The organism is Pseudomonas sp. 31 R 17, assembly GCF_900004915.1.
Taxonomy (GTDB): Bacteria; Pseudomonadota; Gammaproteobacteria; order Pseudomonadales; family Pseudomonadaceae; genus Aquipseudomonas; species Aquipseudomonas orientalis_A.
Genome location: NZ_CVTN01000051.1, coordinates 37,906 through 94,909 on the forward strand (window position 1 = coordinate 37,906; position 57,004 = coordinate 94,909).

At 61.7% G+C, this 57,004-nt stretch carries 52 protein-coding genes (1 of these 52 cut by a window edge); 40 read left to right on the forward strand and 12 right to left on the reverse strand.

Annotated elements, in window-relative coordinates:
* Positions 1-316 precede the first annotated feature (316 nt).
* The 7 genes from cobU to BFP89_RS05420 all read left to right on the forward strand — a co-directional run bounded on the left by cobU (position 317) and on the right by BFP89_RS05420 (position 5,604).
* A complete protein-coding gene (gene cobU / locus BFP89_RS05390) occupies positions 317-838 on the forward strand; it encodes a bifunctional adenosylcobinamide kinase/adenosylcobinamide-phosphate guanylyltransferase (protein WP_065884508.1) in 522 nt (173 codons plus the stop codon).
* Entirely contained in the window at positions 835-1,890 is a 1,056-nt protein-coding gene (cobT, locus tag BFP89_RS05395; RefSeq protein WP_065884509.1) for a nicotinate-nucleotide--dimethylbenzimidazole phosphoribosyltransferase, read from the forward strand. Before cobU ends, cobT begins: the two co-directional genes overlap by 4 nt.
* Complete coding sequence (cobC, locus tag BFP89_RS05400) at positions 1,887-2,462, forward strand: alpha-ribazole phosphatase family protein (RefSeq protein ID WP_065884510.1); 576 nt, start codon at positions 1,887-1,889, stop codon at positions 2,460-2,462. The genes cobT and cobC overlap by 4 nt, the downstream gene beginning before the upstream one ends.
* 2 nt (positions 2,463-2,464) lie before the next feature.
* Positions 2,465-3,193 (forward strand): adenosylcobinamide-GDP ribazoletransferase, encoded by a 729-nt coding sequence (locus BFP89_RS05405; protein WP_065884511.1) that lies wholly within the window; start codon positions 2,465-2,467, stop codon positions 3,191-3,193.
* A gap of 42 nt (positions 3,194-3,235) precedes the next feature.
* Entirely contained in the window at positions 3,236-3,640 is a 405-nt protein-coding gene (locus BFP89_RS05410) for a MarR family winged helix-turn-helix transcriptional regulator (protein WP_065884512.1), read from the forward strand.
* A gap of 53 nt (positions 3,641-3,693) precedes the next feature.
* Positions 3,694-4,902, forward strand: a complete 1,209-nt coding sequence (locus BFP89_RS05415; RefSeq protein WP_065884513.1) for an MFS transporter — start codon at positions 3,694-3,696, stop codon at positions 4,900-4,902.
* A 150-nt stretch (positions 4,903-5,052) separates the two neighbouring features.
* Positions 5,053-5,604, forward strand: coding sequence for a glutathione peroxidase (locus tag BFP89_RS05420; protein ID WP_065884514.1), 552 nt, complete (start codon positions 5,053-5,055; stop codon positions 5,602-5,604).
* A gap of 68 nt (positions 5,605-5,672) precedes the next feature.
* Here the strand turns inward: BFP89_RS05420 and BFP89_RS05425 are convergent, their stop codons facing one another.
* From BFP89_RS05425 to BFP89_RS05435, 3 genes are all read right to left on the reverse strand, one after another.
* Complete coding sequence (locus BFP89_RS05425) at positions 5,673-6,950, reverse strand: OmpP1/FadL family transporter (protein ID WP_065884515.1); 1,278 nt, start codon at positions 6,948-6,950, stop codon at positions 5,673-5,675.
* A 488-nt stretch (positions 6,951-7,438) separates the two neighbouring features.
* Positions 7,439-7,663 (reverse strand): hypothetical protein, encoded by a 225-nt coding sequence (locus BFP89_RS05430; RefSeq protein WP_010208698.1) that lies wholly within the window; start codon positions 7,661-7,663, stop codon positions 7,439-7,441.
* A 442-nt stretch (positions 7,664-8,105) separates the two neighbouring features.
* Complete coding sequence (locus BFP89_RS05435; protein ID WP_065884516.1) at positions 8,106-8,411, reverse strand: hypothetical protein; 306 nt, start codon at positions 8,409-8,411, stop codon at positions 8,106-8,108.
* Positions 8,412-8,865: 454 nt separating this feature from the next.
* Here BFP89_RS05435 and BFP89_RS05440 point away from each other — a divergent pair, with 454 nt between their 5' ends.
* Together BFP89_RS05440 and rmuC are read left to right on the forward strand one after the other, a co-directional pair.
* Positions 8,866-9,189, forward strand: coding sequence for a hypothetical protein (locus BFP89_RS05440; RefSeq protein WP_065884517.1), 324 nt, complete (start codon positions 8,866-8,868; stop codon positions 9,187-9,189).
* 175 nt (positions 9,190-9,364) lie between these two features.
* Entirely contained in the window at positions 9,365-10,729 is a 1,365-nt protein-coding gene (gene rmuC / locus BFP89_RS05445; RefSeq protein WP_176718396.1) for a DNA recombination protein RmuC, read from the forward strand.
* Between the two features lie 123 nt (positions 10,730-10,852).
* Here rmuC and BFP89_RS05450 read toward each other — a convergent pair whose 3' ends face one another.
* From BFP89_RS05450 to BFP89_RS05460, 3 genes are all read right to left on the reverse strand, one after another.
* Positions 10,853-14,323, reverse strand: a complete 3,471-nt coding sequence (locus BFP89_RS05450; protein ID WP_065884519.1) for a hybrid sensor histidine kinase/response regulator — start codon at positions 14,321-14,323, stop codon at positions 10,853-10,855.
* 114 nt (positions 14,324-14,437) lie between these two features.
* Positions 14,438-14,821, reverse strand: a complete 384-nt coding sequence (locus tag BFP89_RS05455) for a YbaN family protein (RefSeq protein WP_065884520.1) — start codon at positions 14,819-14,821, stop codon at positions 14,438-14,440.
* Positions 14,822-14,841: 20 nt separating this feature from the next.
* On the reverse strand, positions 14,842-15,429 hold the full coding sequence (locus BFP89_RS05460) for a UPF0149 family protein (protein WP_057721316.1): 588 nt from the start codon (positions 15,427-15,429) through the stop codon (positions 14,842-14,844).
* Between the two features lie 277 nt (positions 15,430-15,706).
* On the opposite strand from BFP89_RS05460, the gene recQ reads away from it, so the two are divergent.
* Complete coding sequence (recQ, locus tag BFP89_RS05465) at positions 15,707-17,833, forward strand: DNA helicase RecQ (protein ID WP_065884567.1); 2,127 nt, start codon at positions 15,707-15,709, stop codon at positions 17,831-17,833.
* 121 nt (positions 17,834-17,954) lie between these two features.
* Positions 17,955-18,389, forward strand: a complete 435-nt coding sequence (locus BFP89_RS05470; RefSeq protein ID WP_065884521.1) for a MarR family transcriptional regulator — start codon at positions 17,955-17,957, stop codon at positions 18,387-18,389.
* 111 nt (positions 18,390-18,500) lie between these two features.
* On the opposite strand, the gene BFP89_RS05475 is transcribed toward BFP89_RS05470, so the two are convergent.
* Positions 18,501-20,690, reverse strand: coding sequence for a patatin-like phospholipase family protein (locus BFP89_RS05475; RefSeq protein ID WP_065884522.1), 2,190 nt, complete (start codon positions 20,688-20,690; stop codon positions 18,501-18,503).
* A gap of 83 nt (positions 20,691-20,773) precedes the next feature.
* Between BFP89_RS05475 and BFP89_RS05480 the strand changes: the two genes are divergently transcribed.
* Positions 20,774-21,061 (forward strand): SelT/SelW/SelH family protein, encoded by a 288-nt coding sequence (locus BFP89_RS05480; protein ID WP_065884523.1) that lies wholly within the window; start codon positions 20,774-20,776, stop codon positions 21,059-21,061.
* Between the two features lie 2 nt (positions 21,062-21,063).
* Here BFP89_RS05480 and BFP89_RS05485 read toward each other — a convergent pair whose 3' ends face one another.
* Together BFP89_RS05485 and BFP89_RS05490 are read right to left on the reverse strand one after the other, a co-directional pair.
* On the reverse strand, positions 21,064-21,945 hold the full coding sequence (locus tag BFP89_RS05485; protein WP_065884524.1) for a DMT family transporter: 882 nt from the start codon (positions 21,943-21,945) through the stop codon (positions 21,064-21,066).
* Positions 21,946-22,039: 94 nt separating this feature from the next.
* The gene (locus BFP89_RS05490) at positions 22,040-22,789 is read right to left on the reverse strand and encodes an AraC family transcriptional regulator (RefSeq protein ID WP_065884525.1); all 750 of its coding nucleotides are present in this window, start codon (positions 22,787-22,789) and stop codon (positions 22,040-22,042) included.
* A gap of 137 nt (positions 22,790-22,926) precedes the next feature.
* Between BFP89_RS05490 and BFP89_RS05495 the strand changes: the two genes are divergently transcribed.
* Complete coding sequence (locus tag BFP89_RS05495; RefSeq protein ID WP_065884526.1) at positions 22,927-23,736, forward strand: UDP-2,3-diacylglucosamine diphosphatase; 810 nt, start codon at positions 22,927-22,929, stop codon at positions 23,734-23,736.
* Positions 23,737-23,922: 186 nt separating this feature from the next.
* Here BFP89_RS05495 and BFP89_RS05500 read toward each other — a convergent pair whose 3' ends face one another.
* The 3 genes from BFP89_RS05500 to phhA all read right to left on the reverse strand — a co-directional run bounded on the left by BFP89_RS05500 (position 23,923) and on the right by phhA (position 26,361).
* Positions 23,923-25,116 (reverse strand): amino acid aminotransferase, encoded by a 1,194-nt coding sequence (locus tag BFP89_RS05500; RefSeq protein ID WP_065884527.1) that lies wholly within the window; start codon positions 25,114-25,116, stop codon positions 23,923-23,925.
* Positions 25,116-25,472: a 4a-hydroxytetrahydrobiopterin dehydratase gene (locus tag BFP89_RS05505; protein ID WP_065884528.1), complete on the reverse strand. Its 357-nt coding sequence runs from the start codon at positions 25,470-25,472 to the stop codon at positions 25,116-25,118. Before BFP89_RS05505 ends, BFP89_RS05500 begins: the two co-directional genes overlap by 1 nt.
* Before the next feature lie 97 nt (positions 25,473-25,569).
* The gene (gene phhA / locus BFP89_RS05510; protein ID WP_065884529.1) at positions 25,570-26,361 is read right to left on the reverse strand and encodes a phenylalanine 4-monooxygenase; all 792 of its coding nucleotides are present in this window, start codon (positions 26,359-26,361) and stop codon (positions 25,570-25,572) included.
* A gap of 258 nt (positions 26,362-26,619) precedes the next feature.
* On the opposite strand from phhA, the gene BFP89_RS05515 reads away from it, so the two are divergent.
* The 27 genes from BFP89_RS05515 to BFP89_RS05650 all read left to right on the forward strand — a co-directional run.
* Complete coding sequence (locus tag BFP89_RS05515; protein ID WP_065884530.1) at positions 26,620-28,182, forward strand: sigma-54-dependent transcriptional regulator; 1,563 nt, start codon at positions 26,620-26,622, stop codon at positions 28,180-28,182.
* Between the two features lie 305 nt (positions 28,183-28,487).
* Positions 28,488-29,228 carry a flagellar basal body rod protein FlgF gene (locus BFP89_RS05520; protein ID WP_065884531.1) on the forward strand — a complete coding sequence of 247 codons (741 nt, stop codon included), beginning with the start codon at positions 28,488-28,490 and terminating at the stop codon, positions 29,226-29,228.
* Between the two features lie 70 nt (positions 29,229-29,298).
* Positions 29,299-30,084: a flagellar basal-body rod protein FlgG gene (flgG, locus tag BFP89_RS05525; RefSeq protein ID WP_065884532.1), complete on the forward strand. Its 786-nt coding sequence runs from the start codon at positions 29,299-29,301 to the stop codon at positions 30,082-30,084.
* 51 nt (positions 30,085-30,135) lie between these two features.
* A complete protein-coding gene (gene flgH, locus BFP89_RS05530; protein WP_065884533.1) occupies positions 30,136-30,831 on the forward strand; it encodes a flagellar basal body L-ring protein FlgH in 696 nt (231 codons plus the stop codon).
* A gap of 27 nt (positions 30,832-30,858) precedes the next feature.
* A complete protein-coding gene (locus BFP89_RS05535; protein ID WP_163001578.1) occupies positions 30,859-31,947 on the forward strand; it encodes a flagellar basal body P-ring protein FlgI in 1,089 nt (362 codons plus the stop codon).
* 4 nt (positions 31,948-31,951) lie between these two features.
* Entirely contained in the window at positions 31,952-33,217 is a 1,266-nt protein-coding gene (gene flgJ / locus BFP89_RS05540; protein ID WP_065884534.1) for a flagellar assembly peptidoglycan hydrolase FlgJ, read from the forward strand.
* Positions 33,218-33,227: 10 nt separating this feature from the next.
* Complete coding sequence (flgK, locus tag BFP89_RS05545; RefSeq protein ID WP_065884535.1) at positions 33,228-35,273, forward strand: flagellar hook-associated protein FlgK; 2,046 nt, start codon at positions 33,228-33,230, stop codon at positions 35,271-35,273.
* Positions 35,274-35,287: 14 nt separating this feature from the next.
* Positions 35,288-36,892 (forward strand): flagellar hook-associated protein 3, encoded by a 1,605-nt coding sequence (locus BFP89_RS05550; RefSeq protein ID WP_065884536.1) that lies wholly within the window; start codon positions 35,288-35,290, stop codon positions 36,890-36,892.
* A gap of 276 nt (positions 36,893-37,168) precedes the next feature.
* Positions 37,169-38,098, forward strand: coding sequence for a ketoacyl-ACP synthase III (locus tag BFP89_RS05555; protein ID WP_065884537.1), 930 nt, complete (start codon positions 37,169-37,171; stop codon positions 38,096-38,098).
* Between the two features lie 265 nt (positions 38,099-38,363).
* Positions 38,364-39,785, forward strand: coding sequence for a flagellin N-terminal helical domain-containing protein (locus tag BFP89_RS05560; RefSeq protein WP_065884538.1), 1,422 nt, complete (start codon positions 38,364-38,366; stop codon positions 39,783-39,785).
* 76 nt (positions 39,786-39,861) lie between these two features.
* Positions 39,862-40,212, forward strand: a complete 351-nt coding sequence (locus BFP89_RS05565; RefSeq protein WP_065884539.1) for a flagellar protein FlaG — start codon at positions 39,862-39,864, stop codon at positions 40,210-40,212.
* Positions 40,213-40,293: 81 nt separating this feature from the next.
* On the forward strand, positions 40,294-41,688 hold the full coding sequence (fliD, locus tag BFP89_RS05570; protein ID WP_065884540.1) for a flagellar filament capping protein FliD: 1,395 nt from the start codon (positions 40,294-40,296) through the stop codon (positions 41,686-41,688).
* A gap of 138 nt (positions 41,689-41,826) precedes the next feature.
* Positions 41,827-42,231 (forward strand): flagellar export chaperone FliS, encoded by a 405-nt coding sequence (gene fliS / locus BFP89_RS05575; protein WP_065884541.1) that lies wholly within the window; start codon positions 41,827-41,829, stop codon positions 42,229-42,231.
* Positions 42,232-42,256: 25 nt separating this feature from the next.
* Positions 42,257-42,553: a flagellar protein FliT gene (locus BFP89_RS05580; RefSeq protein ID WP_065884542.1), complete on the forward strand. Its 297-nt coding sequence runs from the start codon at positions 42,257-42,259 to the stop codon at positions 42,551-42,553.
* A gap of 170 nt (positions 42,554-42,723) precedes the next feature.
* Positions 42,724-44,199, forward strand: a complete 1,476-nt coding sequence (locus BFP89_RS05585) for a sigma-54 dependent transcriptional regulator (protein WP_065884543.1) — start codon at positions 42,724-42,726, stop codon at positions 44,197-44,199.
* 110 nt (positions 44,200-44,309) lie between these two features.
* On the forward strand, positions 44,310-45,521 hold the full coding sequence (locus BFP89_RS05590) for a sensor histidine kinase (protein WP_065884544.1): 1,212 nt from the start codon (positions 44,310-44,312) through the stop codon (positions 45,519-45,521).
* Between the two features lie 7 nt (positions 45,522-45,528).
* On the forward strand, positions 45,529-46,905 hold the full coding sequence (locus BFP89_RS05595) for a sigma-54-dependent transcriptional regulator (protein ID WP_065884545.1): 1,377 nt from the start codon (positions 45,529-45,531) through the stop codon (positions 46,903-46,905).
* Positions 46,906-47,162: 257 nt separating this feature from the next.
* Complete coding sequence (gene fliE, locus BFP89_RS05600; protein ID WP_065884546.1) at positions 47,163-47,492, forward strand: flagellar hook-basal body complex protein FliE; 330 nt, start codon at positions 47,163-47,165, stop codon at positions 47,490-47,492.
* A gap of 16 nt (positions 47,493-47,508) precedes the next feature.
* Positions 47,509-49,281 carry a flagellar basal-body MS-ring/collar protein FliF gene (fliF, locus tag BFP89_RS05605; protein ID WP_065884547.1) on the forward strand — a complete coding sequence of 591 codons (1,773 nt, stop codon included), beginning with the start codon at positions 47,509-47,511 and terminating at the stop codon, positions 49,279-49,281.
* A complete protein-coding gene (gene fliG / locus BFP89_RS05610; protein ID WP_057721344.1) occupies positions 49,274-50,290 on the forward strand; it encodes a flagellar motor switch protein FliG in 1,017 nt (338 codons plus the stop codon). Before fliF ends, fliG begins: the two co-directional genes overlap by 8 nt.
* Positions 50,291-50,300: 10 nt before the next feature.
* Positions 50,301-51,065: a flagellar assembly protein FliH gene (fliH, locus tag BFP89_RS05615; RefSeq protein WP_065884548.1), complete on the forward strand. Its 765-nt coding sequence runs from the start codon at positions 50,301-50,303 to the stop codon at positions 51,063-51,065.
* Positions 51,055-52,413: a flagellar protein export ATPase FliI gene (fliI, locus tag BFP89_RS05620; protein ID WP_065884549.1), complete on the forward strand. Its 1,359-nt coding sequence runs from the start codon at positions 51,055-51,057 to the stop codon at positions 52,411-52,413. Before fliH ends, fliI begins: the two co-directional genes overlap by 11 nt.
* Before the next feature lie 3 nt (positions 52,414-52,416).
* Positions 52,417-52,866: a flagellar export protein FliJ gene (fliJ, locus tag BFP89_RS05625; RefSeq protein ID WP_065884550.1), complete on the forward strand. Its 450-nt coding sequence runs from the start codon at positions 52,417-52,419 to the stop codon at positions 52,864-52,866.
* Between the two features lie 648 nt (positions 52,867-53,514).
* Positions 53,515-53,820 carry an STAS domain-containing protein gene (locus BFP89_RS05635; RefSeq protein ID WP_065884552.1) on the forward strand — a complete coding sequence of 102 codons (306 nt, stop codon included), beginning with the start codon at positions 53,515-53,517 and terminating at the stop codon, positions 53,818-53,820.
* Positions 53,817-55,535, forward strand: coding sequence for an ATP-binding SpoIIE family protein phosphatase (locus BFP89_RS05640; RefSeq protein WP_065884553.1), 1,719 nt, complete (start codon positions 53,817-53,819; stop codon positions 55,533-55,535). The genes BFP89_RS05635 and BFP89_RS05640 overlap by 4 nt, the downstream gene beginning before the upstream one ends.
* Positions 55,536-55,565: 30 nt before the next feature.
* Positions 55,566-55,910, forward strand: a complete 345-nt coding sequence (locus tag BFP89_RS05645) for an Hpt domain-containing protein (RefSeq protein ID WP_065884554.1) — start codon at positions 55,566-55,568, stop codon at positions 55,908-55,910.
* Between the two features lie 83 nt (positions 55,911-55,993).
* Positions 55,994-57,004, forward strand: the 5' portion of a protein-coding gene (locus BFP89_RS05650; protein WP_065884555.1) for a flagellar hook-length control protein FliK. The gene runs 282 nt beyond the window's last position; only the first 1,011 of its 1,293 coding nucleotides appear in the window; it begins with the start codon at positions 55,994-55,996; the stop codon falls past the right edge of the window.

The following is a 57,004-nucleotide window of genomic DNA, read 5'->3' on the forward strand; positions in this document are numbered from 1 at the left end:
CACGCGCCATCCATGGCGCGGGGCGGCTAACCCGGCGTCCTGCCGGGTTGCCCACGGATTCAAGCCTGCGTTCGGCCAGCGTGGTTTAACGGGGGCGCCCAAGATCAAAAGCGACTCGCTGCGCATCGTGGTTACGGGTGGGCGCTACAGAGTTGTCTAGGCAGCCGCGGACTAAATGTGGGAGGGGGCTTGCCCCCGATAGCGGTGGGTCAGTAATCGAAGTTTTCACTGTTACTCCCTCATCGGGGGCAAGTCGAATCGTCGCACCCCCCCTCCCACATTGTTCGGTGGCGCGGGCCTTGGAAGGTATGTGTTCATGCATCAATTGATTCTTGGCGGCGCTCGCTCAGGTAAGAGTCGTCTTGCTGAAAAGCTCGCCGGCGACAGCGGGCTGTCCGTGATTTATATCGCCACCAGCCAACCGCTGGACGGTGAAATGAATCAGCGCGTTGCCTTGCATCGCGAACGGCGCCCAGATCACTGGGGCTTGATCGAAGAACCCGTCGAGCTGGCGCGTGTGTTGCGCGAAAACGCCGCTGCCGGCCATTGTCTGTTGGTCGACTGCCTGACTTTGTGGCTGACCAATCTGTTGATGCTTGAGGATGCCGAGCGCCTGGCGTTCGAGCGCGATCAGTTGCTGCAAACCCTGGCGTCGCTGCCGGGTGAAATCATTTTTGTCAGCAACGAGACCGGATTGGGTGTCGTGCCGCTGGGCGAATTGACTCGCCGTTATGTGGATGAAGCCGGTTGGCTGCATCAAGCCTTGGCCGAGCGGTGTCAGCGTGTGGTGCTGACGGTGGCCGGCCTGCCTCTGACTTTGAAAGGTACTGCGTTATGACCGATTCCTGGTGGCTCAACCCCTGCAAGGCCATCGATGCTTCTGCGCAGAAACAGGCGCGGGACCGTCAGCAGCAGTTGACCAAGCCCGCCGGTTCCCTCGGCCAGTTGGAAGCGCTGGCGGTGCAATTGGCCGGGTTGCAGGGCCGGGTCAAGCCCTCGGTGGATCAACTGTGGATCGCGATTTTTGCCGGCGACCACGGCGTGGTCGCGGAAGGCGTGTCGGCGTTTCCCCAGGAAGTGACCGGGCAGATGTTGCACAACTTTGTCACCGGTGGCGCGGCCATCAGCGTGTTGGCCCGGCAACTGGATGCGCAGTTGGAGGTGGTCGATCTCGGCACGGTGACGCCCTCCCTGGCGTTGCCCGGCGTGCGTCACCTGAATATCGGCGCGGGCACGGCCAACTTCGTCAACGGCCCGGCGATGACCCAGGCTCAGGGCAATCAGGCCCTGCAGGCCGGGCGAGACAGCGCACACCGCGCCATGGAAAGCGGCGCACAGCTGTTTATCGGTGGCGAGATGGGCATCGGCAACACCACCGCCGCCAGTGCGTTGGCCTGTGCGCTGCTCGATTGCCCGGTGAGTGACCTGACCGGGCCGGGCACGGGTTTGAATGCCCAGGGTGTCAGTCATAAGGTGGCGGTCATCGAGCGCGGCCTGACACTGCACGGGGCCCAGCGCGACGACGCGCTGCAGACGCTGTTCAACCTGGGGGGCTTTGAAATCGCCGCGCTGGTCGGTGCCTATCTGGCCTGCGCCCAGGCGGGCATCGTGGTGCTGGTGGACGGGTTTATCTGCAGCGTCGCCGCACTGGTCGCCACGCGCCTGAGCCCGGCCTGCCGCGAGTGGCTGGTGTTCGGCCACCGTGGCGCCGAGCCGGGCCATCGTCACGTGCTGCACAGCCTTGACGCGCAGCCTCTGCTCGAGCTGGGCCTGCGCCTGGGCGAAGGCAGCGGCGCAGCGTTGGCGGTACCGCTGTTGCGCCTGGCCTGTGCACTGCACGGGCAGATGGCGACCTTCGCCGAAGCGGCCGTGGCGGACCGCCCCGCATGACGTTGCACCTGGATGTGCTGCGCCATGGCGAAACCGAACTGGGCGGCGGCCTGCGCGGTAGCCTGGATGACGCCCTGACGGCCAAAGGCTGGGAACAGATGCGCGCCGCAGTCGCCGGGCGGGGGCCGTGGGACCGGCTGATCAGTTCGCCGCTGCAACGCTGCGCGCGCTTTGCCCAGGAGCTGGGCGAGCGTCTCAACCTTCCGGTCAGCCTGGAAAAAGACCTGCAGGAGCTGCACTTCGGCGCCTGGGAAGGGCAGAGCGCGGCGGCGTTGATGGAAACCGATGCCGAGGGCCTGGGCTTGTTCTGGGCGGACCCCTACAGTTTTACGCCGCCGCAAGGTGAGCCGGTGGGCGCGTTCTCCGAGCGGGTGCTTGGTGCTGTCTCACGTCTGCGCCAGGCCCATGCCGGTGAGCGTGTGCTGTTGATCAGCCACGGTGGGGTGATGCGGCTGCTGTTGGCGCGCGCGCGCGGCTTGCCCCGTGAACAATTGCTGAATGTCGAAGTCGGCCATGGCGGGCTGTTCAACTTGCAAGTCGCGACCGATGGCACGTTGAAGGAAGGAGGCTGACCATGCTGCCGTTCTGGATCGCCCTGCAGTTCCTGAGCAGCCTGCCGATTCGCCTGCCGGGCATGCCGCAACCGCAGGAACTGGGGCGTTCGTTGCTGTTTTATCCGCTGGTGGGCGTGCTGTTCGGCCTGCTGCTGTGGGGCCTGAACGCGTTGTTGACGGGCACGCCACTGTTGCTGCACGCCGCGCTGCTGCTGAGCGCCTGGGTGCTGCTCAGCGGCGGCCTGCACCTGGACGGCCTGGCCGACAGTGCCGACGCTTGGCTGGGTGGTTTTGGCGACCGTGAACGCACCCTCACCATCATGAAGGACCCACGCAGCGGGCCCATTGCCGTGGTCACCCTGGGCCTGGTGCTGCTGCTCAAGTTCACCGCGCTGGTGACGCTGATCGAGCAGCACAATGGCGCTGCGCTGATTCTCGCGCCGCTGATCGGCCGGGCGTCGATGCTGGCGCTGTTTCTCACTACGCGTTATGTGCGCGCGGGTGGATTGGGTCAGGCGCTGTCGGATCATCTGCCCAGGGTTGTCGGCCAGCAGGTGCTGATCCTCAGTGGACTGGCCTGCATCCTGATCGGCGGGTTCAACGGGGGGCTGGCGGTATTGCTTGCCGCAGTGTGTTTTATCGGGTTGCGCCAGGTGATGGTCAAGCGCCTCGGTGGTACCACCGGGGATACTGCCGGCGCACTGCTGGAACTGCTGGAAACGGCGGTGCTGATTGGACTGGCGTTGTAACACTTTCTTGCATTTGCACAACTCCGGGTATATACACGCTCCATGCTTGCCTCCCAATGTCTATGCACCAACCTGCGACGCGCCGCCCGTGGCGTCAGCCGGCATTACGACGGCGCCCTCGACGGCTTCGGGATCAACGTTGCGCAGTATTCCTTGCTGTGCAACCTGCAACGTCTCGATCAGCCGAGTATTTCCAGCCTGGCCGAAGCCATGGGCCTGGACCGCAGCACCCTGGGGCGCAATCTGCGCGTCCTGGAAGGTGACGGCCTGGTGCGGTTGGTCGAGGGTGATGACCTGCGCAATCGCCTGGTGGTATTGACCGAGGCGGGCCAGCAGCGGTTGGCGGCGGCCCTGCCGGCATGGGAAGCGGCGCAACAGAAATTGATCGATCAGCTTGGCGCGCAAAAGCGCGAAACCCTGTTGGCCTTGCTGGATGAACTTGCCTGAACGGCGGTTTGTTTGACTACAAGCGGGTATATACCCGCGACGGAGAATAAGAAATGACCTCGATGTGGCGCACCAGTGGCTGGGTTCTTTTGGGGAGTGCGCTGATCCTGGCGTTGTCGTTGGGCGTGCGGCACGGCTTTGGGCTGTTCCTGGCGCCGATGAGCAGCGAATTCGGCTGGGGGCGTGAGACGTTCGCTTTTGCCATTGCCTTGCAGAACCTGATCTGGGGCCTGGCACAGCCGTTCACCGGGGCCTTGGCCGACCGCTTCGGCGCGACCAGGGCGGTGTTCGTCGGCGGCGTGTTGTACGCCGTGGGCCTGGTGCTGATGGGCATGTCGGACTCGGCGTGGTCATTGTCCCTGAGTGCCGGGTTGCTGATTGGCATCGGCCTGTCCGGCACGTCGTTTTCAGTGATTCTCGGCGTGGTCGGCCGCGCCGTAGCACCGGAGAAACGCAGCATGGCCATGGGCATCGCCAGCGCCGCCGGCTCCTTTGGCCAGTTCGCCATGGTGCCTGGCACCCTCGGCTTGATTGGTTGGCTGGGCTGGTCGGCGGCGCTGCTGGCACTGGGCTTGATGGTGGCGTTGATCCTGCCGCTGGTGGCCATGCTCAAGGACAAACCGCTACCGGTGACGCTCGGTCAACAAACCCTGCGCGAAGCGTTGAAGGAGGCGTGCTCCCACTCCGGGTTCTGGCTGCTGGCCTTCGGCTTTTTCGTCTGCGGATTCCAGGTGGTGTTTATCGGCGTGCATCTGCCGGCGTACCTGGTGGACCAGCATCTGCCGGCCACGGTGGGCACCACGGTGCTGGCCTTGATCGGCCTGTTCAATGTGTTCGGCACCTACACCGCCGGCTGGCTGGGTGGGCGCATGTCCAAGCCGCGTTTGCTCACCGGTTTGTACCTGCTGCGTGCGGTGGTGATCGGGCTGTTCCTGTGGGCGCCGGTCACCGAAGTCACGGCTTACCTGTTTGGTATGGCCATGGGCTTCCTCTGGTTGTCCACCGTACCTCTGACCAACGGCACGGTTGCCACCTTGTTTGGCGTGCGAAACCTTTCGATGCTGGGTGGGATTGTGTTCCTGTTCCATCAACTCGGCTCGTTTCTCGGTGGCTGGTTGGGCGGGGTGGTCTATGATCGAACCGGTAGCTATGACTTGATCTGGCAGGTGGCAATTTTGCTCAGCCTGCTCGCGGCGGCCCTGAACTGGCCGGTGCGTGAGCGGCCGGTGGCGCGCATTCAGGCGCAAATGGAGGCGGCATGAGTGCAGCATTGCGGTGCGTGATCCTGGCGGTGGCGCTGGTGGTGTTGCTGCTGGCCTGGTGGGGCTGGCAGCAAGGCGGCCTGGCGTTGATGCAGTTGGGCATGGCGATCTGTTAAGTTCATTGTCTGAACCGAATCAAGGACCTTTGATATGTTGATGCGCTGGCTCGCTGTACCCGTCCTGATGGCTGCTGGCAGTGTGGCCCTGGCCGCCGGATGCCCGCCGTTGCTGGAGGGCCAATTGCCCAAGCTGCGGGCCAAGGAATCCATTGACCTGTGCCAGCGTTTTGCAGGCAAGCCTTTGGTGATCGTCAATACGGCGAGCTTCTGCGGCTTCGCTCCCCAATTCAAAGGCCTTGAAGCCTTGTATCAGCGTTATAAGGACGAAGGACTGGAGGTGATTGGCGTGCCTTCCGACGACTTCAAGCAGGAGGCCAAGACCGGCGAGGAAACCGCCAAGGTCTGCTACGTCAATTACGGCGTGACCTTCACCATGACCGAGCCGCAGAAGGTCAAGGGGCCGGACGCGGTGCACCTGTTCAAGAGCCTGGCGCAGCAGACCGACACGCCGCCGAAGTGGAATTTCTACAAGTACGTGGTGGATCGCCAAGGCAAGGTGATTGCCAATTTTTCCAGCCTGACCAAGCCTGACAGTCCCGAGCTGATCAAGGCGGTGGAGCAGGCGATCGCTTCCAAGCCCTGATACAGGATCGTCCATTAAAAAGCCCCGCCTCCTTTGCAGGAGGCGGGGCTTTTTTATACCGCGATGAATCAGAAGCGGTAGGTCATGCCCAGGCCGAAACCGTTGGCACTGTTCTCATACTTGGCGTTGTAGCTGGCCAGCTGGTTGGCGCGTGCAACCTTGACGTCCTCTTCCTTCAGGTAGGAGTAAGCCACGTCGATGGTCATGTTCGGCATGACCTCGTAGCCCAGGCCCAGACTGAAGATGGTGCGGTCGCCGGTAGGAATGCGCGGCGAGCGATCCGTGTTGTTGGTCGGCGACTGGTCGAACGTCAGGCCGGTACGCAGTACCACCTGCTTGGTCAGCTGATACGAAGTACCCACGGCGTACGCCCAGGTGTCGTGCCAGTTCTGGTCTTCCTTGATGGTGCCGACCAGGCCGGGGGCCAGCGCGCCACCCGCTGCGGCAGTCACGCCTTCGTTCTTGACGGTGATATCTTTCAGGCGGCTCCAGCGGGTCCAGGTTGCACCGGCGTAGAGCTTCCACGCATCGGTCAGGTCCTGGGTCACCGACAGGTCGTAGGACTCAGGCGTGTCGATCTTCAGCGAGGCGTCGTAGCGATTGCTGCGCAGGAACGGCGAAGTCGCGGTCGGTGCGGTGACTTCGGTGTGGCCGTCCAGCTTGTAGCTGACCTTGGAGTGGTAGGTCAGGCCGACGCGGGTGGTATCGGTGGCTTGTACCAGCACGCCGATGTTGAAGCCCAGCGCGGTGTCGTCACCCTTGATCTTGATGTTGGTGTCGGGGGCGCGAGGGTTCAGCGTCAGGTCCGATTCCAGGGTACCGGCAATGCGGTTGATGGTCGGGCCAAAACCCACGGAAACGCGATCGTTGAAGGCGTAGCTGACAGTCGGTTGCAAAGTGATGACTTTCACTTCGCTCTTGCTGCCGAAGCCACGGCCCTGGAAGCCGCTTTCGTAGTCGGTCACCAGGCCGAACGGCGCATAGACGCCGAAACCCACAGCCCACTGATCGTTGAGTTTATTGGTGTAGAAACCGAAAGGGACGGCGGTGAACGGCACCATATCGCCCTTGTTGCTGCCACTGGAGCGACCGCTGGTATTGCTCAGGTCAGTGGACGCATCGATGGCCGCGACACCGCCGGTCACCTGCTGGCCGTTCAGGCGAGCCATGCCGGCAGGGTTGCCATACACAGTGCTTGCATCATCGGCAGAAGAAGAGCGACCTGCGAAACCAGTACCCATTCCGCTGACGCTCTGTTCGTTCAGGGCGAAGCCGCTGGCGAACAGTTGGGAGGAGGCCATGGCAACGGCGAGGCTAAGTGTGGTCTTGAGCATTACTTTTTTCATTATTAGAACTCCGTGTGATCACCGCTGCGGAAAGTATCAATAAATTTCACATCGCGCTATAGGCTGTAATGCAGGAGATAGAGCGGTTTTGTAGGACAATCCGACCAGATTTGCGGTTTTTTGGCGAATCTTGCAAATTGCCCGGTCAGCAGGTCGCGTATTTCATGGGACAGACACAGGTTTGCCGGGCCTGGGAGAAATCTCGCAAACGTCATTGAGGGTGAAATATTTTTAATGAATGACGGGCCGGAGAAGGCGGGCTTGGCAGCGGTGAATCGGATCTCAGGCCCGTCGCAAGCGGATCATGCCGCTTGAGTTGAAGTGTAGTGTCATATTCATCCTGTAAAGGACTGTTTTTAAAACATCTTCTTCAACTGGTTATAACGTTTATATCTATTTGTGATTAGTAAGAATTCTTTGGCTGAATGCAGGCAATAAAAAACCCTGTTTTTCAGACAGGGTTTTTGTGTTTCAGCGACTCGGGTCGATCAGGCAATCAATGCCTGACGGGTACGCTCGATCACGGCCTGCAGCGGTTCTGCGCTGGAGTATTGATCGGGGTACAGGCGTTCGCTGTGACGAGCGATGCCATGTTCGTTGACCAGGGTGAAGCTGAAGCAGCCTTTGCGAGCGGCCATGATCAGGCAGTTCATTGGGGCAAAAGCGTTGGTGAGGGTGCGAATGGCATCCTGAGTATGGATTTGAGCGTTCATATTATGGGTGTTCCTACAAATGACACAGATAAGAACCATGCCGTATTAAAACGTTCCAGTGACGTTGATCACCATTGATCAAACGAAGAACCCGACTGGAACAAAGCAGCCAGTTTGAAGCGCTATTGAATGAGGCGCGCTTGGGCTGGCAGGTAGGTACTTAGGAGGGCAGGCAACACAACAGGGGCAAAGGTTCTGGGCCCCGGGTGAAGATCCTGATCAATTTGCAGGTTGGTTCGGTCAGAGTATGGAGACTTCGCGACACCCTTTGCTTGTTCAAAGGCCGTGTCGTCGCAAGTGATACCTGGAAACCATCGAGGTGGTCGATCCCATGTGATTCAGGGATATGTTCGACCAGAATTGACTTTCAGCTTGGTACTAACGCCGCGGATAGTAACGGATCGAAACAGGGAAGGGAAGGGGTCCCGTAAAAAAATCCCGATCAACCCCCCAGCAGCCCGCGATAGACCAGCACGGTGATCGACGCGGCCAACGTACAACCGAGTGCGTAGGCGGCGAGGGTCAGCCTCAAGGACTTGCCGGTCTCGATGACCCGAATGACATCACGCATGTCGCCGATCCCGCCTTCTCCCAGTTCGATGCACAGACTTGACGCGGTCAGAGCGGCGGATACCAGGATAGCGATGGCAAACAGCGCGCCGTCCGGGGACGGTAACAGCGCATTGATGGCCAGGGATGTCGCACAAATGGCCAGCAGCAACGTGGCGAATAACAGAATTCCTTTCATCGGCCCTGCACGGTTGCGTTGTCGGTGGAGAAGTGTGGCGAGCGGCGACCGCTTTGAAAAGTCCCCAGGCCTGCAGGCAGTAACATTTTCCCGGCCTGTTGGAGCAAAAAGGCCCGCGATATAACCATTGACTGGGTAGTTGTGCACATTTGTCGCAGCTTGTGTAACTTCAGGGGCAGCGGCCCTGGAGCCCGCTCATTTGCCTGCAATCAAAATTTAAGTCAATGAAAAATCTGGCTTTTTTTTATTGGTGAAAAAATCGTCAGTTTGACTGCGGCCCCCGTTCCATGGGGCTTTGCGCGAGTTAAAGCGGGGTTGTCCACTGAGTTATCCACAGCTTCTGTGGATTGTCCCAAGCGCTTGCTCTAGAACGGGCGTGCAGCGTTTTTTCAGCTTTACCTGTACGAAAAAAAGAGTAGAGTGGCGCGCCTTCCGGTCTGCCCCACAGTGCTTTATGAAGTTTCGCTCAGTATCACCTTCTGTTACCGACACTCCCCAAACTGTTACCGCGCCCAAGCGCTTCTCGTTGAAAGTCGCCTTGTGGCTGCTCGACAGCCCACGCCTGGGGCAGAGTACCAACATCAAGCACTTGGCCGGCCGTCTGCTCAAGCAGCCTGCCCGTGAAGGCGTGGTGGCCGCACAGAGCCGCCTGGGCCAACTGATGTGCCGTGAATGCGGAAATGCCCGCGACCGGCGTATCGGCCAGGACCTGCTGCGTTCGGCGGCCCGTGCCGGTGATCGCCGCGCCCAGCGCGAATTGGGCCAGGTCGAAGACTGAGCTGTCCTCCCGTGCCTTGCTTGGTTAACCTTGCTGTTTTTGGGTGAAGGCAGAAATGACTATGGTGTTCGACTGGACCAGTGTCGCCCTCGGCCTTGCGGGCGCAGCCCTGCCGTTACTGGCGTGGTGCTGGCAGCTTCAACGGCGGCTGACCGCGCGCACCACCGGCTGGGAGTTGCTGGAAGAGCGCCTGGCCATCGCGCAACTGGCCCAGGAAGGGCTTGCCGCGCAGTTGGACGCCAGCCGCGACGAGATCAGCGATCTGAGCCAGGCCAACGCCGCCAAGCAGGCCGACCTGGCTGCGGTACGCCGCGAAGTCGAGCTGTTGCAGATCGACCGCGATAACGCCCGCGACGCCGCCCACGCCTGGAATATCGACCGCAGCGCCAAGGAAACCGAACTGCGCCGCCTTGACGCCCTGGCCGCGGCCCTGCGCGCCGAGCTGCGGGAACAGCAGGACAGCCATCAACAACGTCTCGCCGACCTGCAAGGTTCCCGCGATGAGCTGCGCGCGCAGTTCGCCGAACTCGCGGGGAAGATTTTCGACGAGCGCGAACAACGCTTTGCCGAGACCAGCCAGGAGCGTCTCGGGCAGTTACTCGACCCGCTCAAGGAACGCATCCAGTCCTTCGAGAAGCGCGTTGAAGAAAGCTACCAGAACGAAGCCCGCGAACGCTTTTCCCTGGCCAAGGAGCTTGAACGCCTGCAGCAATTGAACCTGCGCCTGTCGGACGAAGCCACCAACCTGACCCGCGCCCTTAAAGGCCAGAAAACCCAGGGTAACTGGGGCGAGCTGATCCTCGAGCGGGTGCTGGAACATGCGGGGCTGGAAAAAGGTCGCGAGTATCAGACCCAGGTCAGTCTCAAGGGCCCGGATGGCGAACGTTTCCAGCCGGACGTGCTGATCATGTTGCCGGGCGACAAGCAGGTGGTGGTGGACTCCAAGGTCAGCCTGACCGCCTACCAGCAGTACGTTGCGGCGGATGACGAGGTGATTGGCCAGGCGGCGTTGAAACAGCATGTGCTGTCCTTGCGCAATCACGTCAAGGGCTTGGCCGGCAAGGATTACAAGCGCCTGGAAGGCTTGCACAGTCTGGATTTCGTGCTGTTGTTCGTGCCGATCGAAGCGGCGTTTTCCGCAGCGCTGCAAGCCGAGCCGAACCTGTTCCAGGAAGCCTTTGACCGCCATATCGTGATTGTCAGCCCGACCACCTTGCTGGCCACCCTGCGGGTGATCGACAGCTTGTGGAAGCAGGAGCGTCAGAGCCAGAACGCACGGGAAATCGCCGAGCGCGCCGGTTGGCTGTATGACAAGTTCGTGCTGTTTATCCAGGATCTGGACGAAGTGGGTAATCGTCTGCAACAGCTGGATAAGGCTTACAGCGCAGCGCGCAACAAGCTGACAGACGGACGCGGGAATCTGGTCAGTCGCACCGAGCAGTTGAGACTGCTCGGCGCCCGAGCGAGCAAGAGCCTGCCGGCGGATCTGCTCGAGCGCGCGATGACGGATGCTGACGGTGTAGCGCATCTTCCTGAGTAAAACACAGGCCAAATGTGGGAGGGGGCTTGCCCCCGATTGCGGAGTGTCAGTCGCCAGATCTATTGGTTGATGCACCGCTATCGGGGGCAAGCCCCCTCCCACATTGTACGGAGTACACTTGAATTAAAGGGGCAAATGCCGACTTAACAGCGCCCGCAACGCCGCCGGTTTCACCGGCTTGGCCAGGTAATCCAGCCCCGCCGCATGCACTTTCGCCACCATCTCCGCACGGCCATCGGCACTGATGACCACGCCGGGAATCGGCTCGGCCAATTCGGCGCGCAGCCAGCCCATCAGCTCGGTACCGGTCTCGCCGTGGTCCAGGTGGTAATCCACCAACGCGAGTTGCGGGCGCATGCCTTCAGCCAGCAGGGCGGCGCATTGCGCCTGGTCAGTAGCGGTCCACACCTCGCAACCCCAGCGTGTCAGCAAGCTGCGCATGCCGATCAGGATGCTTTCTTCGTTATCCACGCACAGTATGTGCGCGCCGCTGAGTGGCAGGCCATTTTCCTGCGCGGCCTTGACCGGTGCCGCGGTCTGGTTACGCGCCAACGGCACACGCACACTGAACACGCTGCCCTTGCCCGGCCACGAGCGTACGCTCAGGCGATGGCCCAGCACGCGGCACAGGCCGTCGGCAATCGCCAGGCCCAGGCCCAGGCCCTTTTCGGCGCGGGTCTGGTGACTGTCCAGGCGTTTGAATTCTTCGAAAATCACTTTCTGTTTATCCAGCGGGATGCCTGGGCCACGGTCCCAGACTTCCAGGCACAACTGGCCCTGGCGGCGACGTACGCCCAGCAGTACCGGCCCGTCGGCATAACGAAAGGCGTTGGTCAGGAAATTCTGCAGGATCCGCCGCAGCAACTTGATGTCGCTGTCCACCCGCAGGCGACTGCCGCGCAAACGAAAGCGCAAGCCTTGCTCCTGGGCCAATGCCTTGAATTCGGCGCCCAGGGTGTCGAATAACTCGTTGAGGACGAACGGCTGGCGTTGTGGATTGATCTTGCCGTTTTCCAGGCGCGAGATATCCAGCAAGTCGCTGATCAGATCCTCGGCCGAGCGCAACGAACTGTCCAGGTGCTGCACCAGTTGCCGGGCTTCGCCGGAAAGGCCTTCATGCTGATGGGACAGGGCGGCGGAGAACAGGCGTGCGGCGTTCAGCGGTTGCATCAAGTCGTGGCTGACGGCCGCCAGAAAGCGGGTCTTCGACTGGCTGGCGGATTCGGCCACGCCCTTGGCCTCGGTCAACGCGACGTTGAGCTGCGACAGTTCATGGGTGCGCTCGGTCACTCGTTGCTCCAGGCCTTCGTTGGCCTCGGTCAGCGCCTGTTCGGCTTCGCGGAACGCGGTAATGTCAGTGAAACTCATGACAAACCCGCCGCCTGGCATCGGGTTGCCGATCAATTCGATTACCCGTCCATTGGGAAACAGCCGCTCTGACGTGTGCGCACGGCCCTGGCGCATCCAGTGCAGGCGTCGCGCCACATGCACTTGTGCCTCACCGGGGCCGCACAGGCCGCGCTCGGCGTTGTAGCGGATGATGTCGGCAATCGGCCGACCGACACTGATCAAGCCGTCGGGGTAGTTGAACAGTTCCAGGTAGCGCCGGTTCCAGGCCACCAGCTTGAGCGACTGATCCACCACGCTGATGCCCTGGGTGATGTTTTCGATCGCACCCTGCAGCAGGGCGCGGTTGAATTGCAGCACCTCGGACGCTTCGTCGGCGATCCGTACCACGTCCTCCAGCTGCATGTCCCGCCCTTCAATGGCGGCTTTGACCACGGCGCGCGTGGACGACGCGCCGAGTACGCCGGCCAGCAAACGCTCGGTGTGGGCGATCCAGTCGTTGTCGGCATTCTGGTTGGGGTTGAAGCCTTTGCCCTGGCGATAGGCAAACCGGATAAAGCTCTGCTGGGCCCGTTCTTCACCGACAAAGCGCGCTGACAGGCTGAGCAGGTCGCTGATCTGTACCGACAGCATGGAACGGGCGCTGGCGCGCTGGCTGATTTCCTGACCGATAAAGCGCCCGGCCTGCCAATGCTCGGAGACCCGCGTGCGCGACAGCATCGACACCCATACAAACAACGTGAAATTACCCGCCAGGGAGAACACGGTGCCCAAGGTCAGCGAGGTCACGGAAAAGCCGAAGGGATGCGAGTGCATCCAGGTCAGGCCGGGGAAAAGGCTCAGCGACCAGCCCAGGCTTTTCGCGGTAACCGGTAGGACCAGGGTGTAGAACCACAGGAACGTACCCGCCGCCAATCCTGCAAATACCCCGCGCCGGTTGGCCTGTTTCCAGTACAGCGCGCCGAGCATCGCCGGGGCCAGCTGGGTCACGGCGGCAAACGCGATCTGGCCGATGGTCGCCAGGCTCGCGGTGGAACCCAGCAGTCGGTAACTCACATAGGCCAGCAGCAGGATGATCACAATGCTGACCCGGCGCACCGACAGCATCCAGTGGCGGAACACTTCGAAGGGCCGTTCGGCGCTGGAGCGGCGCAACAGCCAGGGCAGCAGCATGTCGTTGGAGACCATGGTCGACAAGGCAATGCTGGCCACGATCACCATGCCGGTGGCCGCCGAGGCGCCGCCGATAAAGGCCAGTACGGCGAGGGCCGGGTGGGCTTCGGCCATCGGCAGGCTGATCACGTAGGAATCGGGCAGCACCGAGCCTGGCAACAGCATCTTGCCGCCGAGGGCGATGGGGATCACGAACAGCGCTGCAAGGATCAAATAAGCGGGGAACACCCACTTGGCCAGGCGCAAGTCCTGCGGGTCGATATTCTCCACCACCGTCACATGAAATTGCCGGGGCAGGCAGATGATCGCCATCATCGCGACGCCGGTCTGCACCACCATCGACGGCCAGTTGATGGTCTCCTTCCAGTATTCCTCCAGGCGTGGTGCGAGCATCGCCTGGCTGAACAGGTCGCCGAAACCGTCGTACAGCCCGTAGGTTACAAACGCGCCGACCGCCAGAAACGCGAACAGCTTGACCAGCGATTCAAAGGCAATCGCCAGGACCATGCCCCGGTGGTGTTCGGTGGCGTCGAGGTTGCGGGTACCGAATACGATGGTGAACAGCGCCAGCACCAGCGACACCACCAAGGCGGTGTCCTGGGCCCGCGAGCCCGTGGTGTCGGGCCCGGAGCCGATCAACAGGTTCACACCGAGCACGATGCCTTTGAGCTGCAGGGCGATGTAAGGCAATACGCCGACCAGGCAGATCAACGCGACCACCACCGCCAGGGACTGGGATTTGCCGTAGCGTGCGGCGATAAAGTCGGCGATGGAGGTGATGTTTTCCTGCTTGCTGATCAGAATCATCTTCTGCAGCACCCAGGGCGCCAGCACCAGCAACAGCACCGGCCCCAGGTAGATCGGCAAGAATGCCCACAGCTGTTCGGCAGCCTGGCCCACCGCGCCGAAGAACGTCCAGCTGGTGCAATACACTGCCAGCGACAAGCTATACACCCACGCACGCACACGCGGCGGCAGCGGCGCATGGCGGCGGTCACCGTAAAAGGCGATGGCAAACATAATGGCCATATAGGCCAGGGCAACGGCGGCGATCAGCCCGCTGGACAGCGTCATGGTAACTCCGAGCATAGGGACACCCGGGCGGTGCGGGCCCGGTCGGACAGTCTCGCATGATGCTTGGGGTTAGTCAGTGTCGACCAAGGTCTGAGCGCGACCTGATGTCGCGGCTCAGCGAGGGGGCAGGGTTTTCTGGCGCAGGATATAAATCGTCACCAGCACCGCACTGGTCAGCATGAACCCGCGTGCCCACGGCAACGGCACCAGGTAGCAGGACACGGTGATGCTCAGCCACATCAAGCCGATGGCGTAGACCTTGCCCTTGAGCGGGATGCCATTGCCGTCCAGGTAATCATGGATCCAGGGGCCCAGGCGCGGGTGTTCCACCAGCCAGTGATAGAAACGCGGGGAGCTTCGAGCGAAGCAGGCGGCAGCCAGCAGGAGAAAGGGGGTCGTTGGCAATACCGGCAGGAAAATGCCGATCACCCCGAGCGCTACGCTCAGCCAGCCGATGGCCAGCAGCGCGTAACGCAGGAGCGGCGAGCGCTTGCCCATGGGGTCCACGGGCTAGCGACTCAGTGGTGACGTGGCTTGAGGATCGCCGGTTTTTCGTCAGGCGCGTTGCACAGCAGGTACAGCGCGGTGAGGGCTTCCGGGATCTGCACGATCATGTCGTCCATCAGGTTGGCGTCGGCGGCGATATCGGAAAACTCGGCTTCTTCTTCAAAAAGCCCCGAACCGACCATGATCGGCAGGAGCATTTCGCTGACTTCTTCCTCGGCGGTTTCGAACCAGGCGGCTTCGCGCAGGAACACGCCTTCCATGAAGCCGATGCACCAGCCGCGCAGGTCGGAGTCGTCCGGATCGTCGCCCAGGTCCAGTTCGCACGGCAGCTCGAACTCCTCATCGGAAGCCAGTTGGCGACTGATGTGGGCCTTGAGCGCCAGCAGGGTGGCTTCGATTTCTTCGCGCTGGGCGTCGTCGGCGTAATGGGGTTCTTCGGCGAACAGCGCGTCGATCCACTCACGGTCGGGGACGACTTCGGAGCAGATCGACAGCGCGGTCAGGTAGCCGTGGGCGGCCACATAGTCCAGCGCCTCGTCATGCAGCTCATCGGCGTCGAGGAAGGCTTGCAGGCGGGTTAGTTGCTCAGCGAAGGACATTGAAGAATTACCTTGGGAATAAACGATGCTGAATTCTAGGCGTTCTTGAGCGCCCAGGCCAGCCGCAAGGCATATTTGCCTGGTTTTAAACAGCGGTGGTCTATTCGTCAGTCACGCCCTTTGCCGACGAACGCTCGGGTATACTGCCGCGTTTTGTGATGCCCCTGCAGGCCATGCGGCAATCCGGGAAAACTTCGCTTACGGATTATTTTCCATGAAAGCGATTTTTTTCGGCCAGCCTGTACAGAGGGATTTGCGCACCATTTTGGAGTTTTACATGCTCGAGCAGGCTCAACGCGTCCTCAAGGACATCTTCGGCTACGACAGTTTTCGTGGCCGCCAGGGTGCGATCATTGAGCGCGTGGCCAGTGGCGGCGATGCCCTGGTCCTGATGCCTACCGGCGGCGGCAAGTCGTTGTGCTTCCAGGTGCCGGCGCTGTTGCGCAATGGCCTGGCCGTGGTGGTGTCGCCGCTGATCGCATTGATGGACGATCAGGTCGCCACCCTGGAAGAGCTGGGTGTCGCCGCCGCTGCCTTGAACTCCACCCTCAGCGCCGAGCAGCAGCGCGACCTGGCCGCGCGGATCAAGCGCGGCGAAGTGAAGATGCTCTACCTGGCGCCGGAGCGGCTGGTGCAGCCGCGCATGCTGGCGTTCCTGCAGAGCCTGGAAATCGCCCTGTTCGCCATCGACGAAGCCCACTGTGTGTCGCAATGGGGCCACGATTTCCGCCGCGAATACCTGCAGCTCGGTCAACTGGCGGAGCTGTTCCCCGATGTGCCGCGTATCGCCCTGACCGCCACCGCCGACAAGCGTACCCGCGAAGAAATCGTCGAGCGCCTGCATTTGCAGGACGCCGAGCGCTTCCTGTCGAGCTTTGACCGCCCGAATATTTTCTACCGCATCGTGCCCAAGGAGCAGCCGCGCAAGCAGTTGCTCGCGTTTCTCTCCGAGCGGCGCAGCGATGCGGGCATCGTTTATTGCCTGTCACGCAAGAAGGTCGATGAAGTCGCCGCGTTCCTCTGTGAGCAAGGTTATCCGGCGCTGCCTTATCACGCCGGCCTGCCCAATGAAACACGCTCGGCGCACCAGAAGCGCTTCCTCAACGAGGAAGGCCTGATCATGGTGGCGACCATCGCCTTCGGCATGGGTATCGACAAATCCAACGTGCGTTTCGTGGCACACATGGACCTGCCCAAGTCCCTCGAGGCCTATTACCAGGAAACCGGCCGCGCCGGCCGTGACGGCCTGCCGGCGGATGCCTGGATGGTCTACGGCCTGCAGGATGTGGTGATGCTCAAGCAGATGCTGCAGAACTCCGAAGGCGATGAGCGCCACAAGCGCCTGGAGCAGCACAAGCTCGACGCGATGCTCTCGCTGTGTGAAGAGACCCGCTGCCGCCGCCAGACGCTTCTGGCGTATTTCGATGAAGACATGCCGCAACCGTGCGGCCACTGCGATAACTGCATCGATGGCGTGCAGACCTGGGACGCCACCGAGCCGGCGCGCCAGGCGTTGTCGACGATCTACCGCACCGGCCAGCGCTATGGCGTCGGTCACCTGGTGGATGTACTGCTGGGCAAGGACAACGAAAAGGTCCGCAGCTTCGGCCATGAGAAACTCTCGGTCTACGGCGTCGGCAAGGCCCGCGCCGAAGGCGAATGGCGTTCGCTGTTCCGCCAGATGGTCGCGCGCGGGCTGGTCGACATCGATATCGAGGGCTACGGTGGCCTGCGCCTTAACGACAGCTGCCGGCCCTTGCTCAAGGGCGAAGTCAGCCTGGAGTTGCGCCGCGACCTCAAGCCGCAGACCACCGCCAAGAGCAGTACCAGCCAGGCCAGCCAACTGGTGCGTGGCGAGGAGCGCGAACAGTGGGAGGCCTTGCGGACCCTGCGGCGCAAGCTGGCGCAGGAGCACAGCGTGCCGCCCTACGTCATCTTCCCCGATTCGACCTTGCTCGAGATGCTGCGCGAGCAGCCCACCAGCATGGCCGAAATGGCCAGGGTCAGCGGCGTGGGCGCACGCAAGCTGGAGCGTTATGGCCAGGCCTTCCTCGAGGTGCTCGGCGGCCAGGCCGAAGCACCGAAGGAAATCGCCGATATCCGCCACGAACTGATCAGCCTGGCCCGCGCCGGCATGACCCCGATCCAGATCGCCGGCCAACTGCAATGCTCGGAAAAAAATGTGTATACGTTGCTGGCCGAAGCCATCGGCAAGCAGCAATTGTCCCTGGAGCAGGCCCTTGATTTGCCGGAGGATTTGCTCGGCGAAATCCAGGATGCCTTTCTCGACGGAGAGGGCGAATTGCCACCTGTCGCGGAGATCGCGCCCCTGTTTGCCGGACGGGTTCCCGAGGGTGTTTTGTACTGCGTACGGGCCGCTTTGCAGTCGGAATTCGAAATTTAGTGTGGCGATTACGACAATGTAACGAATCAGTACATACCGGGCCTTGCCTCCTGGCATGGCTCATGCTTAGCTGACTAATAATTAGCCACACTTTATTTTCAGTCTAAATCATGAGTTTTTTATGCCGTTAACCGATCAACACCGTTTTGGCATGCAGTTGGCGCAAATGTCCCGAGGTTGGCGCGCCGAGCTGGACCGCCGCTTGGCGGGGCTGGGCTTGTCCCAGGCGCGATGGCTGGTGCTGTTGCACCTGGCGCGTTTTACCGAAGCACCCACCCAGCGTGAACTGGCACAAAGTGTCGGCGTGGAAGGGCCGACCCTGGCGCGTCTGCTCGACAGCCTGGAAGGTCAGGGCCTGGTGCAACGCCAGGCCGTGGTGGAAGACCGCCGCGCCAAACGTATCCTGCTGTGTGACACGGCGCGCCCGCTGATCGACCAGATCGAGACCATCGCCACGGCGTTGCGCCATGAACTGTTCGTGGGGGTGGACGAAGAGGATCTGCGCGTATGCATGCGCGTCCATGGGCACATCCTGGCGAATCTGGAAAAGTCCTGATTCCAGGTTCAGTGAAGATCAAAAATGTGGGAGGGGGGCAGTTGGAGCATTTTTGACTGATACACCGCCATCGGGGGCAAGCCCCCTCCCACATTTGATTTGCGCAGCGTTCTAGAAGGTCTGGCCCAGGTTCAGGTACACCGCCTTCTGGTTGTCATCATTGAACCCATAGCTGAAATTCAACGGCCCCAGCGGCGTATCAAAGCCGAGGAATATGCTCGCCGCGTTGATGTAGCCGCTGTCGAACGCATTGTCGTTGTTCCACGCCCGGCCCCGTTCCACCGAGGCCCCGAGGTACAGCGGAAAATCCAGCGGCAGGTACGAGCGCGGCGTCAGGCGGCGGTAGTACACCGCGCGCATCAGGCTGATGTTCTGGGCCGAGATCGCGTCCTCGCGAAAGCCTGACAATTGTCGCGCGCCGCCCAGCAGGAAGCTGGACACCACCACATCCGAATCATCCAGGGTGCGTCCGTAGCGACCACCGAGGATCAGGGTGTCGGGGCCGTGGCTCATGGCTTTGTCCAGCTTGAACTCCCATTGGCGGTAGCGCTGGTCCGAACCCAGTCCGGGTGCGAACTCACGGAAGGCCAGTCCGATGTCTTCGCCGGTGTGCGGGAAGTAGACGTTATCGAAAGAGTCGAACGAGTATTTCAACTCATAGAAACCCTCGCTGAAGCTCATGCTCGGCAGGTTGCGATCGCCAATGCGCACGTCCGCCTTGCCCCAGGCTTCTCCCACGCCGAAGCGGATTTCGCCGCTGTTGCCGATCTGCCGCCCGACGTTCAGGCCGAAACCGTAGCGCTCCAGCCGGTATTCAGAAACGGGGTCGTTGTCCAGGGTCAGCTCGACGTTCTGCGCCTGAGCCCTGATATAGGGCGCGACAAAATAGCGCGAACCGGTGTCCATCGGTTGATAGAACTCGCTGTACAGCTCCTGGCGGTCACCGATCTGCACCCGCGTCAGCCATTCGGCGCCGAGGCGGTTGATCCCGTTTACCCGGTAGCTGGCGCCAAGGTTGAAGGCGCTGTCGCCGCGCATGTCATCCGACAGGTTCAGCCCCAGGCGCAGGTAGTCGGTGCCGCTGCGCTTGCCGCGCGCGCTGATGACCAGGGTATTGTCCTTGCCCTTTTTCACCACGCGGTATTGCACCTGCTCGAAGTAGTCCAGGCCGTACAGCGTACCCATGTCCGATTGCAGGCGGCCAAGGTTGAGCGGTTCGCCCAACGTCTGGCGGATGTAGTAGCGGATCACGTCGTCGCTGACCTTGGAGTCGTTTTCCACGTCGATCGCGGTGATGATCGGCGTGCGTTCGCCCGGGGTGCGGGCGGCGGTCAGTTGCGCATCGACCGGCTCAGCGGGGCGCAGGTGTGCCAGGCGCAGGTCGAGGGCGCGGGTGGCGCGGTAGCCAGCGTCGATCATGTCCCTGGCGCGTCCGAAGTCCGTCACGCCGTAGGCGGCCAGGGGCGGTTGGATCAAGACGTCCCTGGGGTGCAAGGCCTTGAGTTGTTCCTCGGAATTGCGCCGGGTCATCAGAGTGATGGACTGATTGAGCACATCGACCACGGTCGCCAATTGCTTGCGTGAGCGCAGCGGTGTGCCGATGTCCACCACGATGGCGATGTCCACGCCCATGTCCCGTGCCACGTCCAGGGGAATGTTGTCGGTCATGCCGCCGTCGACCAGCAGCCGCCCATCCAGCTCCACCGGCGCGAACACCGCGGGGATCGACATGCTGGCGCGTATCACCTGGGGCAGGTGGCCCTTGCTGAACACGACTTTTTCGCCGGTGGTGATGTCGGTGGCCACGGCGCGGAACGGAATCGGCAGCTTGTCGAAGTTACGCGTGTTGCTGCTGTGGGCGAACATGCTTTCCAGCAGCAGCGCCAGGTTCTGGCCCTGGATCACCCCCAGCGGCAGGCCGAGGCTGCCGTCGTCGCGGAAGCTGAGTTTCTGCTTGACCAGGAAATCGCGGTCATCCTGCTTGCGCCTGAACGGCACGTCTTCCCGGGGCGGTGCGTCGGACAGGGCCTGTTGCCAGTCGATACTGAGGGCGAGTTTTTCCAGCTCGTCGATCTTGTAGCCCGAGGCGTACAGCCCGCCAATCACCGCGCCCATGCTGGTGCCGGCAATCGCGTCGACCTGGATGCCTTGTTCTTCCAGCGCCTTGAGCACGCCGATATGCGCCAGGCCGCGGGCGGCGCCGCCGGACAGCACCAGGCCGATTTTCGGGCGCGGGCTTTCAACGGCGTCGGCGAGAAGGGGAAGCAGGCACAGGAACAGGCAGGACAACAAGCGGCGCATCATGAATCTCGAGGCTGGGCGATAAAGGCCGGTATTATAGCCACTCGATCCACTGACGCCGTCACCCAGGAGCCTTTCACGTTATGTCCGCCAGCAAACCCGAGATCGTGATCACCTATTGCACCCAGTGCCAGTGGCTGTTGCGTGCCGCGTGGCTGGCCCAGGAATTGTTGAGTACGTTTGCCGAAGACCTGGGCAGGGTGTCGCTGGAGCCGTCAACCGGCGGCGCGTTTCGTATCACCTGCAACGCCGTACAGATCTGGGAGCGCAAGGCCGATGGCGGTTTTCCGGAAGCCAAGGTGCTCAAGCAGCGTGTGCGCGATCAGATCGACCCGCAGCGCGACCTGGGGCATAACGACCGCACGCAGTGACGTCAGGTCGCCACAGGCTGTTTGGCCTGGCTCGCGCTGCCCATCAGGCCGGACAGCACGATGGCGACGATGATCAATGCGCCACCCAGCAGCATGCGCAGGGTGGGCGTTTCGGCAAACAGCAGCCAGGCCACGGTGATGCCGTAGACCGGTTCCATGGCGAACACCACCGAGGCGGTGCGCGCCTTGATCACGGCCAGGCTGGCGACGAACAGGCTGTGGGCCAGGCCGGTGCAGAACACCCCGAGCAGGCCGATCCACAGCCAGTCCAGTGCGCGCACCTCCGCCAGCCCCGGCGCCGCCACGGGCAACAGGCAGACCGCGACCACCACGTTCTGGCACAGCGCGGCCTGTACCGCCGGAATGCGTCCGGAGCTGGCGCGGTTGTTCAGTGACAACAAGGCGAACAGCAGCCCCGATGCGATGCCCCAGAGCAAGCCGCCCGTGGCGTCACTGGCCAGGTTGAAGTCCGGGGTCACCAGCACCAGGCCGATGCTGACCAGCGCTACCAGCACCATTTCATTGGCGCGAATCCGCTCGCGGAAGATCAGCCCTTCAAGGATCACCGTAAAGGCCGGGAAGGCGGCGAACCCCAGGGTCGCCACCGCCACCCCGGCGACCTTGACGGCGATGAAGAAGGTCACCCAGTGCGCGGCAAGCAGCACGCCGCTGACCAGCAGGCGGCGCCAGTCGCGCATCTGCAGGTGTCTCCACGGCGCATTGCTGGCAAAGCGCGCGAACACCGCCAGGGCAATCACCGCGAACGCGGCACGCCCGAATACGATGATGGACGGTGAGGCGGCCGCCAGTTTGCCGAACACGCCGGTAAGGCCGAACATCAATGCGCCGATATGCAGGGCGCCAAGGGCTGAGCGGGGAGTCATTACGATGCCTGCCAACGAAAGTGACCACCAGTCTAGAGGTTGGGTGAAAGGGATGTCTGTCGTGCGGCTCGCGATGTTTAGCGCGAAACTCTTCCTATGACGTTCGCCGCATTGTGCCCGGCGAGGCGCCAAACTCGCGCAACATGGCGGCAGCGAAGGCACTTTGCGAGCGGTAGCCCACGCGTGCGGCGATCTCACCCACGGGCAGCGGCGTCTCGCGCAGCAGCGTCAATGCCATTTGCAGGCGCTGGTGGCGCACGTAATCCATGGGGGTTTGCCCGCATTCGAGCATGAAGCGCGCGTGCAGACGCGCCACCGACAGGCAGGCAATCCGAGCCAGGTCCGCGACATGCAGCGGATGAGCGGCGTGGCGTTCGATATGCGCGTTGAACGCGGCAAAAGGCAGGCGCCGCCCCGGCGGTGGCATCGCCTGCGGATGATTGAGGCTGGCGAGCAGCAGCAGCGCGCCTTGCCGGGCGATCAATGGATCCTGTATCGGGCTGCCGGCCAGCCATTGCACCAACTGGTGCTGGCGCGAATCCAGCGCCAGCCGGGCCGGCCGGTCGAGCAGGCGGCGACTGGCATCGGCGTGGTCACCCAGTGTCTGCAGCAGCCAATGCTCGGTTGGCACATCCAGCACCAGGCAGCGGCTACCGTCGCGGCTGCCGCAGGCGTGGTGAGCGGCAAACGGCAGGATCATCACGCTGCTTTCCTGCACCTGATCAGCGCAGCCAGCCACTTCGAAATCCAGGCGCCCGGACAGGCCAAACACTAATTGTGCATGGTCATGGCTGTGGGCGATGGGGGCATCGGTGTACTGGCGAAGCGTAAGACTGGGGCTCATTGCGCTCTCCTGGGCGGCAAGTCCCCAGTCTACATCGCTTAGGGGCGGCCAAGCGGTGTCATCAGACTGACGCGCAGTTGTCATGGGCTATTAATCGCCAGGGCGCAAGCTCGCGAAAACAGCGTCGAGGGACACCCATGACCCGTGCCGAATTCGCCAAGCCCAGCCGCAAGCAACGGGTGCGAACCCTGTGGATTTCCGACGTGCATCTGGGCACTCGGGACTGCCAGGCCGAGCATCTATCGCAGTTTCTCAAGGGTTATCACGCCGACAAGGTGTACCTGGTGGGCGACATTATCGATGGTTGGAAAATGCGTGGCGGCATGTACTGGCCCCAGGCTCACACCAACGTGATTCGTCGCCTGCTGACCATGGCCAAGCGCGGCACCGAGGTGATCTATGTCACCGGTAACCATGACGAATTTCTCAGGCGCTATTCCAAGCTGATCCTGGGCAATATCCAGCTGGTGGACGAGGCGGTGCATGTCACGGCGGACGGTCGTCATCTGCTGGTGATTCACGGCGATCAGTTCGACGTGATCACCCGTTACCACCGCTGGCTCGCCTTCCTGGGGGACTCGGCCTACGAATTCACCCTGACCCTGAACCGCTGGCTCAATCATTGGCGGGCGCGCTATGGCTACGGTTATTGGTCGCTGTCGGCGTACTTGAAGCACAAGGTGAAAACCGCGGTGAGTTTTATCAGCGATTTCGAAGAGGCCATCGCCCACGAGGTGACCAAGCGTGAGCTGCATGGGGTGGTGTGCGGGCATATCCATCATGCCGAGATCCGCAAGGTGGGCGAGGTGGATTACCTGAACTGCGGGGATTGGGTGGAATCGTGCACGGCGTTGATCGAGCACTGGGATGGGCATATCGAGTTGTATCGGTTGGCGGATGCGCAGGCCAAAGAGGCGCTGCTCAAGGCTGAGATGGTCACAACCTGAAGTCTTGACTGGGTCAAATGTGGGAGGGGGCAAGCCCTGACGCCTGTAGGAGCGAGCTTGCTCGCGAAAAACGTCAACGATAACGCGTGCTTCCTGAATGAACGCGTTGCCTGTGAGTTTTTCGCGAGCAAGCTCGCTCCTACACATGTTAGGGCAAGCCCCCTCCCACATTTGGCCTCGGTTTCGTCAGCTTGAGACGTCGGCGATGGCTTGGGCCAGTAGCGTCAGCCGTGTGGCATCAACCCCGGCCACATTGGCCCGACCCGAACTGACCATGTACACACTGTGCTTCTCCCGCAGTTGCCTGACCTGCTCGGCACTCAAACCGGTGTAGGAGAACATCCCGCGCTGGGTGCCGATATGGGCAAACTGCTCGGCCAGGCCGTGGGGCGCCAGCGCTTCCACCAGCCCGGCGCGCAGTTGCGCGATGCGTGAGCGCATGGCTTCGACTTCGTCGCTCCACTGCTGCTTGAGCTCGGCGTCGCCAAGGATGGTCGCCACCACGGCTGCACCATGATCCGGCGGCGTCGACCACAGGTTACGCGCCGTATTGGCGAGCTGGCTGCGCACGTCCGTGAGCTTCTCGGCATCCGCCGCACACACGATCAGTGCACCCACGCGGTCGCAATACAAACCGAAGTTCTTCGAGCACGAACTGGTGATCAATACTTCCGGCAGCTCGGCGGCAAACAGGCGCACCGCCCAGGCGTCCTGCTCCAGGCCGTCGCCGAAGCCCTGGTAGGCGAAGTCGATCAGCGGCAGCAATTGGCGCTCGCGCACAATCTGCAGCACCTGACGCCAGTCATCCCGGGACAGGTCGAACCCGGTCGGGTTGTGGCAGCAGGCGTGCAGCAGCACCACATCGCCCTTGGGCACACTGCTCAGGGTGGCCAGCATCGCCGCCACGTCCAGGCGATTGTCGCTGCCCACGTACGGGTAATGGCTGACCTTGAGCCCGGCCTTGGCGAAAATGGATTCGTGGATCGGCCAGGTCGGATTGCTCAGCCACACGCCACGGCCAGGCAGGCTCTGGGCGATAAAGTCGGCGCTCAGGCGCAGGGCGCCGGTGCCCCCTGGCGTCTGGGTGGCGCCGGCACGGCGTTCGGCGATCAACGCCGAATCGGCGCCCAGCACCAGTTCGCTGATCAGTGCGCCGAAGGCGGCATTGCCGTGCCCGCCAATGTAAGTCTTGGTGGCCTGGGTATCGACCAGGCGCTGCTCGGCACGTTTTACCGAGTCCGGGATCGGCGTCAGGCCCTGGTCGTCCTTGTAGACGCCCACGCCCAGGTCGAATTTGTGCGGGTTGGTATCCTGGGCGAACAGGTCCATCAGCCCGAGAATCGGGTCGCCGGGCACGCGGCCAATCGCATCGAAGTGCATTACTTGCGGCCCTCGGCGCTCTTGGCCACTTCATCGGTACGTGCGGCCATGATGAAGTCGTTGCGGTGCAGGCCCTTGATGGAGTGGCTCCACCAGGTCACGGTGACCTTGCCCCATTCGGTGAGCAGGCCCGGGTGATGGCCTTCGGCTTCGGCGATGTCACCCACGGCGTTGGTGAAGGCCAGGGCGAACTTGAAGTTCTTGAACAGGAAAACCTTTTCCAATTGCATCACGCCGTCGCGCACTTCGATGTTCCAGTCGGGGATCTGTTTGATCAGCACCGGCAGTTCTTCATCGCTGACTTGCGGGGCGTCGGCGCGGCAGGCTTCGCAATGGGCTTGGTTCAAGGTGGTCATGAAGGTGTCCTGAATTCGAATGATTGAAGGTCAGTGGTGCTACCCTAAAGCAACGCGGGGCCGGGGAACAGACTCACTTGGCCTAAAAAGGCACAGCTCAAGCAGCCTTGGGCTTTGGCGGAAATTTCGGTGCGTGCAGGCCCAACTGCATACCACGCTCGACCATGCCCATGATGTCTTCCTGCGCCACGTCGAACAGGCGCTTGAGCTCGGGCAAAACGAAGTACAACGGCTGCAGGATGTCGATGCGATAGGGCGTGCGCATCGCCTCCAGCGGATCGAACGCCTGGCGTTCAGGCTCATCCGACAGGCAATACACACTTTCCTTGGGCGAAGACAGAATGCCGCCACCGTAGATGCGCAGGCCTTCGGGTGTGTTCACCAGGCCGAACTCGATGGTCATCCAGTACAGGCGCGCCAGGTACACCCGTTGCTCCTTGGTGGCCGCCAGGCCGAGTTTGCCGTAGGTATGGGTGAATTCGGCGAACCAGGGGTTGGTCAGCAGCGGGCAGTGACCAAAAATCTCGTGGAAAATATCCGGCTCTTGCAGGTAGTCCAGTTCTTCGCGGGTACGAATAAAGGTCGCCACCGGAAACTGCTTGCTGGCGAGTAATTCGAAGAAGGTCTGGAAGGGGATCAGCGCCGGCACGCGGGCGACTTGCCAGCCGGTGGTGTCGGCCAACACTTTGTTTATTTCGCCCAGTTGCGGGATGCGATCCAGGGGCAGGCCGAGTTTGTCGATGCCGTCCAGGTATTCCTGGCAGGCACGGCCCTCAATCACTTTCAACTGGCGCGTGATCAGGGTATTCCACACCGCGTGTTCTTCCGGCGGGTAGTGGATAAAACCTTGCGCATCGGGCTCGCGGGCCACGTAGTGCGTCTGCTTCATACGGCTCTCCTGCTAGGCATTCGTTCTTGTTATGTCCTGCTGTGTCTCTATTGATAACCCGCGCGCGACGGGTTTCCACCGGGTTCAAAAGCCTTTGCGTAGGAAAAGTTACTGCATTTCGTAAACTATTCGTTACGTATCCGGGGCTCGCCGCAGCCATGGGCTGGGAAAACCCTGCGTACTGTCACATAATCTTGACGACTTTCTGCGCCCGGCGACAAAAAAGGCGCGGCGCCTTACTCACTTTCGGGCCTTTTCATGCGTATCAAAGTGCATTGCCAGAACCGCATCGGCATCCTGCGGGACATTCTCAACCTGCTGGTGGAGTACGGCGTCAACGTGGCCAAGGGCGAGGTCGGCGGGGAGCATGGCAATGCCATCTACCTGTTCTGCCCGAACCTGGTGAACATGCAGTTCCAGGCGTTGCGCCCGCAGTTCGAGGCGATAGCCGGGGTATTCGGCGTTAAAAGGGTAGGGCTGATGCCCAGCGAACGTCGGCATATGGAGCTCAATGCGCTGCTGGGGGCCCTCGAGTTTCCGGTGCTGTCCATCGACATGGGCGGCTCGATCGTCGCCGCTAACCGGGCGGCGGCGCAGTTGCTGGGTGTGCGCGTGGACGAAGTGCCGGGCATTCCGCTGTCGCGCTACGCCGAGGATTTCGATTTGCCGGAGTTGGTGCGCGCGAGCAAGTCGCGGATCAACGGCCTGCGGGTCAAGGTCAAGGGCGATGTGTTCCTGGCCGATATCGCGCCGCTGCAATCCTCTGAACACGACGACAGCGAAGCCATGGCCGGCGCGGTGTTGACCCTGCACCGCGCCGACCGTGTAGGCGAGCGTATCTACAATGTACGCAAGCAGGAACTGCGCGGCTTCGACAGCATTTTTCAAAGCTCCAAAGTCATGGCGGCGGTGGTGCGTGAGGCGCGGCGCATGGCGCCGCTGGATGCGCCTCTATTAATAGAAGGCGAAACCGGCACCGGCAAAGAGTTGCTGGCGCGGGCCTGTCACCTGGCGAGCCCGCGTGGCCAGTCGCCCTTGATGGCGCTCAACTGTGCGGGCTTGCCGGAGTCGATGGCCGAGACCGAGCTGTTCGGCTACGGCCCCGGCGCGTTCGAAGGCGCGCGGGCCGAAGGCAAGCTGGGGCTGCTGGAGCTGACGGCGGGCGGTACGTTGTTTCTCGACGGCGTAGGGGAAATGAGCGCACGCCTGCAGGTGAAGCTGCTGCGCTTTTTGCAGGATGGATGCTTTCGTCGCGTGGGCAGTGATGAAGAGGTGTACCTCGACGTTCGGGTGATCTGTGCGACCCAGGTCGATTTGTCCGAACTGTGCGCACGTGGCGAATTCCGCCAGGACCTGTATCACCGCTTGAACGTGCTTTCGCTGCATATCCCGCCGTTGCGCGAATGCCTTGATGGGCTGGCGCCATTGGTCGAGCATTTTCTCGACCAGGCCAGCCGGCAGATCGGTTGCCCGCTGCCCAAATTGGCGCCTGCCGCGATGGACAAGCTCAGCCACTATCACTGGCCGGGCAATGTGCGCCAGTTGGAAAATGTGCTGTTCCAGGCCGTTTCGTTGTGCGAAGGCGGGACGGTCAAGGTTGAGCATATTCGCCTGCCCGATTATGGCGTGCGCCAGCCGCTTGGCGATTTTTCGCTGGAGGGCGGGTTGGAAGACATCGTCGGGCGGTTTGAAAAGGCGGTGTTGGAAAGCCTGTATGCGGAGCATCCGAGCAGCCGGCAATTGGGCAAGCGCCTGGGGGTTTCCCACACCACCGTCGCCAACAAACTGCGCGACTATGAAATCCTCAAGACCGACAAATAACCAATGTGGGAGGGGCGGTGCGACGATTCGACTTGCCCCCGATAGCGGTGTGTCAGCAAGAGTGATCTGACTGACAGACTGCCATCGGGGGCAAGCCCCCTCCCACATTTAATCTGCGTCGTTGCCGAAAGCGGCAGTAGTCCGCCGTTTTTTCGACTATCCCTCCCTCGCTATTTTCAGACGCCTGCGCGCAAACCCCCGCCGTTGCTGGACTCCGACCTATTTTTGAAAGTTGGTTCGCAAATTGCTTAAGTCTCCTCAGTACATCGGTGGACGGCAAGCGTCCGTCAGAAAGAGGATAGAGCGTGGACAAGTACCTTTATGTGGCAATGACCGGCGCCAGCCAGAATGCTCTGGCGCAGAAGGCCCATGCCAACAATCTGGCGAACATTTCCACCAATGGTTTCCAGCGCGACCTGGAGCAGGCGCGGTCGATGCCGGTGTTCGGTGACAGCTTTCCGGCGCGGGCCTTTGCCCTGACCGAGCGGCCGGCCACGGACTTCACCCCCGGCGCGATGATCGAAACCGGGCGTGACCTGGATGTGGCCGTCAACGGCGACGGCTGGATGGCCGTGCAAACGCCCGATGGCGGCGAAGCCTACGTGCGCAGCGCCAGCATGAACGTGGATGCGCTGGGCGTACTGCGCGCCGGCAACGGCATGCCGATCATGGGCAACGGCGGCCCGATTGCCGTGCCGCCCCAGCAGAAAATCGAAGTGGGTTCGGACGGCACCATCAGCATCCGCTCCATGGGCGAAGGCCCGCGGGTAATGGCGGAGGTGGACCGCATCAAGATGGTCCAGCCGGACCTCAAGAACATGACCAAGGGCCTGGACGGCACCATCCACACCATGGATGGCAGGCCGGCCCAGGCTGATGCGAACGTCAAGCTGACCTCGGGCTTCCTCCAGGCGAGCAACGTCAATGCCGTTGAGGAAATGACCGCGGTGCTGGCGCTCTCCAAGCAGTTCGAGCTGCACATCAAGATGATGAACAGCGCTAAAGAAGGCGACCAGGCCATGACGCGCGTCATGCAGATGAGCTAAGCGCCCTGGTCGGCTTTTAAACAAACAACGCAGCACCGCGCCAACAAACAGGCGCACAGAGGAGAACAGCATGCTTCCGGCTCTATGGGTTGCCAAAACAGGTCTGTCCGCCCAGGACACCAACCTGACCACCATTTCCAACAACTTGGCCAACGTGTCGACCACGGGCTTCAAACGTGACCGTGCCGAGTTCCAGGACTTGCTCTATCAGATCAAGAAACAGCCAGGCGCCCAGTCGACCCAGGACAGCCAGCTGCCGTCCGGCCTGCAACTGGGTACCGGTGTGCAGATCGTCGGCACCCAGAAGAATTTCAGCGCCGGTAACCTGCAGCAGACTGGCCAGCCGCTGGACATGGCGATCAACGGCCGTGGTTTCTTCCAGATCCTGCAACCGGATGGGACCACGTCCTACACCCGTGACGGCACCTTCCACCTGGACTCCAACGGCCAGATCGTGACATCCAACGGTTTCGCCCTGCAGCCTGCCGTTGTGGTTCCGGCGGACGCCAAGACCTTCACGGTCGGCAACGACGGCACCGTGTCCATCACCGTGGCCGGTAACCCGGCGTCGCAAGTGATCGGCAACCTGCAAACCGCCGACTTCATCAACCCGGCCGGCCTGCAGGCCATGGGCAACAACCTGTTCCTGGAAACCGCCTCCAGCGGCGCGCCGCAAATCGGCACGCCGGGCCTGAACGGTTTCGGCACCACGCTGCAGAGCACCCTGGAAACGTCCAACGTCAGCACGGTTGAGGAGATGGTCAACATGATCACCACCCAGCGTGCCTACGAGATGAACTCCAAGGTGATCTCCACCGCCGACAAGATGCTTTCGTTCGTCACGCAGAATTTGTAATCAGTCTATGGGGCGCCCTTCAAGCGCCTGTAACACCGTGAGGTTAGGGTCATGAATCGCTTTGTTTCTGTTCTGGCATTGAGTGGGATCGCCGTGCTTGCGGGCTGTGTCGCCCCGTCGCCGAAACCCAATGACCCGTACTACGCGCCGGTGTTGCCGCGCACACCGTTGCCGGCGGCGGCCAACAATGGCTCGATCTACCAGGCCGGTTTCGAGCAGAACCTGTACAGCGACCGCAAGGCGTTCCGGGTCGGGGACATCATCACCATTACCCTGAACGAGCGCACCCAGGCCAGCAAGAATGCCAACTCGCAGATCGGCAAGACCAGCAAAGCCAAACTGGGCCTGACATCGTTGTTCGGCGGCGTGCCCAACACCAATAACCCGTTGGGCAGTGGCGACCTGAGCCTCGACGCCGGTTACAGCGGCGACCGTGCCACCAACGGCAAGAGTGCTGCAGCCCAGGGCAACACGCTGACCGGTTCGATCACCGTGACCGTGGCCGACGTGTTGCCCAACGGCATCATTGCCATACGCGGTGAAAAATGGATGACCCTCAACACCGGCGACGAACTGGTGCGCATTGCCGGCATGGTCCGCGCCGATGACATTGCCACCGACAACACCGTGCCGTCGACGCGGATTGCCGATGCGCGCATTACCTACTCGGGTACGGGTTCGTTTGCCGATGCAAGCCAGCCGGGCTGGTTCGACCGTTTCTTCCTTAGCCCGTTGTTCCCTTTCTAGGTGGCCATTTTGAACGTCAAGCAACTGATGGCGGCGGTAGTGTTGCTGTCCCTGAGCGCCGTCGCCCAAGCCGAACGCCTGAAAGACATCGCCAGCATTTCCGGCGTGCGCTCCAACCAGTTGATCGGCTACGGGTTGGTGGTCGGCCTCAGCGGCACGGGTGACCAGACCACCCAGACCCCGTTCACCCTGCAAACCTTCAACAACATGCTGTCGCAGTTCGGCATCAAGGTGCCCGCGGGTTCGGGCAACGTGCAGCTGAAAAACGTCGCGGCGGTGTCGATCAGTGCCGATTTGCCGGCATTCGCCAAGCCAGGCCAGGTGGTGGACATCACCGTTGCGTCCATCGGCAACTCCAAAAGCCTGCGGGGCGGCACCTTGCTGATGACCCCGCTCAAAGGGATCGACGGCAACGTCTACGCCATCGCCCAGGGCAACCTGGTGGTGGGCGGGTTCGACGCCGAAGGCCGCGACGGTTCGAAGATCACCGTCAACGTGCCGTCGGCCGGTCGCATTCCCGGGGGTGCCAGTGTTGAACGCACCGTGCCGAGCGGTTTCAATCAGGGCAACAGCCTGACCCTGAACCTCAACCGTTCCGACTTCACCACCGCCAAGCGTGTGGTCGACAAGATCAACGACATGCTCGGCCCTGGCGTGGCCCAGGCCATCGACGGCGGCTCGATCCGCGTCACTGCGCCGCTGGACCCAAGCCAGCGCGTCGACTACCTGTCGATCCTGGAAAACCTCGAGGTCGACCCAGGCCAGGCCATCGCCAAAGTCATCATCAACTCGCGCACCGGCACCATCGTGATCGGGCAAAACGTCAAGGTCTCGCCGGCGGCGGTGACCCACGGCAGCCTGACCGTGACCATTACCGAAGACCCGATCGTCAGCCAGCCTGGGCCCCTGTCCAACGGCCAGACTGCCGTGGTCCCGCGCTCGCGGGTCAATGCACAGCAAGAAGCCAAGCCAATGTTCAAGTTCGGTCCCGGCACCACCCTGGATGAGATTGTCCGCGCGGTGAACCAGGTCGGCGCCGCCCCCGGCGACTTGATGGCGATCCTCGAAGCCCTGAAACAGGCCGGTGCCCTGCAAGCCGACCTGATTGTGATCTGAGGCCATGGTCATGGATATGCGCAAGAGCGGTCTTATCAGTTCGGCGGACTCGGGGGCTTACTCCGACTTGAACCGGCTGAACCAGCTCAAGGTCGGCGACGGCAAAAACAGCGAAGGCAATATGCGCAAGGTCGCGCAGGAGTTCGAGTCGCTGTTTTTGAACGAAATGCTCAAGTCCATGCGTTCGGCCACCGACGCCGTGGGCGAGGACAACCCGCTGAACACGTCGGCGGCCAAGCAGTACCAGGAAATGTATGACCAGCAATTGGCGGTGTCGATGTCCCGCGAAGGCGGGGGTATTGGCCTGGCGGACGTGCTGATGCGCCAGATGCAGAAGAACAAGCCGGTGGACGCCCAGGCGGCCACCTTGCAGGGCCCCGCCACGGCGGAGACGGTGAAGAAGGTCGATGTGCCGACTGAAATTGCCGCCGGCACCCAGGCTGAGGGGCCGTTGGGGCGCTCCAATGGACAGCGTCCGTTGTGGGCTTACCGCGTCGCCGAGCCCAAGGCCGGTGCCGTTGCGTCCCACAGCAACGACATGGAACTGATGAACCAGCGCCGCATCGCCTTGCCAAGCAAACTGACCGACCGCCTGCTCGCGGGCATCGTGCCGAGCACCCAGGTTGAAGCCAAGGTCGCGCCACTGCGCAACAGTGCCGCCGATGACAACGTGATCAACAGCAGCGCGCGCAGCGTTGCCGTACCGAGCGGCAAGATGCAGGTCTACGGCCGCGCCATTGCCCAGCCACCGCTGGCACCGGCGAAGAAGGCCTTCAGCTCGCAGGATGAGTTCGTCGCCACCATGCTGCCGATGGCCAAGGCCGCCGCCGCGCGTATCGGTATCGATCCGAAGTACCTGGTGGCCCAGGCCGCCCTGGAAACCGGTTGGGGTAAATCGGTGATGCGCGCCGAAGACGGCAGCAGCAGTCACAACCTGTTCGGCATCAAGGCCGGCCAGAGCTGGCAGGGCGGCCAGGCCCGGGCGATCACCAGCGAGTTTCGCGACGGCGCGATGGTCAAGGAGACGGCGCAGTTCCGCTCCTACAGCTCCTATCAGGACAGCTTCCATGACCTCGTGACGCTGCTGCAAAGCAATGATCGCTATAAAGAAGTTGTGAAATCAGCCGACAACCCGGAACAGTTTGTACGCGAGTTGCAAAAAGCCGGTTATGCAACCGATCCGGCCTACGCCAGCAAGATTTCGCAGATCGCCAAAAACATGAACAGTTACCAGAACTACGCTGCCGCTGGCGCAACCACACATTTATAAGGTCTGAACCATGAGTTTGCTCAGTATCGGGATGTCAGGGCTCAATGCCGCTCAAGGATCGCTGTCGGTCTTGAGTAATAACATCGCCAACGCCAATACCTCGGGTTATTCGCGTCAGCAGACCACGCAGAATGCCAATGCCAACAACCCCTACGGCGGTGTGTACATCGGCAGCGGCACCACCCTGTCGGATGTGCGCCGGGTGTATAACGAGTTCCTCGATGCGGCCTACCAGAACAGCACGGCGCTGAGCAACGACGCCAAGGCGTATGCCGGCCAGGCCAGCGCCATCGATAAGACCCTGTCGGACAAGACTACCGGCATGTCTTCTGTACTCAGTGCGTTCTTCGCCGCTGTGCAGACGTCGGCGGCCACCCCCAGCGATGTGTCCGCCCGGCAAGTGCTGTTGAGCAGCGCCCAGACCCTGAGCAACCGTTTCAATTCGATTTCCAGCCAGTTGAACGAGCAGAAACAGTCGATCAACGGCCAGTTGGGCACCCTGAGCGGCCAGGTCAACCAGTTGACCTCCTCGATTGCGTCGCTGAACAAGCAGATCACCCTGGCCCAGGGCTCCAGCAGCAGCGCCCCGGCCAACCTGCTCGATGCACGCAACGAAGCGGTACGTTCGCTCAATGAACTGGTGGGCGTGACCACCAGTGAAAAAAATGGCGTGTTCAGCGTCAGCACCGGCACCGGCCAATCCCTGGTGCTGGGCGATCAGGCCAATACGATTTCGGCGGTACCCGGCAGCAGCGATCCAAGCCAGTACACCATCGCGCTCAATGCCGGCGGCGGCACGGCGATCGACCTGGGCAACGTGCTCAGCGGCGGCAGCATCGGCGGCCTGCTGCGCTATCGCAGTGACGCATTGATGCCGGCCATCAATGACCTGGGGCGCATCGCCCTGGCGACTGCCGATACCGTCAACAGCCAGCTGGGCCAGGGCCTGGACCTGAACGGCGACTTCGGTTCGTCGCTGTTCAAGGACATCAACAGCGCGGCCGCCATCGCCCAGCGCAGTCAGGGCGCGATGGGCAACAGCAGCGGCTCCGGCAACTTGAACGTGAGCATCAGCGACACCAGCAAGCTGTCGACCTACGACTACAAAGTGACCTTTACCAGCGGCAACAACTACAACGTCGTGCGTTCCGACGGCAAGGCCATGGGCGCGTTCGACACCAACACCGCGCCGCCTCCGGTGATCGACGGTTTCACGCTGGCCCTGGATGGCAAGGGGCCGATAGCGGCGGGGGACAGTTTCAAGGTCAGCCCCACCGCCAGTGGCGCGGCAAACATCGGCACCGCGCTGACCGACGCCAACAAAATCGCGTTCGCCGGGCCGTTGCTGGGCGAGGGTAGCAAGACCAATCAAGGCACCGGCAGCTTTACTCCGCCGACCCTGACCCTGCCGATCGATATTCACGGTGGCGCCGACACGGCGCAACTGCGTACCGGCATCGAACATTCGATGCCGGTAAAGATGGTGTTCGGCAAGCCTGCGGCTGACGGCACTCAGAGCTACACGCTCAGCAATGCCCAGGGCAATCCGATCGGCACTGGCACCATCGTGCCCGGCCAAAGCAACAAGATCACCGTCGACGTACCGATGCGCGATGCCAACGGCGCACTGCTGGTGCCGGCCAAGAGCTTCAAGTTCGATACCACCGTGGGCGGTTTGCCCGCCGCCGGCGACAGCACTACGTTTTCCTTCAACGCCTCGGGCAAGTCCGATAACCGCAACGCCCAGGCGCTGCTCGACCTGCAAACCAAGCCTACGCTCGGCTTGTCCGATGGCAGTGGCGGCGGCGTGAGCCTGGTGGCGGCCAACAGCCGCCTGGTCTCCACCGTCGGCGCCAAGGCCGCCTCCGCCATCACTGACACCACCGCCACCGGCGCATTGCTCAAGGCCAACCAGGATGCGCGCAACTCGGTGTCCCAGGTCAACCTGGATGAAGAGGCGGGCGATATGATCAAGTTCCAACAGTACTACACCGCGTCGTCGCAGATCATCAAGGCTGCGCAAGAAACCTTCAGCACGCTGATCAATAGTCTTTAAGGGAGTCTGGGACGATGCGTATTTCAACTGCTCAATATTTCGAAACCAGCTCGGCCAAGTATTCGGATAATTATTCCAGTGTGGTGAAGGCTCAGGATCAGGCGTCCACCGGCGTGCGCGTGCAGACCGCTTCCGATGACCCGGTCGCTGCGGCGCGTTTGCTGATGCTGCAGCAGCAGAAAGACATGTTGGGCCAGTTCAACGGCAACATCACCAGCTTGAAGAACTCGCTGACCAACGAAGAAAGCGTGCTGGGCTCGATCACCGACGCGCTGCAGAAAGCCAGTGAGCTGGCCTTGCGTGCGGGCGGCTCGCTGAGCGATGCCGATCGCAAGTCGATTGCCGGGGAAATCGGCGCGATAGAGGATCAGGTGCTGGGCTTGCTCAACAGCAAGGACGCAGCGGGCAGCTATCTTTTTTCCGGGTCCAAGACGGCGACCCCACCGTATAGCCGCAACAGCGATGGTTCCTACAGTTACCAGGGCGACGAGACCCCGCTCAGCCTGCAGGTGTCGGACACGCTGAAGATCCAGGCGGGCGATACCGGCAAGAGCATCATGGGGGGAGCGGCGAATTCGGGACGCACCCAGTCTACCTGGATAGCACCTGCGATCGTTCCGCCTGCGACGGCGCCGGTGCCGAACGACAATAAAGTCGCGCTGTCGGCAGGCCTGGTGACATCGGGCACTGACTACACCAAGCAATTTGCCGACGGCCAGCCTTACACGTTGACCTTTACCAGCAGCACCCAATACAAGATCTCCGACAAGAGCGGTACCGACATCACGTCGCAAATTCCGGGTAACGGCACTTTCGATTCCACCAAGGAAGGCGGTTCCAGCGTGAACCTGCGCGGCGTGAAGTTCGATATCACCCTGGACCTCAAGGATATCGCGCCGGGCCCGAACGCGGATGCTCTGGTCAAGGATCGTTCCTTCAGTCTGGCCGCCAAGCCGGACACCTTCAGTGTGTCCCGTACCCCAAGCAACCCATCCACTGCGCAGTTGACCAACGCCTCGGTGACCAATCAGGCGGCGTATGCCAGCACATTCCCGGCGAACAGCGGTGCGGTGGTCAAATTCACCTCCGGTACTGCGTACGAGGTGTATGCCCAGCCCTACACGGTTGACAGTAAAGCCATTGCCACAGGTGACATGGGCGGCGGCACCACGGTCACGGCTGCCGGGGTGACCTTTGATGTCAGCGGTACGCCCCAAAATGGGGACCAGTTCGCAGTCGCTGCAACGACACAAAAGACACAGAATGCGTTGGATAGCCTCAGCCAGCTGCGCCATGCCCTGGAGCAACCGGCCGACGGTAATCCAGCGGCGATGGTCAAGCTCAAGGATGTACTGGACGCTTCCATCGCCAACTTTGGCAATACCCGTACACAGGTCGACAACGTACGCGGATCGATTGGTGCGCGGCAGAACGCACTGGACATCCAGACCAGCGAGAACACCAGCGTCGGCCTGGCTAACACCAGCACCATGAATGATCTGGGCAATATCGATACGGCTCAAGCCGCAATCAACCTGACCTTGCAGCAAACCATGCTGCAAGCCTCACAGCTGGCTTTCGTGAAAATCTCGCAGTTGAGTCTCTTCAGCAAGATGTAAGTGGCGCTGCGTCAAGCGGCCCGCTCTGGAAACAGGGCGGGCCGTTGTCGTTTTTGGGGCTTAATTGTTTGGAAGTTTTGCACAAAGCGCACAAAATTGAGTGACCTGTGAGTCATAAAGCGCATCTTCACTGTATCGTGTGAAAAGGATAAGTCGTCACAGGGTCCTTGCGAGGCGGCTTTCAGCGAATTTTTTTGGGGTTATCCCCTTTTATTGTCAGCACTTCGGGCGCAGGCCCTGGGGTGTTCTCCAGCTATTTTGTATTGGGAAGCCACAATGATTGGCATTAAAAGCATCGCCAGTTACGTGCCGGCGGACGGTATCGATAACTACGCCCAGGGTGCCAAATTCGCCAAGGATGAGGAATTCATCATTGGCAAGATCGGCTCGGCGTTCCTGCCGCGCAAGGATGCCGCGCAGGAAACCTCCGATCTGTGTGTCGAAGCGGTCAACGCGTTGTTTGCCGGCAACCCGGACTTGAAGCGCGAGTCCATCGACGCGGTGATTGTCGTCACCCAGAACGGCGATGAAGAAGGGCTGCCCCACACCGCAGCCATCGTCCAGGACAAACTGGGCCTGCCGACCCACGTGGCCGCGTTCGATATCTCCCTGGGCTGCTCCGGCTATGTCTACGGCATCTATGCGATGAAGGGCTTCATGGAAGCCACCGGCCTGAAAAACGGCCTGCTGATCACTGCCGACCCGTATTCGAAAATCGTCGACCCGGAAGATCGCAACACCACCATGCTGTTCGGCGACGCCGCCACCGCCACCTGGATGGGCGAAGACCCGCAGTGGTTGCTCGGCAAATCCAAGTTCGGCACCGACGGTTCCGGCGCGCCGCACCTGAAGGTCAGCGACGGCGTGTTTTTCATGAATGGCCGCCAAGTGTTCAACTTCGCCTTGCTCAAGGTGCCGGCGCATTTGCACGAGTTGCTCGATGAGTCAGACCTCAAGGCCGATGACATCGATGCGTTCTGCATTCACCAGGGCAGTGCCGCCATTGTTGACGCGGTGGCGCGCCGTTTTGAAGATGCGCCGGTGGACAAGTTCATCAAGGACATGGTCGAGACCGGCAATACCGTATCGTCGAGCATCCCCTTGCTGCTGGAAAAACATGTGATGAATGCCGCCTGGCAGCGTGTGGCAATCAGCGGTTTTGGTGTAGGTCTGTCCTGGGGCTCGGCGATTCTGTATCGCCCATGACCCTTTGAGGGGCGCGTAAAAAAAACGCCGATGATCGAAAGATCATCGGCGTTTTTTATTTGACGCCAGAAAAGCCAACAAAACCGGGGTTTTCAATAGCAGTAACTGCTTGAATTGCAAGGGCTGGCACAGGGCTAGTAAAAAAAATCAAAAAAAACCTCAAGCAACCGGCTACCACGACGATAACTATTACGTAGGTTCTCAGGCCACACCCGGCGGTTGCCAGGGCCGGAAGCCGCAGTATCCATCCATCGAGGATTTCGTCATGGCTTTAACAGTAAACACCAACATTGCTTCCATCACTACCCAGAACGGCCTTGGCAAAGCGGCCAACTCGCTGCAAACCTCCATGCAGCGTCTGTCCACTGGTCTGAGCATCAACAGCGCTAAAGACAACGCCTCGGGCCTGCAGATTTCCAACCGCCTGACCAGCCAGATCAACGGCCTGGGCCAAGCTGTAAAGAACGCCAACGATGGTATCTCCATCGCGCAGACCGCTGAAGGCGCAATGCAGGCTTCGACCGACATTCTGCAAAAAATGCGTACCCTGGCACTGTCCTCGGCTACCGGCTCCCTGAGCGACGCTGACCGTACTTCCAACCAGGAAGAATACCAGGCGCTGACTTCGGAACTGACCCGTATCTCGCAAACCACTACTTTCGGTGGCCAGAAGCTGCTCGACGGTTCGTACGGTACCAAAGCCATCCAGGTTGGCGCCAACGCCAACGAAACCATCAACCTGTCCCTGGACAACGTTGCTGCCAACAACATCGGTTCGCAGCAGATCAAGAGCGTCGGCGTTGCACCTAGCACCTCCGGTGTTGCCGGTGGCGTGATCGGCCTGACCGGTAATGGCCAGACCGCCAGTGTCACTGTTGCTGCAGGCGCATCGGCCAAAACCATCGCCAGCCAACTGAACGGCGCTGTAGGTGGCCTGAGCGCTACGGCCAGCACTGAAGCTCAATTCACCGTCGGTGCTGCCGCCAAGACCACGCCTGCCAGCTTCACCATGACTGTTGGCGGCCAAGCCACCACCTTCACCGGTGTAACCGATACCGCCAGCCTGGCTGACCAACTGAAATCCAACTCCGCCAAGCTGGGCATCAGCGTCAACTACGACCAGTCCAAAGGCACCCTGTCGGTCAAGTCCGATTCCGGTGAGAACCTGAGCTTCAGTGCCTCCACTGCCGCCGGTTCGATCACTGTTGCTACCAAAGACGGTGCTGGTGCCTACGGTACCGGCGTCGCGCTGGCCGACGGCCTGATCGCTACCGGTGCTGTGAACCTGGACTCGTCCAAAGGCTACGCGCTGAACGGTGCCGGTGTAACCGGTCTGTTCGCCGCAACAGGTACTGCCGCAGCTTCCACCAAGACCACGGTTGCACAGACCGACATCAGCAGCGCTTTCAACGCACAATCGGCCATCGCGGTACTGGACAAGGCTATCGGCGGCATCGACAGCACACGTTCGGGCCTGGGTGCTGTTCAGAACCGTCTGACGACTACCGTAGACAACCTGACCAACATTCAGAAAAACTCCACCGCTGCACGTTCCACCGTTCAAGACACCGACTTCGCTGCTGAAACAGCTGAGTTGACCAAGCAACAAACCCTGCAGTCGGCTGCTACCGCGATCCTGTCGCAGGCCAACCAACTGCCATCCGCTGTACTGAAGCTGCTTCAGTAATAGCGTCGCTTGGTAAATGACGGAAGGGCGCGTTTACGTGCCCTTTCGTCTTTTTCGGTTGTAGAGGAGATTGGACATGGACATGAGTGTAAAGCTGGCCTCGTCTTATCCACCGGTAGCCCCTCAAGGCCCGGCCCCTGCGGTGGTTGCGGACAAAGACAACGCCAAGGTCGAGGCGATCGCGCCGACCGCCGGTGAGCCGCAACGGGCTGACCTGGAAAAGGCAGTCACCGATATTCGAGAATTCGTACAAGCGGCCCAGCGCAAACTGGATTTTTCCATTGATGATTCCACCCATCGGGTCGTGGTCAAGGTCATCGCCACTGAAAGTGGCGAGGTGATCCGCCAGATTCCGTCGGAAACGGCCTTGAAGCTTGCACAGAACCTGGCTACCGCCAGTCATGTGCTGTTCGATGAAAAGGTCTGAACTGGCATGAAACTTGTTGCGTTGCTTTCTTGAAGTGCGGTTCGTCAAGAAAACGCCAACAGCCGTATTAGGAGAAAGACGATGGCGAGTACAACGGTAAACGGTGTGGGTTCGGGTATCGACATCCAGGGCATCGTCAAAGCCCTGGTCGACGCCGATCGGGCGCCGAAGCAGACCCAGATCAACACCCAGTCACAGAAAGCGACTACCCAGTTGTCGTCGATCGGCAAGATCCAGTCGGCGTTGGACGCCTTCCGTGGCGCCATCAAGAGCATGACCGACGACAATAGCTTCAGTGGCCTGACCGGCACTTCGTCAAATGAAAAGGTCGCGACCATGACCACCGCTCAGGGCGCTGCCAACGGCAGTTTCAACCTGGTGGTCAATAAACTCGCCCAGCCTTCCAAACTGTCCACGGTCACCCTGGCCGGCGGCGCTTCGACAGTGGTCAACAAGGGCACTGCCGCCACCACCCTGACCATCTCCCAGTCGGGCAAGAAGTTCGACCTGAGCGTGGCGCCGGGCGCAACCCTGCAACAGGTGCGTGACTCGATCAACACCCAGTTCGGCACCGTTGGGCTCAGTGCCAACATCGTCACCGACTCCACCGGTTCGCGCATGGTGTTGACGTCCACCACGGGCGGCGTCGGCTCGGACCTGACATTGTCGGGCAACTCGGGTATCGATACCGGCTACACCGTGATCGATACGCCGCAGAACGCCGAGTACACCATCGATAACGTGGCGTATACGTCCAAGACCAACAACATCTCGGAAGCGGTGAGTGGGGTCAGCATCAAGCTGCTGTCGGTTTCACCGCCTGTGGATACCAAGGACCCGGACGGGCCGAAGGCCATCACGACGATTTCCGTGACTACCAGCACCGCGGCCCTCAAGTCCGGGGTCAAAGGCTTTGTCGACAGCTATAACGCGTTGCTCAAGGCGATGAATGCCGAAACCAAGGTGACCAAGGACGCGGCGGGTAACTCGGTATCGGCGACCTTGACCGGTGACGCCAACATGCGCTCGCTGCAAAGCGCCTTGCGCGCCGAGTTCAACGCGTTGTCCGGGAACGGCACCATCAAGTCCCTGGCACAATTTGGTATCGGTACCGACTCCGGTACCGGTCTGTTGACCATGGACGACAAAACCTTCGACAAGGTAGCGCTCACCAACTCCGCAGATATCAACAGTATGTTCAGCGGCAAGACCGGGTTGCTGGCGCGCATGACCAATGCCACTGAAGGTTATGCCAAGGCGACCACCGGTATCTTCGCGACGCGCACGACCGCGCTCTCCGATAGCCTCAAGACCTTGAGCAAGGACCAGGCGGATCTGGACGTGCATGTGGCGGATCTGCAGGCCAGCCTGGTACGTAAATACGCGGCGATGGATTCGCTGGTCGCCCAGTTACGCCAGCAAAGTAACAACATCATGGGCACGCTCAACGCGCTGAACAACCAGAAAAATAATTGATGTTGATGCATGAAAAAGCCCGGGCTGCCTGCCGGGCTTCGTTTTTTTGGGGACCATCGGGGTTAAAGTTTTCTGCGATCCCGTCGACATATTGGTTACTGAAATCCTTTTCGCTGTCGCCTGTTACGAGGTAGAACCATGAATCCCATGAGAGCCCTTCGCCAATACCAGAAGGTCAATTCCCATGCCCAGATCTCCGAAGCCAGCCCGCATCGTCTGGTGCAGATGCTCATGGAGGGCGGCCTCGACCGCATGGCACAGGCCAAGGGCGCATTGGCTCGTGGGGACATCGCTCAAAAAGGCCTGATGCTCGGTAAGGCCATCGACATCATCATCGGCCTGCGTGATGGTCTGGATGCGCAGAAGAGTGAAGATCCGGCTTACGTCCAGCAATTGGAAAGTCTGTACGCCTACATGACCAACCGTTTGATGGAGGCCAATCTGCACAACGATGCCGACATGATCGACGAAGTCGCTCGTCTGCTGATCACCGTCAAAGAAGGCTGGGATGCCATCGCCGCACCCCAGGGCGCCGCACAGTAAGGCCACCGGCCTTGAGGAAATCGTCATGAGCCACGCACTGCAACGCATTGATGAAACCCGTGAAGCCCTGGTTGACGCACTCGCTGCGCGCAACTGGGACGCCATCGGCGAACTGGACCTGGGCTGTCGCAACGTCATCGATGATGTGCTCAGCCAGGCGCCGGTGGACGAGGATGCGCTGCGCGAAAAGCTGGAGAGCCTGTTGGCGGTTTACCAGCAGTTGCTTGAGGTGACGACCGGCGAGCGCCAGGCGATTTTCGAAGAGATGTCGCAGATCAACCAAGCTAAAAATGCGTCAAAGGTTTACCATCTGTTCGGCTGATAGAAGCTCAGTTGGTCCGAACGGCGCGTCATATATTTGACTGTGCCAGCATTTTTGACTTAACTAGTGTTGTTTTCAGATTTCAGACGTCTAGTAAGTAATAAGTCTTACAGGCGTCTTGATTGCCCTGATTCCGGGGCAGGAAGTTTTACTAGGGAAGTTGCTATTGCATGTGGCGTGAAACCAAAATTCTGCTGATCGATGACGATAGCGTCCGCCGCCGCGATTTGGCGGTGATTTTGAATTTTCTTGGTGAAGAAAATTTGCCCTGCGGCAGCCACGATTGGCAGCAGGCTGTCAGCTCGTTGTCATCGAGCCGCGAAGTCATTTGTGTGCTGATCGGGACGGTAAACGCTCCTGGCGCTGTTTTGGGCTTGTTAAAGACACTGTCAACCTGGGATGAGTTCCTTCCCGTGTTGCTGATGGGCGATATTTCTTCCGTGGACCTGCCGGAAGACCAGCGCCGCCGCGTGCTTTCGACCCTGGAAATGCCGCCCAGCTACAGCAAATTGCTCGACTCCCTGCACCGTGCCCAGGTCTATCGCGAGATGTATGACCAGGCCCGCGAGCGCGGCCGTCACCGTGAACCCAACCTGTTCCGCAGCCTGGTCGGCACCAGCCGGGCGATCCAGCACGTACGCCAGATGATGCAGCAAGTGGCCGACACCGACGCCAGCGTGTTGATCCTCGGCGAGTCGGGCACCGGCAAGGAAGTGGTCGCGCGCAACCTGCACTATCACTCCAAGCGCCGCGACGGACCTTTCGTGCCGGTCAACTGCGGGGCGATCCCGGCAGAGCTGCTGGAAAGCGAATTGTTCGGCCACGAGAAGGGCGCCTTTACCGGGGCGATCACCAGCCGTGCCGGGCGTTTCGAGCTGGCCAACGGCGGCACGCTGTTTCTCGACGAAATCGGCGACATGCCGCTGCCGATGCAAGTCAAATTGCTGCGCGTGTTGCAGGAGCGCACCTTCGAGCGTGTGGGCAGTAACAAGACCCAGAGCGTGGACGTGCGCATCATCGCCGCCACCCACAAGAACCTCGAAAGCATGATCGAGGTCGGCAGCTTCCGCGAAGACCTGTACTACCGCCTCAACGTCTTCCCGATCGAGATGGCGCCGCTGCGTGAGCGCGTGGAAGACATCCCGTTGCTGATGAACGAATTGATTTCACGCATGGAGCACGAAAAACGCGGCTCCATCCGTTTCAACTCCGCCGCCATCATGTCGCTGTGCCGTCATGGTTGGCCGGGCAACGTTCGTGAGTTGGCCAACCTGGTGGAGCGCATGGCGATCATGCACCCCTACGGTGTGATCGGCGTGGTCGAGTTGCCGAAGAAATTCCGCTACGTCGACGATGAAGACGAGCAGATGGTCGACAGCCTGCGCAGTGACATGGAAGAGCGCGTGGCGATCAACGGTCATACGCCGGACTTCGGCGCCACGGCCATGCTGCCGCCCGAAGGCCTTGACCTGAAAGACTACCTCGGCAACTTGGAGCAAGGCCTGATCCAACAGGCCCTGGACGACGCCAATGGCATCGTCGCCCGTGCCGCCGAGCGCCTGCGCATTCGCCGCACCACCCTGGTGGAGAAGATGCGCAAGTACGGTATGAGCCGCAAAGAAGGTGATGAACAGGCGGATGATTGACGCGTGTTTTTCAGCATCTTGATTTATAAGTAGTTTTTTTTCGGCACGGGTATTGCTACAGCCCTCGCAACGTTCCGTTTAACTGACGGTCAGCCAAGCGAGAGAGCACCATGCCCCACGCCGCCCAACTATCTGCAGCCCCTGCCATCCAGGGGCTGGTTTCGCCTGTAGAACCGCCGATCCGCCAGGGTCTGGAGCAGGCGTTCTCGCAGTTCAACCAGATGTCGAGCCAGCTGACCGATTCCTACAGTCTGCTTGAAGCCCGGGTGTCCGAGCTCAAAGGCGAACTGGCGGTGGTCAGTGCCCAGCGCATGCAGGAATTGGCCGAGAAAGAACGCCTGGCCAACCGCCTGCAGAACCTGCTCTCGCTGTTGCCCGGTGGCGTGATCGTCATCGACGACCAGGGCCGTGTGCGCGAAGCCAACCCGGCCGCCTGCGACCTGCTCGGCCTGCCGCTGGAGGGCGAGCTGTGGCGCCACGTCATCACCCGTTGCTTCGCGCCGCGCGACGATGACGGCCACGAAGTGTCCCTCAAGGATGGGCGGCGCCTGTCCATCGCCACCCGGTCCCTGGATGCCGAACCGGGCCAGTTGGTGCTGCTCAACGACCTGACGGAAACCCGTCACCTGCAGGATCAACTGGCGCGCCATGAGCGTTTGTCGTCGTTGGGGCGGATGGTCGCTTCCCTGGCGCATCAGATTCGTACGCCGCTGTCGGCGGCATTGATCTACGCCAGTCATTTGACTGATGAGCAACTGCCGGCAGCCACCCACCAGCGCTTTGCCGGGCGCCTCAAGGAGCGCCTGCACGAGCTGGAGCATCAGGTCCGCGACATGCTGGTGTTTGCCCGTGGCGAACTGCCGTTGACCGACCGCGTGACCCCGGCCGCGTTGATGCAAGCCCTGCAAGCGGCGGCGGCCACGCATACCGAGGGCGCCAGCCTGCGCTGGCAATGCGACAGTCACCAGGGTGAGTTGCTGTGCAATCGCGACACTCTGGTCGGCGCGCTGCTCAACCTGATCGAAAACGCCACCCAGGCCAGCGGCCCGGGGGCGCGCCTGAAGGTGCACCTGTACCGCCGCGAACAAACCCTGCGCCTGTGCATCAGCGACAGCGGCAGCGGCATAGCGCCGGCCGTGCTGCAACGCCTGGGCGAGCCCTTTTTCACCACCAAGACCAACGGCACCGGCCTGGGCCTGACCGTGGTCAAGGCAGTGGCACGTGCGCATCAGGGAGAATTGCAGCTGCGTTCCCGGTTGGGGCGCGGCACCTGTGCATTGATGACCTTGCCGCTGTTTTCCAGCGCGGCAAGCGCGGAGTAAAAGGATCATGACTATCAAGGTTTTACTGGTTGAAGACGATCGCGCCCTGCGTGCAGCATTGGCTGACACGCTGCTGTTGGCGGGCCATGACTACCGCGCGGTCGGCTCTGCCGAGGAAGCCTTGGAGGCCGTGGAGCGGGAAACCTTCAGCCTGGTGGTCAGCGACGTGAACATGCCCGGCATGGACGGCCATCAGTTGCTCGGCCTGCTGCGCGCGCGCCAGCCGCAATTGCCGGTGCTGCTGATGACAGCCCATGGCGCCGTCGAGCGGGCCGTGGACGCCATGCGCCAGGGCGCGGCGGATTATCTGGTCAAACCGTTCGAACCCAAGGCGTTGATCGAACTGGTGGCGCGGCATGCGCTTGGCGTCATGTCGACGGTGGAGGGCGATGGCCCGATTGCCTTCGAGCCGGCCAGCGCGCAGTTGCTGGAACTGGCGGCCCGGGTGGCGCGCAGCGATTCCACCGTATTGATCTCGGGGGAGTCCGGCACCGGCAAGGAAGTGTTGGCGCGCTATATTCACCAGCAATCCAGTCGGGCCGGGCAGCCCTTCATTGCGATCAACTGTGCGGCGATTCCGGACAACATGCTCGAAGCCACCCTGTTCGGCCACGAAAAGGGCTCGTTCACCGGCGCCATCGCGGCCCAGGCCGGCAAGTTCGAACAGGCCGACGGCGGCACCATTTTGCTCGACGAAATCTCGGAAATGCCCCTGGGCCTGCAAGCCAAGTTGCTGCGCGTGTTGCAGGAGCGCGAAGTGGAGCGGGTGGGCGCGCGCAAGCCGATCCAGTTGGATATCCGCGTGGTCGCCACCACCAATCGCGACCTGGCGGGCGAAGTGGCGGCGGGGCGCTTTCGCGAAGACCTGTTCTACCGCCTGTCGGTGTTCCCGCTGGCCTGGCGGCCGTTGCGCGAACGCCCGGCCGATATCATTCCCCTGGCCGAGCGCCTGCTGAACAACCACGTCAAAAAAATGAAGCACGCCCAGGCGCGACTGTCGGCCGAGGCCGAGGCTTGCCTGGTTGCTTATCCATGGCCGGGTAATGTGCGCGAGCTGGACAACGCGATCCAGCGTGCGCTGATCCTGCAGCAGGGTGGCTTGATCCAGCCCCAGGATTTCTGCCTGGCCATGGGCAGCGGCGTCGCGCCGTTGCCGAGCCTTGCGCCGGCACCGCTCGTCGCCGAAACCGAATCGGCCGGCGCCCTGGGCGATGACCTGCGCCGCCGCGAATTCCAGATGATCATCGACACCCTGCGCGCCGAGCGCGGCCGCCGCAAGGAAGCGGCCGAGCGCCTCGGCATCAGCCCGCGCACCCTGCGCTACAAGCTGGCGCAGATGCGCGACGCCGGGATGGACGTGGAAGCATACCTGTTCGCCACCTGACTTCGCGCCAATGCCGTTTGTAGGAGCGAGCTTGCTCGCGAAGCACTCATAGGCGCCGCGTGCATCCAGTAAACATGCGTTATCGTTGACGTTTTTCGCGAGCGAGCTCGCTCCTACAAAAAACCGTGCAGTAACAAGGTCGACAAGCTTTGTCGCCTTTTCTTACGAGTCGCAACGAAGCTGGCACCCTTGTTGCACCTCCCCTGATAACCGCTGCGTAGTGTCAAAAAATTGCGGGTCGTCGGAGAGAGAAGTTCATGAGCCAGGGTATTGAGTTCAATCGGTTGATGTTGGATATGCGCTCCATGCAAATGGATGCCATGGCTCAACCGAAATCCGTCGCGCCAGCGCCGGAATTGGGCCAAAGCAGTTTTGCCGACATGCTCGGTCAGGCAATCAATAAAGTCAGTGATACCCAGCAGGCGTCCAGCCAGTTGTCGACGGCGTTCGAGATCGGTAAAAGCGGCGTGGACCTCACCGATGTGATGGTCGCCTCGCAAAAGGCCAGTGTGTCCTTCCAGGCCTTGACCCAAGTGCGTAACAAACTGGTCCAGGCTTATCAAGACATCATGCAGATGCCGGTTTAAGGGCGAGATTTAACTCATGGCAGAAGCAATCGACAACGTACCCGCCAAGACAGACGGCAAACCGCCGCTGTTTGGCCTGTCGTTCCTGGAAAATCTCTCCGAAATGACCATGTTGCGTCAGGTGGGCCTGTTGGTCGGCCTGGCTGCCAGCGTGGCGATTGGTTTTGCCGTGGTGTTGTGGTCGCAGCAACCTGATTACCGGCCGCTGTACGGCAGCCTGGCGGGCATGGATTCCAAGCAGATCATGGAAACCCTGGCCGCCGCCGACATCGCCTACACCGTGGAGCCCAACTCCGGCGCCCTGCTGGTCAAGGCCGATGACGTGGCACGTGCGCGGATGAAGCTGGCCGCCGCCGGCGTGACGCCGTCCGACAGCAATATCGGTTTTGAAATCCTCGACAAGGATCAGGGCTTGGGCACCAGCCAGTTCATGGAAGCCACCCGCTACCGCCGCGGCCTGGAAGGCGAACTGGCGCGCACCATCTCCAGCCTGAATAACGTCAAGGGTGCCCGTGTGCACCTGGCGATTCCGAAAAGCTCGGTGTTCGTGCGTGACGAGCGCAAGCCCAGCGCCTCGGTGCTGGTCGAACTGTTTTCCGGCCGTTCCCTGGAGCCCGGCCAGGTGCTGGCAATCATCAACCTGGTGGCCACCAGCGTTCCCGAACTGAGCAAGTCGCAGATCACGGTGGTCGACCAGAAGGGCAACCTGCTCTCCGACATGGCCGAAAACTCCGCGCTGACCCAGGCCGGCAAGCAGTTCGATTACAGCCGCCGCATGGAAAGCATGCTGACCCAGCGCGTGCACAACATCCTGCAACCGGTATTGGGCAACGACCGCTACAAGGCTGAAGTGTCCGCCGACGTGGATTTCAGCGCCGTCGAGTCGACATCCGAGCAATTCAACCCGGACCAGCCCGCCCTGCGCAGCGAGCAGTCCACCAGCGAACAACGCACCGCCAGCAATGGTCCGCAAGGCGTGCCGGGTGCCCTGAGCAACCAGCCGCCGTCCCCGGCGTCGGCCCCGCAAACCACCGGTGGCGCCGCTGCCACCGCTGGCGCGATTGCGGCGGGTCAACCGCTGCTGGACGCCAACGGCCAGCAGATCATGGACCCGGCCACCGGCCAGCCGATGCTCGCGCCTTACCCGGCGGACAAGCGTAACCAGTCCACCAAGAACTTCGAACTCGACCGTTCCATCAGCCACACCAAGCAGCAACAGGGCAAGATCAATCGCCTGTCGGTGTCGGTGGTGGTCGATGACCAGGTCAAGGTCAACGCCGCTGACGGTGCCGTCACCCGCGCGCCATGGAGCGCCGATGAATTGGCGCGCTTTACCCGCCTGGTGCAGGACGCCGTCGGTTTCGACGCCAGCCGTGGCGACAGCGTCAGCGTGATCAACATGCCATTCTCCGTCGAGCGCGGCGAAGTGATCGCCGACCCGGCGTTCTACACCCAGCCGTGGTTCTGGGACATCGTCAAGCAAGTGCTGGGGGTGTTGTTCATCCTGGTACTGGTGTTCGGCGTGCTGCGCCCGGTGCTCAACAACATCACCGGTGGCAGCAAGAAACAGCTGGCCCTGGCTGGTGGCGACGTCGAGTTGGGCGGCATGGGCGGCCTGGACGGCGAGTTGGCCAACGACCGCGTCAGCCTGGGCGGCCCGCAAAGCATCCTGTTGCCAAGCCCGAGTGAAGGCTATGACGCTCAGTTGAACGCAATCAAGAGTCTGGTGGCAGAAGACCCGGGCCGTGTGGCCCAGGTCGTGAAAGAGTGGATTAACGCTGATGAATGATCGAGTCGCTGTGGCCAAGCTTTCCCGGGTCGACAAAGCCGCCGTGCTGCTGCTGTCGCTGGGCGAAACCGACGCTGCCCAAGTGCTGCGCCACATGGGCCCCAAAGAGGTCCAGCGCGTGGGCGTGGCCATGGCGCAGATGCGCAATGTGCACCGCGAGCAAGTCGAGCAGGTGATGAGCGAGTTCGTCGAGATCGTCGGCGACCAGACCAGCCTGGGCGTCGGCTCCGACAGCTACATCCGCAAAATGCTCACCTCGGCCCTGGGCGAAGACAAGGCCAACGGCCTGATCGACCGCATCCTGCTGGGCGGCAACACCAGTGGTCTGGACAGCCTCAAATGGATGGAGCCGCGCGCCGTCGCCGACGTGATCCGCTACGAGCACCCGCAGATCCAGGCCATCGTCGTTGCCTACCTGGACCCGGACCAGGCCGGTGAAGTGCTCGGCCACTTCGACCATAAAGTGCGCCTGGACATCATCCTGCGCGTGTCGTCGCTGAACACCGTGCAGCCGGCGGCGCTCAAGGAACTCAACACGATTCTCGAGAAACAGTTCTCGGGCAACTCGAATGCCTCGCGCACCACCCTGGGTGGCATCAAGCGGGCGGCCGACATCATGAACTTCCTCGACAGCTCGGTCGAAGGCCAACTGATGGACTCGATCCGCGAGATCGACGACACCCTGTCCGGCCAGATCGAAGACCTGATGTTCGTGTTCAACAACCTGGCCGATGTCGACGACCGTGGCATCCAGGCGTTGCTGCGCGAAGTGTCGTCCGACGTGCTGGTGCTGGCGCTCAAGGGCTCGGACGAGGGCGTCAAGGAAAAGATCTTCAAGAACATGTCCAAGCGTGCCTCCGAACTGCTGCGCGACGACCTCGAAGCCAAGGGCCCGGTACGCGTCAGCGACGTGGAAACCGCGCAGAAAGAAATCCTCACCATTGCCCGCCGTATGGCCGAAGCCGGAGAAATCGTTCTCGGCGGGAAGGGCGGCGAAGAAATGATCTAAGGCGCCCTGCATGTCGAACAAAGATGAGACGCCCAGCGATCTGATTCGCGCGCGGGATGTCGGCGGGTTCGACATCTGGTCGTTGCCCAGCTTCGACCCCCACGTGCCGCAGCCAGAGCCTGAACCGGTGCAGGAAGCGCCGGCACAGATGGAAGAAGTGCCGCTGGAAGAAGTCCAGCCGCTGACCCTTGAAGAATTGGAAGCCATCCGCCAGGAGGCTTACAACGAAGGCTTTGCGGCGGGTGAAAAAGATGGTTTTCGCAGCACCACCCTCAAGGTCCGTCAGGAGGCTCAAGAGGCCCTCAGCGTCAAGCTGGGCAGCCTGGAGCGTTTGATGGGCAACCTGTTCGACCCCATCGCCGAACAGGACTCGCAGCTGGAAAAATCCATGGTCGGCCTGGTGCAGCACATCACTCGCCAGGTGATCCAGCGTGAACTGGTGCTCGATTCCAGCCAGATCGAAAGCGTGATGCGCGAAGCCCTCAAGCTGCTGCCCCTGGGCGTGGGCAATGTGCGGCTGTACATCAACCCGCAGGATTTCGAGCAGGTCAAAGCCTTGCGCGAGCGCCATGAAGAAACCTGGCGCATCGTCGAGGACGCCGCGCTGCTGCCTGGCGGCTGCCGCGTCGAGACCGAGCACAGCCGCATCGATGCCACGGTGGAAACCCGCATCAGCCAGATCATGGCCAAGCTGTTCGACCAGTTGCATGAACAGGCGCTGCACCCGGCCGAGCCTGACCTGAGCGTTGACCTGGACGCCACCGATGCGCCTTGATCGCACCAGCTTCGCCAAGCGCCTGGACAGCTACGCCGAGGCCACGCAGTTGCCCGGCCAGCCGGTCCTCGAAGGGCGCCTGTTGCGCATGGTCGGCCTGACGCTTGAGGCCGAGGGCTTGCGTGCCGCCATGGGCAGCCGCTGCATGGTGATCAACGACGACAGCTACCACCCGGTGCAGGTCGAAGCCGAAGTGATGGGTTTTTCCGGTAACAAGATTTTCCTGATGCCGGTGGGCAGCCTCGCCGGTATCGCTCCGGGTGCCCGTGTGGTGCCCCTGGCCGACACCGGGCGCTTGCCGATGGGCATGAGCATGCTGGGCCGGGTACTCGATGGCGCCGGGCGTGCGCTGGATGGCAAGGGCGGCATGAAGGCCGAGGACTGGGTGCCGATGGACGGCCCCACCATCAACCCGCTCAACCGCAACCCCATCAGCGTGCCGCTGGACGTGGGCATTCGCAGCATCAACGGTTTATTGACGGTCGGTCGCGGCCAGCGCCTGGGCCTGTTCGCCGGTACCGGTGTGGGCAAGTCGGTGTTGCTGGGCATGATGACGCGCTTTACCGAGGCCGACATCATCGTGGTCGGGCTGATCGGCGAGCGGGGCCGTGAGGTCAAGGAATTCATCGAGCACAGCCTGGGTGAAGAAGGCCTCAAGCGTTCCGTCGTCGTCGCCTCTCCGGCGGATGACGCACCGCTGATGCGCCTGCGCGCCGCGATGTACTGCACGCGCATCGCCGAATATTTTCGCGACAAGGGCAAGAATGTCCTGTTGCTGATGGATTCGCTCACGCGTTTCGCCCAGGCCCAGCGCGAGATCGCCCTGGCCATCGGCGAGCCACCCGCGACCAAGGGGTATCCGCCGTCGGTGTTCGCCAAACTGCCCAAGCTGGTGGAGCGTGCCGGTAACGCCGAGGCCGGCGGGGGCTCGATCACCGCGTTCTACACGGTGTTGTCCGAAGGCGATGACCAGCAGGACCCGATTGCCGACTCGGCGCGGGGGGTGCTCGATGGGCACATCGTGCTGTCGCGACGCCTGGCGGAAGAGGGGCACTACCCGGCCATCGATATCGAAGCGTCCATCAGCCGGGTGATGCCGGCGGTGGTCACGCCGGAACACATGGCCCGCGCGCAATACTTCAAGCAGCTGTGGTCGCGTTACCAGCAAAGCCGCGACCTGATCAGCGTCGGCGCCTACGTGGCCGGGGGCGATCGCGAGACCGACCTGGCCATCGCCCTGCAGCCGCAGTTGGTGACTTACCTGCGCCAGGGGCTTAACGACAAGATCAGCATGGGCGAAAGCGAAGCGCATCTGCAGTCCATCTTCGCCCCCGCGCCGGGCGGCTAACCCATGGCCAACAGCCGCGCCGCGCGCCTGGCCCCGGTGGTGGAAATGGCCGAAAAGGCCGAAAAAACCGCCGTGCAGCGCCTGGGGTATTTCCAGGGCCAGGTGCGCCTGGCGGAGAGCAAACTGGGCGACCTGGAGCGCTTTCGCCTCGAATATCAGCAACAGTGGATCGAACGCGGCAGCAAGGGCGTGTCGGGCCAGTGGCTGATGGGGTACCAGGGCTTTCTCAATCAGCTGGAAACCGCCGTCGGCCAACAGCGCCAGAGCCTGGCCTGGCACCAGAACAACCTCGACAAGGCCCGCGAAAGCTGGCAACAGGCATTTGCCCGCGTCGAAGGGTTGCGCAAGCTGGTGCAGCGCTATATCGATGAAGCGCGGGCGATTGAAGACAAGCGCGAGCAGAAGTTGCTCGATGAACTGTCCCAGCGCCTTCCGCGCCAGGAACCGTTCTAACCAACGTAGCAGGAAAAAATGTGGGAGGGGACTTGCCCCCGATGGCGGTGTGTCAGTCAAAAGATGCAGTGACTGACACTCGGCAATCGGGACATAGGTATCTACACAACTCAGCAGCGCCCAACCGTAACCACGATGCGAAGCGAGCCGCTCTTGATCTTGATCTGCTTTTGATCCTAGGCGCCCCGTTAAACCACGCTGGCCGAACGCAGGCTTGAATCCGTGGGTAACCCGGCAGGACGCCGGGTTAGCCGCACTGGGCCAGGGATGGCCCATTGCGGCGGCCCACGGATTCAAGCCGGAGAGAGGGCACACCGAGCCTAGGCGAGGTGCCGAGTGGTGGGGCAAGAGCGTTTTGCTTACTTTTGCGCTTTTCAAAAGTGAGCCGCTGTAAAAGCGGAACCCATAGCAGCCGTTACCGCAGAAACGGATATGTAATCGGTCCAATCCAACATCCCGGCCAGCCCCGAGGCCGCCATCGGGGGCAAGCCCCCTCCCACATTTGGACCGGGATCGACACCAAAATCCTGGTCGCCCCGGAGGCCGCCATCGGGGTAAGCCCCCTCCCACATTTGAACGGCTGTGTTGCTCAGATCGGGTTCGCCTGCTACACCTTGTTGCACAGACCCATGACAAGGAAGCAGTCACATGTCAATCGAGTCAGAAGTATCCCTGGACGGGAAGAAGTTGACGATCGCAATCAAGGGCCGGTTCGATTTCGGCAGCCACCAGGCATTTCGCGATGCCTATGAGCGTTACTACAAGGTACCCGAGTTGTATGTGGTCGATCTTAAAGAAACCACCTACATGGACAGCTCGGCCCTGGGCATGCTCCTGCTGCTCCGGGACCATGCCGGTGGCGATGAGTCTCAAGTGCACGTCAGCAACAGCAGCCACGACGTGCGCAAAATCCTCGCCATTTCCAATTTCGACAAGCTGTTCGATATATCGTGAGAGTCCTGGCCCCCTTATCCGAGCCGCTGACCATCCTGATTGCCGAAGACAGCGCCGCCGACTTGCTGTTGTTGTCGACCATCGTGCGGCGTCAGGGTCACCATGTGCTCACCGCGACCAATGGCGAGCAGGCCGTTGAAGTGTTTGCGCGCGAGCGCCCGCAGCTGGTGCTGATGGACGCAATGATGCCGGTGATGGATGGTTTTCTCGCCGCGCGCTGGATCAAGCAATTGGCGGGCGAGCAGTTGGTTCCCATCATCTTCCTGACTTCGCTGCGCGAAAGCGCCGCCCTGGCCGAGTGCCTGGATGCTGGCGGCGACGATTTCCTGCCCAAGCCCTACAACCAGCTTATTCTGGCCGCCAAGATCAACGCCATGGACCGCCTGCGGCGGCTACAAGCCACGGTGCTGCAGCAGCGTGACCAGATCGCCCGGCACAATGAGCACCTGTTACATGAACAACGCGCCGCCAAGGCCGTGTTCGACAAGGTCGCGCATTCGGGTTGCATCAACGCGGCGCCGAATATCCGCTACCTGCAATCGCCCTATGCACTGTTCAACGGGGACCTGTTGCTGGCGGCCTATACGCCGTCCGGCGACATGCACGTGCTGCTCGGCGATTTCACCGGCCACGGCCTGCCGGCGGCCATCGGTGCCATGCCCCTGGCCGAAGTGTTCTACGGCATGACCGCCAAGGGCTATGGGCTGACGCAGACCCTGCGCGAAATGAACGCCAAGCTCAAGCGCATCCTGCCGGTGGACATGTTCTGCTGCGCCACACTGTTGTGCCTGAGCACCGAGCGGCGCGTGGTGGAGGTGTGGAACGGCGGCATGCCCGAGGGCTATGTGCACGAGGTCGCCACCGGCAAGCGCACGCCGTTGATGTCGCGGCATCTGCCGTTGGGCGTGCTGTCGGCCCAGGCTTTCGATGACAGCACCGAAGTCTGGCCCATGGCCCTGGGCGATCGGGTGTTCCTGCTCTCCGATGGCGTGCTGGACACCGCCGACGCCAATGACCAGTTGTTCGGCGCCGAGCGTTTGCAGCAGGTGTTTGCCGCCAACCGCGAGCCCGACCGCCTGTTCGAGGATATCGAGCAGGCGCTGGCGGCTTTTCGCGGTGAGGCGCGGGACGACGTCAGCATGGTTGAAATCAGCTTGCTGGCCGGCCAACCGCTGCGCGTGGCCGAACCTATGTATTCCGACAGCGGCCAGTCGTGCCCGCTGAATTGGTCGGTGAGTTTCGAATTTCGCGCGCAGACCCTCAGGCGCTACAACCCGTTGCCGTATTTGCTGCAATTGCTGTTGGAGGTCCATGGCCTGCGTGAGCAAAGCGGGGCGCTCTACACGGTCATGGCCGAGTTGTATGCCAATGCCCTCGAACATGGCGTACTGGGCCTGGATTCACAGCTCAAGCGCGATGCCGAAGGGTTTGCGCAGTATTATCGCCTGCGCAACGAGCGGCTGGTGCAATTGAACAGCGGCCATATCCGGGTGCATGTGCAGGTGTCCCCGACTGCGCAGGGCGGCAAGATGACGTTGCGTGTCGAGGACAGCGGGCCTGGCTTCGATGTTGAAGAAGTGCTGGCGCGGCCGCTGGATGCTGACCGTCTGTCCGGCCGCGGCTTGAACCTGGTGCGTCAATTGAGCGGCGACGTACGCTGGTCCGATGGCGGGCGCTGCGTCTGCGTGGAGTTTTGCTGGAAGGCTCTGGCATAATCCGTCAATTCTTGATCAAGGAGCGAGCAAGTGGTCGATATACATCTGGATCCGGACGTGTTGTCGGGTTTGAAGGAAGTCATGGAGGGCGAATACCCGAAACTGCTGGATACCTTCCTTCATGACTCTCAGGAGCGTGTCACTGCGTTGCGCAAGGCGCGCGACGATGCCAAGGCGTTGGGCCGCATAGCGCATAGTTTCAAGGGCAGCAGTGGCAACCTGGGGGCGGTGCGCTTGGCGCAGTTGTGTCAGCGATTGGAGGCTGAGTCCGCTGAGTCCGCATCGGATCTGGGCGCGCTGGTTGACCAGATTGATCATGAGTTCGCGCTGGTCAAGCCGATGTACGAATCGGAGCGCCAGCGTTTCAGTGCGTGAGCCTTCGCTGCAAACCTGGCCCGACTCTTGCTCTATCTCCTGATACTGCATCCCCGACCCCCATGCAGTGGAGACCTTTACCTATGCCAGTCGCCCCCAATTCGCTCCTTCAGGCTGCCCCCGCGGCCAAGCCTCAAGCGCCTGCCGCCACCCCTGCGGTGGCGGCTGCGGACCCACGGGACAAAGGCCCTGGCTTCTCTCAAGTGTTCGCCAACCAGGGCGCCAAACCGGCGCTGAAAACCGACAGCGCGCCGGGCAAATCGGTGCCTGCAACCGCCGACAAAACACCTGCCGCCAGCACGCCTGCGGTTGCCGATAGCGGCAATCCCTTGCCTGCCAAGCCGTCCGATGCCGACAAAGCGGCCAAGGACATACCCGCCGATCCGTCCCTGGCGCAACAGCCCCCGACCGATACGCCGCCGGTCGATCCGGCCTTGATCGCCACGGTCACACCCGGCGCTGTCCCGCCGCAAACGCCGGCACCTGCGGTAGCGGTGGCGGATGACACACCCCAACCGGTGGCGACCGCCGCCGCCGTGGTCGATAAGGCCAAGCCGCCGGCCTTCGACCCTGCAGCCGACCCGCTGGACGCGATGCCTGCCGTGCGCCTGGCAATGGAGCAGGGCGGTCATGTGTCGGCCGGCAGCCAGGCAACCCAGAAAGCGGCGCCAGCCACGGTCCAGGATCAACCGACCGCCGCGCAGAATTTTGCCGCCGGCCTGGCCACGATGGTCGATCAACAAGCCACCAGGGACAGCACCCATAACGGCGGCGACAAGGCCTTTGGCGCGCTGATCGATGACGGCCTCAAGGACCTCAAGCGTGCCGACAGCGACACCCGCGTGGATGACTTCGCCAACCGCCTGGCCGCGCTGACCCAGGCCGCCACGCCGAAAACCGCCAACGCCTTGCCACCGGTGGTCAACGCCCCGCTGGCCATGCACCAGAGCGGCTGGACCGAAGAAGTGGTCAACCGCGTGATGTACCTCTCCAGCGCCAGCCTCAAGTCGGCCGAAATCCAATTGCAGCCGGCCGAACTGGGGCGCCTGGATATCAAGGTCAGCATGACGCCCGACCAGCAGGCCCAGGTCAGT

Coding starts and splice junctions, on each gene's coding strand:
- cobT (WP_065884509.1), top strand. CDS start 835: ATGACCGATTCCTGGTGGCTCAACCCCTGCAAGGCCATCGATGCTTCT.
- BFP89_RS05595 (WP_065884545.1), top strand. CDS start 45,529: ATGACTATCAAGGTTTTACTGGTTGAAGACGATCGCGCCCTGCGTGCA.
- BFP89_RS05405 (WP_065884511.1), top strand. CDS start 2,465: ATGCTGCCGTTCTGGATCGCCCTGCAGTTCCTGAGCAGCCTGCCGATT.
- cobC (WP_065884510.1), top strand. CDS start 1,887: ATGACGTTGCACCTGGATGTGCTGCGCCATGGCGAAACCGAACTGGGC.
- recQ (WP_065884567.1), top strand. CDS start 15,707: ATGCTCGAGCAGGCTCAACGCGTCCTCAAGGACATCTTCGGCTACGAC.
- fliS (WP_065884541.1), top strand. CDS start 41,827: ATGAATCCCATGAGAGCCCTTCGCCAATACCAGAAGGTCAATTCCCAT.
- BFP89_RS05555 (WP_065884537.1), top strand. CDS start 37,169: ATGATTGGCATTAAAAGCATCGCCAGTTACGTGCCGGCGGACGGTATC.
- BFP89_RS05635 (WP_065884552.1), top strand. CDS start 53,515: ATGTCAATCGAGTCAGAAGTATCCCTGGACGGGAAGAAGTTGACGATC.
- BFP89_RS05430 (WP_010208698.1), bottom strand. CDS start 7,663: ATGAACGCTCAAATCCATACTCAGGATGCCATTCGCACCCTCACCAAC.
- fliE (WP_065884546.1), top strand. CDS start 47,163: ATGAGCCAGGGTATTGAGTTCAATCGGTTGATGTTGGATATGCGCTCC.
- BFP89_RS05425 (WP_065884515.1), bottom strand. CDS start 6,950: ATGAAAAAAGTAATGCTCAAGACCACACTTAGCCTCGCCGTTGCCATG.
- BFP89_RS05415 (WP_065884513.1), top strand. CDS start 3,694: ATGACCTCGATGTGGCGCACCAGTGGCTGGGTTCTTTTGGGGAGTGCG.
- BFP89_RS05500 (WP_065884527.1), bottom strand. CDS start 25,116: ATGCACTTCGATGCGATTGGCCGCGTGCCCGGCGACCCGATTCTCGGG.
- BFP89_RS05485 (WP_065884524.1), bottom strand. CDS start 21,945: ATGACTCCCCGCTCAGCCCTTGGCGCCCTGCATATCGGCGCATTGATG.
- BFP89_RS05440 (WP_065884517.1), top strand. CDS start 8,866: ATGAAGTTTCGCTCAGTATCACCTTCTGTTACCGACACTCCCCAAACT.
- fliD (WP_065884540.1), top strand. CDS start 40,294: ATGGCGAGTACAACGGTAAACGGTGTGGGTTCGGGTATCGACATCCAG.
- BFP89_RS05410 (WP_065884512.1), top strand. CDS start 3,236: ATGCTTGCCTCCCAATGTCTATGCACCAACCTGCGACGCGCCGCCCGT.
- BFP89_RS05450 (WP_065884519.1), bottom strand. CDS start 14,323: ATGACGCTGTCCAGCGGGCTGATCGCCGCCGTTGCCCTGGCCTATATG.
- BFP89_RS05565 (WP_065884539.1), top strand. CDS start 39,862: ATGGACATGAGTGTAAAGCTGGCCTCGTCTTATCCACCGGTAGCCCCT.
- BFP89_RS05495 (WP_065884526.1), top strand. CDS start 22,927: ATGACCCGTGCCGAATTCGCCAAGCCCAGCCGCAAGCAACGGGTGCGA.
- fliJ (WP_065884550.1), top strand. CDS start 52,417: ATGGCCAACAGCCGCGCCGCGCGCCTGGCCCCGGTGGTGGAAATGGCC.
- phhA (WP_065884529.1), bottom strand. CDS start 26,361: ATGAAGCAGACGCACTACGTGGCCCGCGAGCCCGATGCGCAAGGTTTT.
- flgJ (WP_065884534.1), top strand. CDS start 31,952: ATGGTCATGGATATGCGCAAGAGCGGTCTTATCAGTTCGGCGGACTCG.
- BFP89_RS05435 (WP_065884516.1), bottom strand. CDS start 8,411: ATGAAAGGAATTCTGTTATTCGCCACGTTGCTGCTGGCCATTTGTGCG.
- fliH (WP_065884548.1), top strand. CDS start 50,301: ATGTCGAACAAAGATGAGACGCCCAGCGATCTGATTCGCGCGCGGGAT.
- BFP89_RS05560 (WP_065884538.1), top strand. CDS start 38,364: ATGGCTTTAACAGTAAACACCAACATTGCTTCCATCACTACCCAGAAC.
- BFP89_RS05480 (WP_065884523.1), top strand. CDS start 20,774: ATGTCCGCCAGCAAACCCGAGATCGTGATCACCTATTGCACCCAGTGC.
- BFP89_RS05585 (WP_065884543.1), top strand. CDS start 42,724: ATGTGGCGTGAAACCAAAATTCTGCTGATCGATGACGATAGCGTCCGC.
- fliF (WP_065884547.1), top strand. CDS start 47,509: ATGGCAGAAGCAATCGACAACGTACCCGCCAAGACAGACGGCAAACCG.
- BFP89_RS05420 (WP_065884514.1), top strand. CDS start 5,053: ATGTTGATGCGCTGGCTCGCTGTACCCGTCCTGATGGCTGCTGGCAGT.
- BFP89_RS05505 (WP_065884528.1), bottom strand. CDS start 25,472: ATGACCACCTTGAACCAAGCCCATTGCGAAGCCTGCCGCGCCGACGCC.
- BFP89_RS05550 (WP_065884536.1), top strand. CDS start 35,288: ATGCGTATTTCAACTGCTCAATATTTCGAAACCAGCTCGGCCAAGTAT.
- BFP89_RS05490 (WP_065884525.1), bottom strand. CDS start 22,789: ATGAGCCCCAGTCTTACGCTTCGCCAGTACACCGATGCCCCCATCGCC.
- BFP89_RS05455 (WP_065884520.1), bottom strand. CDS start 14,821: ATGGGCAAGCGCTCGCCGCTCCTGCGTTACGCGCTGCTGGCCATCGGC.
- cobU (WP_065884508.1), top strand. CDS start 317: ATGCATCAATTGATTCTTGGCGGCGCTCGCTCAGGTAAGAGTCGTCTT.
- BFP89_RS05515 (WP_065884530.1), top strand. CDS start 26,620: ATGCGTATCAAAGTGCATTGCCAGAACCGCATCGGCATCCTGCGGGAC.
- BFP89_RS05535 (WP_163001578.1), top strand. CDS start 30,859: ATGGCGGCGGTAGTGTTGCTGTCCCTGAGCGCCGTCGCCCAAGCCGAA.
- flgH (WP_065884533.1), top strand. CDS start 30,136: ATGAATCGCTTTGTTTCTGTTCTGGCATTGAGTGGGATCGCCGTGCTT.
- BFP89_RS05475 (WP_065884522.1), bottom strand. CDS start 20,690: ATGCGCCGCTTGTTGTCCTGCCTGTTCCTGTGCCTGCTTCCCCTTCTC.
- BFP89_RS05470 (WP_065884521.1), top strand. CDS start 17,955: ATGCCGTTAACCGATCAACACCGTTTTGGCATGCAGTTGGCGCAAATG.
- fliI (WP_065884549.1), top strand. CDS start 51,055: ATGCGCCTTGATCGCACCAGCTTCGCCAAGCGCCTGGACAGCTACGCC.
- fliG (WP_057721344.1), top strand. CDS start 49,274: ATGAATGATCGAGTCGCTGTGGCCAAGCTTTCCCGGGTCGACAAAGCC.
- BFP89_RS05590 (WP_065884544.1), top strand. CDS start 44,310: ATGCCCCACGCCGCCCAACTATCTGCAGCCCCTGCCATCCAGGGGCTG.
- BFP89_RS05580 (WP_065884542.1), top strand. CDS start 42,257: ATGAGCCACGCACTGCAACGCATTGATGAAACCCGTGAAGCCCTGGTT.
- flgK (WP_065884535.1), top strand. CDS start 33,228: ATGAGTTTGCTCAGTATCGGGATGTCAGGGCTCAATGCCGCTCAAGGA.
- flgG (WP_065884532.1), top strand. CDS start 29,299: ATGCTTCCGGCTCTATGGGTTGCCAAAACAGGTCTGTCCGCCCAGGAC.
- BFP89_RS05460 (WP_057721316.1), bottom strand. CDS start 15,429: ATGTCCTTCGCTGAGCAACTAACCCGCCTGCAAGCCTTCCTCGACGCC.